Here is a 52,416-nt window from a genome sequence, read left to right on the forward strand (position 1 = left end):
TCAGGTGCTGGCAGAAAAGGCAATCGACGCTCGCATCTTAGATGTCGCAGTACCAGCCAATGCACGATTGATGGCTCAGTTCGGTTCCACGATGCAGGCACCCGCGCTGGCTGAGCGCGACCTCGCACTTCATGAGGTGGACATGGTTGTCGAGTATCTGGAGGAGCGCTACCCGCATCCGGCGCTCTTACCCAGCACCACCGTTGCCCGCGCCCATACCCGCATGCTGGCTCGCCGTATCCACCGGGAACTCTATCCGCTCTTGGACAAAACCCAAGATGGTTGTTCCGATTCGCGCAAGGAACTGGCAAGCACTCTGCTGGCGCTGGCACCGCTCTTTGAGCAGAAGAAATACTTCATGAGCGACGAACTTTCGGTCGCTGATTGCACCCTCGCCCCTCTCCTTTGGCGGGTAAAGTCCCTTGGGATAAACCTGACAAAGGTTCGCGGAATCTCCGAATATTGCCAGCGCATATTCAACCGCCCTAGCTTCATCGCCAGCCTTTCCGAGCAAGAGCAAAAGCTGGCTTAAGTCCTATGCGGCCTCTCTGAGGCCGCACTACTGGTGCCGCCATGAAAATCTGCAAGAAGCTACACCTTGCTCTCGACAATGCAGCTCACGCCGTTGCTGTAGCCCCCGAAGTCCATAGCCACTACAAAGACCCGCCACCGACCTCGTGTGACAACATTCGCTACTGGATTTTGGCTTTCATTGACGGTCTGATCGGCGATCTGCCGCTGCACATCCTTCGATGCAAATTCTCGGCACTGAAGCAAAAGGCGGCTGCCCACCTCCGCGCCCTTCTACACCAGTTCAATCAAAAGTGACCAAGCGGGTTCAATGAGTCGGCTTGTGTGAGGTTGAACCAATTCTCGACTCCGCGATGCTTTCCTGGCGGCTCCCGTGCCATTCCGGTCCCTGCTTTGGGGGCCTGAATTTGAACCTGCCGTTCACTTCCCCATTTGGGACTAGAACATCCCCCGCTCTGCTCACGTGCAATCTTCAACCGCCTGCCTCGGTAGACAGGGGTTGGAAAACGGGCCATTACAGTGCTTCTGGCACACTCAACCGGCGGGGAAGATGGTTCCAATTACACACCACGGGGAACCTGAAGATGAACGTACCTGCACCTATCACCGAGAAGGAAGCGGACATGATCGGCCTGTCCAGCATGCAGGCCACCTACGCAGCCTTGGAAGCAATCTGCGGCGACCATTTCCACGACAGCTATGAGAAAGCGCGCATCGTCTTCAACAAAGACGGTCGGTTTACTACGGTCATGCGGGATGGCCAGTGCGTTGCGCACATGGCAGGCCGATTTTCGAAGCAGGAGCTTCGTGACGCACTCAAGGGGAACATCAAGGATCATGGGCGCTATGTTGCCGGCAAGATCAAATCGATCCTGGAACAGAAGCTTGTCCTGCCTGATACCTACCTGTTCCGAATGGACATCGAGGACGACCTCCGCTGGGTAGATTCGATCCGGAGTCGCCAATTCTCCGCCTGGGTGGTTCCAAAGGTTCCGGACAATGACGATCCCAAGCAAGTGCGAGCTGAGTTCCGATTCTGGATCGCCGAAGCTCGCGCAATCATCTTCGCCGACAAGGGCAAGGCCTGGGCCTGGCAACACAAGGCCATCGTTACAGACGGCCTGCAGCATCCGAAGGCAGACACGCACGAGGAGCTGGCCCACCTGGTCGCGGATACTTTCAACAAGGCCGTGGAGCACGCCGGCTGGGACTAACTCTGGCGTGTTGACATGCATTTGGGCAGCAAGCGCGTGCTGTTGCCCCCTGCATTTTCCCCTCCCCTAATGGCCGGGTTCTGCACCAAACCTGGCCAACTCTCCTCAATCACACCCTTGATATTCATCGGGATGAGGGCCGCCTTGAATTTCAGCACCCTCACTTCACTTGAATCCCTTCCCACAATCGGAACACTGGCCACCGCCAGTACGTACTGTTATCCGGAGCTTCAATGCCTTCCACACAACTCGAAGCCTATGTGGCACAGCATGGTTCATCCCTGGACTTCGCCGGCGAACGCATCCAGGTTCGAAATTTCATCCAGCGCACGGCCGAGTCCGTTACCGCCGAGTTCCTGGGTAGCCGAAACCTCTACCTAGGTCGTTGCGACAGGCTGGATGACGATGCCAGTAGCTCGAGTCATTCCGAAGTTTGGGAGCTAATCCGGATTTCCGGTCGAGGTAACGTCGCCGGAAGGCTCAAGGTGGAGAACCAGACGATCACTCAACTTTGAGTCCCCCCGGCTCAGCCGCCTGGGGTTCTGGCACGCCCTGACGCGCTTGAAGATGTCTCCAATCCAATAAGGGAGCATCTCCATGTCCACCAGCAACCAGGCGTTTGAATACTACACGCGGTGCATAGACCTTCATGACGGCGAGTCCGCACGATCAAAAGGACAAGCCATCAGCGACTTGGTCGAGGCTGCGCGCAAGATCACCTTCAAATCGCTGGCGAAGCACGTCACCGGCCTTGAGGAACTTGAGCAACAGCTCGGTTACGGGCGTGGACTGCGTCTGCGGGACGATTACCACGTCACCTACTGGAAGGGCGTTTACCGCGGGGAGCCTGTTTACTTCCTGATCCACTCCGCCATTGAGCACGTATTCATCCGCCCTTCGTCCAGGGTGGCGATCCGAGACGTGATCCGAGCCGAAACCGATCTTCAGAACGCATTGTTGCAGCGCCTCGCTGCTTGACACTCTCCAGAGGAGGCATGATGACCACTACGCCAATCACGCTCGTCTTCAACACTGATGACGGCCTCGATGATGCCGTCATGGCTGAAGCCTATGTGCTGACTCCCGATGGCCCTGCCCAGGTCCTGGTCGATACCCAGAAGCTGCGGGGCGCAGCCGCAATTCAGTTTTTCTACCGCTACCCCAATGCCAAGAAGTATGGGCTCAGCCAATGCGCCTGCCATGCCGGGGCTGCAAGCTTCGCTGCGGCGCATGGCTTCGTCACGACCAATATGTCGCTGAAGACCGAGGACTCACTCGACGATAGCGGCGATCACATCGAGATCACCGTAAACGCCCCCAATGACTCATTCGTGGGAGGCGGCGAAGAAGCACTTCAAGAGTGGGTTGGCTTGCACTATCAGTCTCACTTCCCAAGCCTCGATTCCACCCGCAAGCAGGCTTACCTGCAGCGCTACGTAGAAATTCACCACCAGCACCTCTGATCAAGTAGCAAGGACCACTCGCAATGAATGCAACGCAGTCGAATTTGGCCCTTGAGGTGCTTCAAGGTCTGGTGGATGCGATGAACCAAGACGAGGATGGCGATTTCCTTCTGTTCGGTTCGAACCTTCCACTGATCAATCAGGCTTTCGCGGTTTGCGGATATGCCCCTGCAGCCGTGATGGACAAAACCGCCCGGAACATCGACATCCTCACTCCAGGTTTCCGCAGAGAGGATTGCCCGCCCGGGGAAGCCTATCCTGACTGGTTGAACGCTCAGCTACTCGCAGCCCACTCGGAGATCACTGCATCTCTTGCAAGTGATCAAGGTCCAAGAACAATCCTTGTCTCGCGGCCGCTGCTCGAGGTAGCTCTGGCCAACCTGGCATCCACCAGTCCCAAGGTCGCAGAGGTTCATTCAGCGCTGTACCTCCACCTCCGGGCCACCCGGAAGTACGAGCCAACGTACGTCAAGACCTGCATCCCTCTACTCGACGAGATTTGGGAGCATCTGCCGAAAGACAGCTTTGCAGAACAGCGGGTGGCTGATGCGATTGGGGGCCTGATTGAGAAGGAACCCTGTCTTCAGGACTGACCCTCCATAGACAAGGTTTTCAAGACCCTTGCTCTCCAACCAACAACTGAGACTAGCCCGATGCCTGCACCAACAATTCAAGTCACGCGCCTATCCTGCCTGCACCTGGACAAGGAAACTTTCGACGTGCTTGCCAAGCACGGCGACGACAATGATTGGCTGGTATGTGCGGTGTACCAGGACGGAATGTTCCTCTACATCGAAGACCTGCCTGAGACCGTCCCGCAAGCTCTGCGCGACATCCGCCACTGGCTCAATACGCATAATCGTCTCGGATGGGTGCGCCTGGACGAGCAGTTCGATACCGTGGAAGGACTCGCCGTTTACGACCAGAGCTAAGTTCAGCCTGGATTACAGCTCAGATGTTTGGCGGGCACTCCGCCAGCTCGACCGGCACAATGCGTACCACGGCCACCCTTGGCCGTGGTACCACAGAAGTAGGAGTATGGACGAAGCGATGAAGAACAAGGACAGCAACTCCCGTACCGCCCCCAAAGTCATGGTCCGCCTCAACAGCCAGTGCCATGAAGGCCTCACCGACCTCGCCCAACAGCATGGGAGGAGCATGAATGCAGAATGCGTCATGGGCCTCATCTCTTGGCTTGACCACCAGAAACGCTGCGCAGTGATCCGCAAGATGCTGATTTCTCAACTTGATGAAGCGGACGTCGCGGTGCTTCTGGCAAAACTGCCTGTCGTCACCGAAGAGCCCGGCCTGGCTTCGGACAAGATTTCGACCATGCTGCGCTACACCCCTTACATTCGGGACCGAATGGCAGAGCAAGCCAAATCCCATGAGGTGAGTGTCCACAGCATGCTGCTCACAGCCTTGGCGTGGTGGGTGAATGTCTCGCGCCAGGTGAACGCATTGCTTGAAGCGATTATTGACCAAGGAGGAGCACTCCAAGCTCAACTGCTCGATCAACCAGCTCGATCCGCTGCCTAGGTTCTGCCACGCCTGACCTCATGGGGTAATGGCTCCAGTCACTCACTGGAGCCACCTCATGTCATCCTCCCGCTCTATCTGCCCCCGCACTCAAAGCGCCGCTCTTGCCCTCCGTCGAAACTTCGTTGTTGGCCCTTCCTATGACCAGCCAATTGTCGAGATCAACACGATCCCAGCGCGGGTAATCGATATCGCTGCACGGCAGAAATCCTCCGGTTTCGTTTGGATGGACTACGGCCAAGAGGTGCTTCAGGTCGCAACCTATGACGGCAACGGATTGGTTTGCTTGGGCAATGATATCGCTGGACCGAAAGCATCACCGGAGTCGCTGCTGGTCTACGCAGAAAGCATCTACCCAACAATGCGCGTAACGAGCACTCCTGCAGTGCCTGTAGCCGGCATCGCTTCGTTCTACCGACCTGACCCTGCTTTTCGAGGTCCGATAGTTCCTCTTGAGGTGAGCGATGACCGAATGGAAGCGCTGCTGCTCAGCAACAAGATGATTTTCTCCTATCAAAACTCTGACCACTTGTCGTCCAGCGAACTCGTTGTCCAAACGTTGCACCTCCTCAAAACCAAGCCAGAGGGATGTGGCGGGTGGGAAGCCCGGGTGGCGGCTCGAATCCAGGCGCTAGGCGATGCATTGAGCTTCTACGAAGGGGCGGTCAGGCAGGCGGTGAAAAATGATGACGAGAGTGCTCCTGGCACACCGGCAGCGGCTTGAGAATTTCGATAAATCTTACAGAGGTACTACCCCATGATTCTGCGCGTTCTCGCTGTCATCGCCTTTGTCCTACTCGCTTCCGGCCTTCAATTCTTCGTTGTGGAGTACGGACACTGGGCAGAGTCCAACATTATCGTCGGCATCTCCATTGCTGCCCTGATCTGCGCGTTCTTCGCCGGTGGACTGTCAGCCTTGAATGATCAGGCCGCCCGCAAGCGTAAAGAAGGGTAAGCGGGCATGTTCTTGTGGGGCGTGAGCCCCACACTCCCCTAATCGTTCAAGCAGGCATGACCGGGTGATTTTGGTGCTGTTGCACAAAGTCGTGATAGTCCCCCTCTCCCCCACCTAACAAGAACGTATCGTAGGCCCGGCTCATGGCAATCCGCGAGCGGTACATTCGGATCAGTGCAGCCTCAATTCCTGGGCAGCCGACTTCCTGTGCCAGCCAACCCGCACGAACCACTCCTGACCGATAAGCCGAGGTGAAGGAGCAAGCATTCTGGGCACAGAAGGAGTGTGGGTGGAGCCTCACTCTGTAGTCAGCATCCACTACTGGCAGCCGCCCTCCCGCTAGGTGCAAAAATGCGATGCTCGCAACTACGTCTTCAGCAATCGCCGCTGGATAGAGCCTGATCCAGTTCCTGGGAGCCGCACAAATGACGCTGCCATAAAAATCCAACAGTGAGCCCAGCTCCAGCGTTGGGGACTGAAAGCGCTTCACCTCCTCCCCTCCTCGGACATACACAGTCCTTAGAGCGACAGCAGGGGTTACTTTCAAAGCCGAGATCACGGCCTCGACGAACCCATCCGATACATCATCATCTGCGTCCATCTGAACAACGTGACTTCCTGACGCAGCTACAAGTGCTCTTGTGCGCGCCGCGGCCGGCCCGGTTCTAAATGCTGGCGGACAATGTACAAGACGAGGATCGCTAGGCAGCCTGGTACGTAGGTCGACACCATCATCAGACGCGAGAACGACCTCGATTTCGTTGGCGTGATCCTGGCCCAGGAGTTTGCTGATAAGCCCTGGTAGCCACTCCTCCGCCTCACATGCAGCGATCAGATAAGAAAGGCGTCGAAACACAGTATTCCCCATTCAGTTCCCGGCTTAGGCCGGCAACGGAAGTGTCCACAAACTACCTAGTTGCTACACGCCAAGTAGGTGTGCTGTTTTCCAACCTATTCGCGGTCCCGGTGTACCACTCTTCGCTTCTGCCACTCCCCTAACCCCCTGATCATGGCTAGACCAAATAGGAGCCATGACATGCAGCAAATCAGCCTCACCCTCCCCAGGGATTTGAAATCCTCCGGCGTTGTCCCAGCACTTGAATGTCCAGTCCAGCCTATGGACCACGTGATCTTCACACCTCATGACAAGTCCATGCTGAAACCGACAATTCGTGGACGAGTAATGAACACTCTGCGCACCGCCGCGGGAAACTGGCGATGCGCAATCGTCCTCCAGGGCGAGCCATTCCCCAACGGCAACAGCGTGAACGTTTACTCCCATGAAGGATGCTTTGATGTAGTCGAGGGGCACTTCAATGGTTAAGAGGACCCCAGCTCCAGGCTCCGCAGCTGAACTGATTGCACAGCAGGGTATCGAGGCGCTCCGCGGCCGGCCCCTGAAAGATGGCAACACAATCGTGTACATCGCCAACACAGAGGTTGATCGGCTCCAGGCGGAGGAGAAGGAAGATCAGGAGAGCGGCGAATTCCTTTTCCCGGCCTGGAGGAAGCGAGTCTACGGTGGGGAATCTCCCGACGCTCAGATGGTGCGCTGGGTGAACCTGAATACCGTTTTGCCGACCCAGGATCTGATCGAAGAGGACCATCATGGTTGATCGAAAAGCGCTGCACCTGATGGCACGGAATCCCAGGCTTCACGCCCAGTATGTTCGGACAGGACGTGTACCTGAGTTCAAGAAGCCGGAAAGCCCTCTCATCACGCTACTGGAGTCGATCAATCCACGTGACAGACTGGCCATCACAGCCGTGGTGATCGGCCCGGCATTGGGCTATAGCGGGCGGCGTTGTTTTCAGAATGCCGCCCAGGCCCTGAACTGGCTCAAACCCCAGTACACGGCAGCAAGCTACCCGAGCGAGTCCTGGCGGATCAAACGATTCGCCCAACGTCTCGGAATCGACGATCTTGCTGAGTGTGCTCAGGTTCCGGAAGGGATCATCAAAGAGTGGAACCGGAGGCATCACCCGGGCCGCTGATCGGCGGCCCTACCTTCTGAGTTCGATTTCCCAGGTGCCCACATCCTTGCTGCCGCCTTCCTGCTCGCACCAGTCTCCGTCCATGAGGTTCCCCTCTGGTGCGCATAGGGTGGCCTCCCCAACAAATCCATCTGCTTCTGGCCAGTACCGCAAAGAGTAGATGCCGTCCTTCAGGTGTCCCCGATATGTGGAGGGTTGCCCCTTGCGGGTGTATTCGATTACCACCTCTTCGTCGCGAAAAATAACGACGCATGGCTCAGATTGCCCGCCGGCGCAGCCGTTGAAATAGGTTGTCATGAGGGAATTCGGGTAGCGCATATTTGCAGCCTCAAAACCATACGAATCCTGATCATAACCGGCTGGTGGCACACTCAGGGCGAGTCACCATTTGCATGAATTCTGCTCATGGAGCTCAACATGCAAGACGCCGCCTTCACCCCGCCAAGCTGGATGACCCCCTACAAGGAGGGAAGCCGAGTCGGGTACTCCCAGGCTGTTATGGCCTATGCCGACTACTACAACCTCGATGGCAGTGCTGATCTGGAACCGGAATGTGAGGAGCGGCTGCCCGTACATCGCCGCGAGATGGTCTCCTACGCAAGCAGAACTGGTACCAAGCAGAATCTTGCCGCCATGCGTGAGGCTGGCTGGCGACTGCTGGTGAGTCCAACTGGAGTATTACGGACGGAAGATTTCCGGTACTGCCTGGACAACGGCGCTTGGACAGCATTTCAGCAAGGACGTCCATTTGATGAGCGCGCATTTGGGCGAGCAATCGACCTGCTCGGCGAGGGAAGCGACTTTTTCATCCTGCCTGACATTGTGGCCGGTGGGATGAGATCACTGGAGTTCAGCCTCAAATGGAAGGAACGACTTTCAGGGATTCCCACCCTGACTTTGCTGGCGGTGCAAGATGGCATGGAGCCCGACGATGTACGAGAGTATCTCAACCCGGCATGCGGAATCTTCCTTGGTGGGTCGACGGAGTGGAAGTTGGCAACGGCCAACGCATGGGGTGTCCTGGCAAGACGAAGGAACTGCTACTACCACATTGGCCGGGTGAACAGCGCGAAACGAATCCACCTCTGCGCAGCCGCGGGCGCGCATTCGTTCGATGGCACCAGTGCTACCCGTTTCTCCAAAACGTTGCCCAGACTTGATGCCGCCCTGGATCATGCAGAACGGCAGGTGGATTTCTTTTCACCTCAGGCGAAGCCAATGGGTGAGACAGATTTCGACTGCGGGTGGCCCTTCAAGCTAACCCGTTAGACGCTCTGGTTGTGCTGAGGACCCTGGCACACAACCGTCACCCTCAGGATTACTCCATCCAACAAGGCCTTCATCTGAGGTAGATAATGCAACCGATTCAACGAGACCAAACCCAAGACCAAAGCTGGACACCGTTTTATTCGAAGTGGCGTCATGGAGGCTGGTACGTATCCAATCTTCGTTACCCAAGCGGGGCTTGCGGCTGCGTCAGCAACAACTATCCGGACGGTAAGTGGCGTATTGTCTGTGACCGCCGCCGCACCGACTTGGGCAAGGAAGGCGACTTCATCTTTGAGACTCGAGATGGAGCAGCACGCGCCGAGTTCGACCTGGTGCAGAACATAATCGCCGAGCAAGCTCTGCAAGCTGCGCTGCAGGATGGATACCTAACCTGGGGTGGATCGCCTGTCACAGGTCCTCACCTTCCACACGGGCTCAGTGAAGCGAGCCAAGTCGAAGTGATCTTCCGCAACGGCCAGCGGCACACCGGCAGTGCACAGGCCTTCGGTTGGAACCACAGTGGTTACAACCCACACGCTCAAATCGTGGCCTACCGTGTGGTGGATACTACGGCCCACTCTCACTTTGCTGGCTGATTCCAGGACTCTCAATCCATGAGCACTCAATCCGTAAACGAACCGTACTCGAGCATTATCCAGCAAGCGTTGACCAAACGAGGCCACGATGCGGACGACTTTTCGCGCCATCCCCAGTACAGCGCGCCAAACTACGTGGTGAGGATGTGCACCAGCCTGACCGAAGCGGTCCACAAAGCGGGTAACCAGGCAGTCACTCTGGAGCAACTCATTCGACTTGAGAGTACCTGCACCGGGACCGATTACCAGCACAAGCTGGCATTGCGCTGCAATCGCCTGGCGCAAGGAATCGGCTGCTGAGGGGTATTGCAAGGGGCTGCTTCTGGCACACCTTGCCTACCATCAACATGGAGCTCCATCTCAAGGAGCTCCAGCATGAACAAACTGCTCAAACCCTTCAGCGTCCTCGTAATGCTCGCTTGCCTGGCCGGCTGTGCGACCAACCCCATGACCGGTGAGCGTGAAATTAACCGGACCGCCGTCGGGGCCGTAGTAGGGACTGTTGCAGGCGGCCTAATTGGCGCGGCGATCGGCGATAGTCGTGCAGCCCTCATTGGTGCGGCAATTGGTGCTGGTATCGGCGGTGGCACCGGGTTCATCCTCGACCGTAAGCATGGCGAGCTAGAGGCAAAGCTGAAAGGGACAGGCCTCACCGTTGAAAAGCAGGTGGATGATGCGAACACCACCCAGGCACTCGTGGTGAGCGCGCCCGCGGACATTACGTTCAGCACTGGATCGGCAGATCTGCAAAGTCAGGCTTTCCCGTCCCTAGCGCGACTGGCCGAATCGCTGCGGAACCAAGGTAACCTTCGCATTGAAATCACCGGCCATACGGACAACACCGGTCCGTTCCAAAATAACCTTCGTCTCAGCTACAACCGAGCGCAGGCGGTTGGACAGTTCCTTTACGCAGGTGGAATTCAGGCTGACCGGATTGCAATTCGCGGGGTGGCCGATTCGATGCCGGTCGCAGGAAATGAAACACCCGCCGGTCGCCAAGCCAATCGCCGGGTGGAGTTGCGAATAAGCGCGATCTAGGGCGGCTGCTGAAGGTCAAGCGAGCATTTCAAGTTCTGGCCAATCAGGCGCAAGGTTGGCCAGCCACTGAGCATCGGTCGAAGGATCGAGTAGCTCCACAATCCAGTATTCTGGCTCCAGGACGGTCGATTCGGCCACGCGCCAGGTTCGAACCTTGCCGACGTCGACATGGATGAATCCCTTCGTGGGATAGAAGCCCACACCTCCGACGCCAATAGCCTGGGCCAGCTTTCCCAGGTTGTCGACGGACAAGCCTGGTATGCGAATATCCGCGGCCATCGCCTTGATATGAAGTGATTGCTTGGCTGCGCCCTCCAATTTGGAGTTGTGCTGTGGGGTGCGGTACCCACTGTTCACAAGGATCTTGTAGGGCAATCGGTTGATCCTCAACCAGACCTGGATGAGGTAAAGCAGATCAAGTAGCTTCGGGCTCATGCGAACGGTTGATTTGAATTTCACGTCTCGCAGAATGCTGCAGGCTTTCTGGTATCCACCAACGTCCCAGCCCTTCCCTCCGCGAAAGTAGCAGAAAGATGCCTTCTCACCGCTATCAGGCCTTTCAAGATCAAGCCAACGATCTCGGTTTAGCGCTACCACACGCCAATCGTATTTACGTCCTGAGGGGACACTGCCGAGGGCTTGGCTCAATGTGAGTGCGGCTGGCGCGGCGAGAAATGCTGCAAGCAGTTGCCGTCGGGTAATGGTCGATGGTTTCAACGCCTGTATCCGATGAACTCCGAAAGTCGGAGCCCACGATAGCTGGCGCATCGCGTCATTCAACTCAAAACGACCGTGGCTTTTCCCGAGCTGGTGGCACACTTGGTTAATGCCAAGATCGGTGCTCCCAAACAGATGATAGGTACCTCGATGCACCAACTTAATGAAGCGATGCGGAAGCGTGTCGCGGCCGCTATGGAGAAATCAGGCTGGCAGATGGACCCAGAAACCCCAGCCATTTCTGCGGTTCGATGCTGGTTTTACTCTGTGAACATCCACCGCGGTCCCCGGGTGGCCGCAATGGTTTCCCAGGATCTCTACCGCTCCGTAGTGAGTGGTGATGGGATCATCGCGGAACTGCTTCGACGAGATCCGAAACACAAGCCGTTCGAGCAGTATCTCGGCACAGTAGCCGAATTCGACTCGCTTCCGGAGGCATCTCAGCGAGATCTAGGCAAGAAAAATACAGTAATCGCTTGCCTGGCCGGTTTCGCGCGGACTACACAGACCTGGGGCCTTGCTCCTCCGCTCAACGAAGTTCCAGGGCTTCATTTTGTCGCGATCGATTGGAAGGCAAAGAATGGTGCACACGTACTTCGTTCTGGCTTGGCGATTGGCGACGCGCCCCTGACGAAAGAGGACCTGGCCGAGATCGTTTCGATTCAACTCGGCTTGCATCTGGCGCGCTGCCCCCAAGAATCACCGATCGACTTCTGAATGTCAGGCCCTTCGGGGCCTGATTTTTATCAGCTGGTGGCACAGATCCTCGAGCATCACGATGGGCGTACTCAAACTGGAATCCCATCACATGAAACGTCTCCGAGAACTACAGAAAGCACATCCTCTCTGGGAAATCTCCATCACCCGGGGAACACACTTACGTTTCAGCCGGCCAGGCTGCCCTCCGGTGTTCGCCTCGTACACGCCAAGCGATTGGCGAGCGGACAAGGATCTAGCACGCAAGCTGCGCCTGGCAGAGCGCTCCTGCCCAACCAGCACCATTGCCACAGCTGCCTGAGGAGACCACAGTGCCAATATACCTGGAAGGCCCAAGCTGCGATCCGCGTGGCCCTGATGGCGACGGAAGGAATCGCTTACGCATCGATTCGATTGACCCTCAACCCCGCTGCGCACTCCGGCCGCGGACATTTGCAGGGCTTCGGGAATCGATGAATACGGCCATTGCTCAGTGGGGTAGTCATTTCGATGTGTGCTCCGGCGGCGGTGAATGCTCGGCTTGCTTCCGATTCACTCGTCGACACAACATCCAATCACCGCCAGACGCACTGATAGTCCGGCTTCATCCCGATGGATCGCTCCATTACACCAGCGACGTTAAGGCAGGGTGGAATGCCAGTCTGACCCCGATCGCCTGGGATGACCTGGCTTCGCTTGAGGAAGGATGGAGCCTCGGCCGGGTACTGAGAGACGAACACTCGCAGTACATACCTCTAAACCGGGCTCGACCGCGTTAGAGTAAGAAAATAGGCCTCAGTTTGACTTGCGATGGGTAGGGCGTGGTGATACAAAAAACATGCTTCCTGCTTGAGTCCTTGGACTTTAAGCACCAGATGTACGCGCTAGAACTCTAGGGTGTTCATCTGGCCCCGGCTGAGACCTGAGTTTCAGTTTTCAATCGGGGAGTCACCGCTGGCTCCAACCACTGCACATTCGTGCACACCGAGTGACTCGACTACAGTCGACTTACTCAAATCCTCGAAGTGAGACTTGTCGGGCAACTCTCAAGCTGCTCGCCTGATGACGTGCGCCTTTCCGGCCGGCCATGTCGTGAAGTCAATCTGTGGATGAAGACAACCTGGTTGGCCAGGAGCAGCACACCGCGCATAGCGTGGTTCGAGCGCCCTGGCATCCGCCGGCGCGTCCTCTAACCCAACCTGGGGCACATCATGCCCTGGGCTTGAGTGCTCCCTTGGAGTTCTCATGGATAAAGACCTTCGAAATCGCTTCATCGAGCAGGCAAGGGCGGTCCGCCAAACCTTCGGGGATGGCGAAGACCTCCATGCCGATCAAGCTGGTCTATCGCCTTCGGTCCGCCAAATGCTCCGGGAAAGTATGGAGCGGCACGAAGCCCTGACCGCCTTGTACAACGAACTGGATCGGGTTGGCGTAGGGTTGATCCTCAAACATTGGTCCGGGAACCAATGGGCGCTGGTTCTTCCTGATGCCTCAGAACCCGGTAAATTCCGCTACCAGGCTTTCGGTCTGCACGGCTGGATTACCCATCACACCTGCACAACTCTGGACGAAGTCGTATCAGACGCCTTCTGCGCCGGTTTTCGTATGGTGGCATCTCCAGATACCCTCGATCGGGTTGCATCTACGGTCGAGTGGAAGAAAGGGTGCGAGCGCCTGGAGTTCATCACGCGGCACAATTGCGGCGAGATCAGCTACCGGGAAATGCTGGATCAGTTCCAAAACATCGACGCCAAGTACGCATCCGCTGCTTGATTGTCACCAGCTGGCCTTTCGGTTTGCTGGATTTCAAAGTTGGAGCCAACAAAAACCCCGCTACCTTCACAGGTGCGGGGTTTTCTTTTCTTGGCTGATCGACCAGATCAGTTCATGCCGAACTTAGCGACGTCCACGCCCATGCAGTAATTCAACGCTCGAGCCCGTGCGGAATCTTTGTGGGTGCTAGCCAGGTGGTCGACGATGTAATTGCAGTCATCGAATGCCAACGAACGGGCTTGGCTTGCAGTCAAGGGAGTGGGCTGCGCGGATACCTGGCCATTCAAGGACGTGGGAGTTTCCGACGTAGCGTGGGAGCTGCAACCGGCAGCGATGGTAAGGGTTGCCATTACGGCAATTCGACGTATCAAGGGGGCCTCTCTTTGCCAGGATCTGGCGTCACCAGTGATGCGTCCAAGGTACAGAAGCGTTTGAGCGATGCACGTCAAGTTGACCCTGTGAAATTCTGACAGCGGTTCTGGCACAGCCCTTCCCTGCTGATACTGGGCCTATCCCAGACAGAGGACCTCCCCATGCAATACGCTCAATCCAACCTGCTTTCCTTCCTGGCCCATGCTCCGGTTGCGGTTACTACCAACCTGGATCACGGAACCGAGACACCCTCAGGGCACATTTTGATGAATGCAGCTCGCCCACTACTGGGCCAGACCACGTTCCAAGGTGACTTTCTCCGCGGCCGCTTCTACGCCACGCTAGACCCGGAAGACAGCATCTCTGAGGTTTTTGCAAGGGAGAACCTGAAGCTTGATGGCAAGGTCGTCTTCGTAGTCGACCGCGCGACCGCGACTGAACTCATCCTGGATGGATGCCGCTATCGCAGCCAGTACATGGCCATGGAGGAAGAAGAACGCTGGTCGATTCTGCGCGATCGAATTTCCGATCTGCAGGACATGCCCCTGGCTGGTTTCATGGACAAACTGGCCAAAGTCAAGGGCAGTGCCACTGAGAACCAAACCCAAGCAGCATGATGAAACGGGGCTACCTTGAGTGGCCGTTTTTGAAGGGGCGACCATGCACCAATGCTGTATGTTCGTCCCTGTGGAGATCAGAAACACGGAGCCAGTTCTTGAATCGAATTGCACATCCTCTGGAGTTGCACGGCACCTTCTATGGACTCATTACCGATAGCGTAATGGTTCGTATCGTCGCCAAAGAAATATCAGCGGCGCACGCCAGCACTTCTCGAGAGCAGAAGAGCGAAGAAAACACGCCGCCGCCTACTCCTCGCAGAGAGCCCCTACGCACCGATCCTGAGAGCGCCAGCCACTCTCCACTAGACTGAGACAGTCTCACATCACGAAAATGTAGGGACCGCCCAAAGGGCGGCCCCTTTCGCACTCCGATCTACTTAACGGCCGCCTCTTTCGCCGGAATCTTTGCCGGCGGCGGGACGCACTTCGCCCGAGATTGATAGCCCGACATATCCATGATGGCGTTGAGGACCGTTACGCATTCGGCCTGGCTTTGGTACGGGGTAACGGAAACGATGGGGTACTGCACTCCTGCTGGAGTGCCATAACCACCTTGTAGAAAGGTGACAACTACCAAGGTCCACTTCAAAGTCTGATCTCTCCTTCGCGATTACAGTTCGCCTTAAGGAAGTTAACGACCTGAATTCCAGAAAAAAGAACACCTTGTGTCATTCCATAAGGGGGTTCTGGCACAGCCCCGCAGGCGTGAGGATTACTCCACGTTCCCAGAAGGAGAATCCCATGTTCCATACCAACCAGCTCCAAGCCCTATTCGATCAACTGGAAGCTCTCCAACAGTTCGACCTGGAGATTCTGCCCGCCGACCTGAAGGCCGTGCTCGTGAAGGTCAACGAGGAAAGGCAGAAGCTCATCACCCTGGATCAGCGACTGATGATCGGTGTCCGCGATACCCGTCATTCCACCGACTACTACCCGGTGCTCGTTCCGCGCTCTCGTAGCTACGGCGACGAGGACTTCAAGGGCACTTTTGACACCTCCGCCGATACCAGTGAGGACTACACCTACGTAGTCGATTGCGCCGGCACGAAGGTCGATATCATTTCGCGGGAGGGTGAGGCGTGAAAGATCTGCCATATGAAGAGGTCAAGACCTCTCTGACCTCCGGCGAGTCGATTCCTGCAGCAGTAGTGCAGGCGTTCCGGATAGCTCTTGCGGGCCTTCGCCCGCACCTGGCTGCGCAGGTGTATATGAACCTTAGCCAGGCTGGTTGTATGGACATCGAGATCGCAGCGATCGCAGGCCGATCATTGCGGCATGTGAAAACCTTACTTGAGTTTTCCAAAGCACCGACTGGGCTGGTGGAAATGGTGGCCAACCGAAAAGCGTCCATTGCCTCAGCACACAAGGCAATGCGTGTTGCTGAGGCCACAGGCCAGGACGTTATGGCTGTGATTCAGGAAGCGGCTCAGGAGGAAGACAGACAGAGGAAGCCCCGCAAGGATCGCCCTGTCGCCGCGGCAAAAGCAGTAGTCCGTACGCTGCTCAAAGCGAAAGTACCGAGCCAACTCCGCGCCGGCATTGCCGGTGGCGCAGAGGTGGTTCAGATCCGCACGAATGATGCGCAGCGATTGCTGAACGCCCTCGAACAACTATCTCCGACGACAAAACGCCGGGCCTAATACACGGGAGAGGCAGCATGCCTTGGATCAGCGTACTCATCGCGCCAGCGGCCACAAACACCGATCACTACACGACCCGATCTGAAGCACTTCAGGGGCTATTCAAGGATGGAACCCAGGCAGTCGTCAGGTGGTATCCCCCAGATGAAGATGAGTGCTCCGGCCGATGGAAAACCACCTGCTCGTCAGCTTGGGATGTGACCGAGCAGATCACTCACTGGCGAGACCTCTTTCCACCGAGCTTTGAAAGCATGAAGGGGTTCTTTCTCGAAGGTGAGCAGCTCCGCTGCCTTCAATCCATCATGCAGGGCCTATACGGCGATGGTCGAATTGTCACTTCTGATGCGCGTCGTGACCTGGCTAATCGCCTTCACCAACTGATTGGCGTTATCCAGGCGCAAACCATTGAGATAGACGTGTAGCCTCGGCATCTCGCTCCACTTTAAGGAGAATGCTTGCCCGCCATCGTTCCTTTGGTGAGCCTCAGTGTCCGAAATTCCGGACCGACAAATGGCATTGAATCCCCCTCGATGTTTGCGAACATATCGAACTTCGGATGGCCCTACCCAATATGGGTGGGGCCAATGGATAAGGAACATTGCCAGTGCCCCTCTCTGCCTCCCCTGCCCCTATACCTTCTACGTCCGCTGATACCCTCCGCCTGACCGCCCCTCGCCTTATGCGACAACGCCGCTGGCGAGATGACAAACGGTTCCAGATGCGTCGGATCGTGATTCTGAAGAACCAGGACGGCGAGATTGTTGGATATAGGCCAACGATCCAGCAAGGCACGAAGGAGCATCGTCGAGACTATTACCAGACCTTCAAGATCACCCCCGAGGTCTCCCTCAGCGAAGCTCTACGCGCAGCTATGGATTGGCGTGATTTGACAGAGAAGAAGCTAGGCATCGATCCAGGCAGCCATAGCGCCGCGTGTTCTTCCAAACCAATCGCAAGTATTTCCTTGATCGTTTCCCAGTCACCACCCTATCGCGCGCACTGGGCAACCAATCAAACCGCCGACGGCGCCCCTAAAATCAGGGTCAGCATTGGCGTTCGAAACTACCAAGATGCTTACGAGGAAACGGTGCTTCGTCTGGCCCAGCGCGAGGGAATTCCGCCCCCGGAGCAAATACCCCTTGCTCCCCCTCCCCGACGTGACCAGTACCGCAGGATGGTGAAAGCAGGCCTACAGGACATTCCGAAGCCGCTACCCGCACGATCGCGTCAGAAATGTAGGCCCTGAATTTCCGGGATACATTTTCACTGGAATGGCCGGGGGAACCCGTTAGCTTTTTGTAGAAACCCTATTCTCGGAAAGCAAAGATGCCCTCCATGCAATCTCTTATACGAATAGCCTTGGTGATGTCCCTCACACTGATCGCCGGCTGCGACAACTCAATTGTCGGTGCCTACAAGGCAACGATGGAATCCGAAGGAGGCCAGGCCAGGACGGTTGGTATTGCGGTGATCCAAGAAGGGAATATCAGCGCCGATGGTCAGGACGTAAAGGTGTCCAGCTGGAGCAGAGAATCTGGATCAATTACCGCCCTCGATCAAGAAGGCAACCGCATCGTTCGCTTCGAAATCCTGGAGAATGGAGACCTCACCCAAGACACTCCGGCAGGAAAGCTGACCTTCAAACGGTTCGACCTGTAGTGCGCCAGATGAAGATCAGAAACTTGGCCGGGAAGGCTCTTGGCGCAGCCTTTAGTCTCGGTCTGATGTTCAGTCCTGCTACCGCTGGCGCATCGATCAAAGTGCTCCAAAGCACATATCCTGATGGAACCGCCGCGCCCGCAGAACTGTACCTTTCAGGCGAAATAACCACCTCGACCAAACAGGAGATGCTGGCCGCCCTCGACCAGATAGGCAGGAAGGTGCCGATGCTCTACCTGGACTCTGCAGGTGGGGACCTGGTCGCAGGAATGGAGCTGGGTGAAGCGATCCGGCGCAGAGGCATCAACACTTCGATCGGAAAAAGCAGTGGTAACTATGGCAAGCCTCTGCCCGGGATCTGCTACAGCGCTTGCGTCCTTACATTCAGTGGAGGCCACTTCCGGTTTGCAGACCAGAACGCCCGTATTGGCATCCACAGGTTTTATCGCCGGACCACCTCGACGTCAGACCTGGATGTCGGGCAGGTAGTCAGCGCTGCCATCACCAGCTACCTGATCCGTATGGGGGTCAGCCCTTTGCTGTTCGAAAAGATGGCCCAGGTCGGTGGCGGCAAGATGCAGCTTTTACCAATTTCTGAAGCCTCTGGCCTGTCATTGGTGAACAACGGGATTCTATCGCCCCAGTGGGGGATCGAAGGCAAGCAAGGAACTGTGTACCTCAAGGGGGAACAGGAAACCTGGAACGGTACCGGCAAGCTGATCGTCACCTGCGCGAGTCACAACGGCGTCAAGATTTCCGCTCTATACGATGCAGGCACCAACAACCAAGAGATTTTGCGGAATGCGCGGAATTACACCCTGAGGGTGAACAGCCAGTTTCTCCCCATCCCTCATCTGCAATCCGCTCCCAAGATCAGTGGTGATTATCTGACGGCGACCTTCACCCCTGACTCCAGCATGATTTGGGATATGCAGTCCGCTGAACAACTTGGATTTGGCTTTCACCCCGCAGGCTCTGACTCATTCTACGGCTTCCTGATTGACGCCAGGTCCGAACGGGATCTGATCAGAAGTTTTGTGCAGCACTGCCAGAGTAGGGACTGATAACACTGCAGGTTCTGGCACACCGTTCAACAGCAGAGGATCACCTCACCCTTCAAGGCAATTCAGAGGTGATCCCATGCTCATACCCTACGACCAGCTACAGCCTGAAACGCTTCACAACCTCATGGCCGATTTCGTGAGTAGGGACGGGACTGATGGGGGTGACGACACTCCTGAGGCCGTGAAGATCGAACGAGTGATGAGGGCGCTGAAAATCGGCGAGGCGGTCATTCTTTACGATGTGGCCTACCAGCAATGTATCTTGACTCTCCGCTCCGAGGTTCCGGCCGAGACGCTTAAGGCCTGGACCTGACGATCTACAACAGTTCCTCGCATGGGCTTCTGGCACACCCCTACCTGCCAGATTATGTGCGCATCCACTTTTTCCTGGTCGCTCAACAACTGGAGATCGCCATGTCCTCTCTCTCCCTACCTGCTCCAATCCTTGCTGGGAACCAGCGCTCGTATTCTATAAGCGCACTGTGGGAGGGGACCCCGGCCCGCACTAACGTTGATCAGGAGCGTCAGCTTTTGAACCTGGTGCTTCCGCCGTGGCAGCGTCCGCCCAGCTGGAACCTCGACCAACAGGTCCAATTTATTGAGGGGATTTTCTTGGGCCTTGGTACCGGGTACTACGTTATCAATGGGCGCGACTATGACGACCAGGGCCATGACAAGCCCATGTCTGGGTGGTTGATTGATGGTCAACAGCGAATCACTGCGATCGCCCGCTTCTTTCACGGGGAGATCAGCATCTTCGGGGGGATCTTCTTCCAGGACTTGAGCCTGGCTGACAAGCGCCGCCGCTTCAACAACCTGATCTTCCCCTGCATCGAGATGGACTACACCGATGACGAGAAGGTCCTGAAGGAGCTGTATCGCCGACTGAACTTCAGTGGAACCCCGCACACCGAGGCTGACCTCGAATTGCTCAACGCTTAACGTCCACCGAGCTTCAGATACTTCCCGTTATGGTTTAGAGCCGGGCCCGAAAATGCGGGCCTGGCTTTCGGTTGGGCCTCTCTGCTGATTCTGTAATCCTTGCCAGCCTATGGTTAGGAGCCCTTCTGCATGAGACGCTTGAGCATCCCCACCACCTTCCTGTTAACGCTCATCGCATCTGGCTGTACCTCCCAAGTCACACGGGAGGGAAACCCCTTCGACGAGCCTCTTGCGCGAGAACCACTCCAAGCACCCGCCGCGGAACCTGGTCGCATCCTCAAAGCATCACCGCGGCAAGTCCCTGCCGATTTGCCCGTCGCTCAGATCAGGCAGACGGCTGACATCGAACCCGACGTTCAGGTCTACCCTGCTGGTGCAGTTCCGACCCCGATTTCCTCTACGCCGAACGTTCCAGTTGCAGTAACACCGGCACCCGACTCCGGCCGTGAGGCGCTGGCCGAGGCGGAAAAGGTAGCTACCACCGGTGACACGACGGCAATGATCGAACTGCTGGAGCAAAGCGCCTTCAGGGGGAACATGGATGCCCTGTACCGGCTGGCCAAGGTCTACCAGAACGGAGAAGGAGTGCCAGCTAACCCTGAGCTCGCAGTGGCTTATCTAACCACTGCATCCGGACTTGGCCATGTCGAGTCTACCCGGGTGCTGGCCTGGGACTATCTACTTGGGAAAGGGGTAACCAAGGACATCCCATATGGGACCGCTCTGATGGAGAAAGCTGCAGAGACCAGCGTCAGGGCCAAACGGGAATTCGCCTTGCTGCTCAATAACACTTACCAACCCAACCTCAACGATCCATCCCGAGCAAAAGATCTCTTGAGTCAAGCCGCAGCCGCCGGAGACTCTGAATCGGCTAGAGCTCTCAGCATGTTGAATTCTGGCCTCAGCGTACCGCGCACGCTCGGCGCGTCAGCTTCCCTGGTGGTGCAGCCTCGTACGGAGGGAGACCCCGCGGATGTACGAGCGGAGTCTCTCAAGCAGAAGGCGTACAACGGCGACATAGAGGCGATGTATCGGTTTGCCCTGGGGCTAAGCCTGGGGAAATACCCTTCAATTGATGGCCAGTTCGAGGCGTATTGCTGGTATGCCGTAGCTGCAAATCATGGACACGCAGAGGCAGCAGCTGAGCTATCCGCGCTGGCCGGAGTGAAGACCCTTTCGGAGCGAAAAAGCCCGGGCAAGCTGGATCAGTGCATCCAGGAAACGAACGAAGCTGTCGACCAGGGCTAATCATCCCGGCTGCTGGCACAGAACAGATGGGCGGATGATGACCCTGTTCCACGAGCAGTCTCGACTGCAACACATCCACTCAAACAAGGATCTGCTGATGAAAAAGTCAGAAATCGGAAAAGGTCGGTTCTACAGCGATGGCAAGGTTGGACTGCGGGAAGTGCTTGATGAGGGGCCTCAATACAAGCTCTACGCCGGCGTCGAAGATGAAGACTGCCTGCGCTTTCGCTGCCTGAACGCCAAGTCCTCCACCGACATCGGACAGGAGAGCAACAGCACCCGTACCTCTTTTGCCGCCTGGGCGAAACTGGAAATCCCTGCAGACCAGGTCCATACGCACCTGATCGGGCTTCGCGCTGACAAAATTGCGGGAAAGCTCACTGAGCCTCAGCTGCGGTTCGTGCGGTCCTTTGATAACGACCTGACTGAAACGGAATCAGTGGAGTGCGATCGAGAAGAGCATCGCGTTGCGCTCTCCTGCATGAAGAAGGGCATCGTCGCTGAGATGCCGGACCGGCTCGACTCTGATGATCGTTGTTTCGACGTCAAGCTCACTGCACTGGGCCTGGCAGTTATCGCGAATGTCCTGAGCTCTTCGAACCAGTAGAGGGGCTCTCCGACTGGGGCACCTTATGCAAAGGCGCCCCCCAGTCACGCCAGAATTCGTGCAGTGATCGGGAGCTTCGAAGCCCGTGCCTGCTCGGCTCCGGATTCTGTAAGTGCGAACCGGGAGACACTTTCGTCACTCCGCCGGCGCTCCAGCAGCCCCATCCCCTCCAATCGCTTGATTAATCGGCCCCCCAGCAACCTTTGATTTCTTGCTGAAGCGACTTTGGTCGAAACCAGCGTGCCTAACATACCGGCGTCCGTGATCTCACCACCTAGGTTCTGGATGACGGCAAGAGCGTTTCGATCCACCTCGGTGAGGGTTGCGGGGGCCTTGAACAGGCCACGTTCGATCTTGATCTGAGTGAGAGGAGTCATTCTGAAGGCACTTTGCTACGGACACCCCCGACTTTATCGAAGAAAGTTACTGATTCAACTCGAAATGCTGGTCTGCTTTCCAAGTGGTTCTGGCACAGCTCTCGGAACGTTCAAATAGCCCCGAAATTTCCTGGCTGACGAGGCTATTTGATGAATCGCAATCACACCCCCCAACTTTCGGACACCGTAGAAGGTGTGCTCTATGGCTGGAAGCACCAGGCTGGCCAGAGTCCCAGTTCCAGTACCTTCGCAAGGATCTGTCCCGGCCCGACGTTCACAATTCTGTCCGACGGAAAGATGCACAAGGTTGTCGACACGATCTCGACAGTTGAAGCCACGCCCCATGATGAGCAAGACCTGCGAGATGCGATATCTGCAGGCCAAGTGGAGATTTACCGCTTGGTGCGCGGGGCAAAGCGAAAGGTGCTAATGCATGCTGCCACTGGAAACCCGCTGAAATCCGGAGGCGAGGCGTGAGCAAGGCCGTTCAAGGGTGGTACCGAAGCCGGCCAGGCATCTATCAGCACGAGACAGGAGCGCGGATCTGGAGCCATACCGCGCCTTCCAAAGCCGGTAATCAGGCCCTGCAGTGGGAAGTACGTCTTTCCGATGGCTCGCGGCAATCGGGCTTCAAATCGATGAGTGACGCCATGCGTCTTGCTCAGGAATTCGATCCGGAAATACGGCGTTTCTGATGCGGTGAAAAGTAGCAAACTGACTTCACTGGATTATCAGCAACAGACCGGCGAACATTCGTCGGTCTTGCCATTGATGGCACGTAATCCCGAGGACCCCTATGAGTAATCTATCCCCCTTGCGAGTCATGCTTGTCGATGACTCCCGAACTATCCGAAAAACGGGCGAAGTCATGCTCGCTAAGGCAGGATGCGAGGTGCTTTGCGTTGTCGACGGGTTCGAATGTCTCGGCCGAGCTCTGGACTTTAAACCAGACCTCATTTTCATCGACGTCCTCATGCCGCGGCTCAACGGTTACCAGACCTGCCAACTGATTCGTAGCCGGGACAGTTTCAAGTCAGTTCCTGTGGTGATGCTTTCGTCGAAGGATGGCCTGTTTGACATCGCCTTGGGCAAAAAACACGGCGCAACAGACTACATCACCAAACCGTTTACCCAGGACGATCTACTCTCCGCGGTAAGGAAACACTGCCCGCAATTTGAACCTGAGGTTTGACACCACTCAGCTGGTGGCACCCCCTAACGCATTCAAGAATGGCTCCATTGTTCATCAATAAGGAGCCAAAACAGAATGTCGAGCAACTCGCGTTTATATCCCTACCACCCGATCTCGGGTGATCGTCTGGCCGGCACTTTTGAAGTGATCCCAGCTTGGGTTCCCCGTGAAATCCACAAGACAGGCGACACCATTACTCTTGAGGACGGTAGCGAAACCCTAGTGAACTGGAATGGCCAAGAGCTCCTGCAGATCAACAACCAGTTGGTCCTGGTGACTGAAGGTGGAGATACCTGCCTGAAGAGTGAGGCCATCTGGAGTGAGCAGGACACACAGCACATCGAGGTCTCCCTGCCTGGCCCGGCGTCCTCCTACCCCACTAACAACACGCTCATGCATGCATACGTGGATCTTCATGTTGCGGCATCGTGTGCACTCCATAATCTGCAGCAAGGTGACATCGAGGGCGCTTTGAAACAGCTGCAAGGGCAGTTGAACGCGATACTCGACGTGGACCGGCTAACTCCATAGTCACAGTGACCCCGCTTCGGCGGGGTTCGTATTTTCAGGCTGCACCTTGAAACAAGACTCACCCTGGTTATACCTCTGCTCATGCCGGACAGGTTGGCCCGGCGAAAGCCCAAATCAGTAATGTCGGTTTAGCGAAGGAGCTACCACATGATCACCGAGTCTTTCCTCCGCGTTGCATTCATGGCCATGACCCTGTTTGTCGTGGCCTGCGCTCTCACCACCACGCTCATGTTCGGTGAGGGCACCACCCTCAATCCGATCGCATGGTTCTGCATCGGCAGTCTTTGGATGGCGTTCACCCTTTTCGCGCTCCTGGTCGCCTGGGCCACTCATCTCCACCGCGCCCACCGTAAAGGCCACCCGGCTCCGGATCTGGCCCCAGCGGTGTAATTCCCCTCCATCTCCGGCTGAGTGCACCAGGGCCCTCCTGGGGATACTCAGCCGGGAGTCTCCATTCCAAGCCGAGCTTCTGGCACCTCACTGAACGAAGGATCATCACTCCCATGCAACGGGAGCCCGCATGAGCCTGAATCAAACCCACAACTACCTTTGTCAGCAAGGTAGCTCCAATAAGTTCTACACCTTGATGCTCAATTCCACCTCGGGTGGTTGGGTGGTCCTCTCGCATTATGGCCGTACTGGGACAGCCGGAACTCAACGGGTTGTGAAGTCCCAGAGCTCCTACTTCGCGGCTCTTGAGGCATTCGAGGCAGCTTGCAAAAAAAGGCTTGCACGCGGTTACGTGCTCGTGGGTACCGCTACGGACGCCCCAGCAGAAAAAATGCAACTCAAGTCCGAAATGACTGCTGAGGATCAAGCAGCAAGGCAACAACGACTTGACCAGCTCAAGGCCTTGCCAGTTCGGGCCGTTGAAATCGATCCAATGCGTCTTTGGTTGTAGTTGGGCTTCGCATCTGCGCGCCCCACTGCTTTCGCTACTACCGCAGCATTTCGGCTGATAGCCTTGGCGTATCGTGAATGAGAGATACACCATGACCAACAGAGGCTCGACCCTCAATGAGCGCATCGATCAGCATCTGAATGCGCTACGCAACACCCCTCACGGCCACACCTCAGGCCGCTTCCTATCATTCGTGGATGTTCCCGGCGACAGTGAAGGCAATGTGGAGGGTCCTGATCACATCCTCCGCATCCTGATGAATGACGTCGGGAACACCGTCGGTGAAGACTTCCTCAGTAATGTCGACTCGGTCCCTTTGGAGCAGTTTTGCCTCATGTCCGTAATTCGTAATGAGGGCACCGGCGGGATGCTGCGCTCCTTGCTCGACAGCTTCATGTCCGCATATGCCAATCCCGCTACCTCTGATGAGGCAATCGCCATCCTGAAGCGCCTCGAAGAGCTCAAAACTGTGCCAGTTCCAGCCTCCAACTAACAGGTTCTGGCACACCTCTTAGGACCACATCCTGCTCCTACAACTCGGGAGCGGGACACTCAAGCTGGCTCCTATGGATCTCAGCCCCGCGAGTCAATCAACTGCAGACAAGCATGAAGCCATGAACGAAATCTTCGAGTGGGTGGGTACGATTTGCGGAATCACCGGGGCGGCGTTGATCGCTAGTAACGTTCGCTTATCCCCTTGGGGATGGTGGTTGTTTTTGATCTCAAGCCTGGCCTTGTGCAGCTACGGCCTAATCGTAGGCGCTTACGGGATTCTCCTACTCAACCTTTGCTTCGTCTTGACGAACCTGCTTGGCATTGTGCGTGTCTGGCTGCCGTATATGCGTTCGCGTGGTCGGATCACAACCGTCCACTCCGAAATCCACCTCTGATCGAATGACACTCCCTGGGCGGCGTACCAAGAATTCGTAGATTTTTGAGGCACGCCGCTTCTGCCACTCGAAACCTGCACTTCCAATGGAGCCATCTTCAGAGGAGTGCACCAGCATGAAAAACACACGCTCTATTGTCCGGGCCCCACAGATGGCCCTGGATTTCAGCTTTCAGCTACCTACTCACGTTTCCATCAACAGCAGATCTCCAGCGCTGGTTCGCGCTGAAGAGGACGACCAGGTCCAAGCGCCAAGTAAACGCAGCGCCGGCGCAGAACTTGGTGACATGGTGGTTGACGACCGCGTGCTCTCCCAGGGGATCACGACCTGGCGAAGTCTGATCGATTTCGCAATCCGTACCGGACACACTGAACTCTATGAAAGCGAGGATGGACGACAAGGTCTCCGTCGGCCGGGTTTCCGCTATGCCCCAATTTCCCGGCTGCCGGAACGCGCCCCGGAGTATGTGAAAGACGTACTCACGGGCCGGCTCGCATCCTACTTGGAGCAGAAGAAGCTGCATCTGACATCGGCAAGGGTTGCCGCGGACGATACCTTCAAGGCCCAGGTGGTGTTGGATGGCTCAACCTTCCAGATCTCGATCTTCGAAGGACGAAAGCTTGATTCGACCTGGTCGTTCAAGCTTATGGATCTGCCGAGAACACCAGGACTGAAGGCCGACGATGAGGAAGCACAGCAGGCATTCGTCGCCAAAAGGATCAAGCGCATCCAGCGAGAGGGCCGTATCGCTGGCGGAGACGCTCGACTGATCAGCAAAGCAGTCATTCGAGCTGTGGAGTCGATCCTCAAGAACTTCGAGGTATCGAAATGACCACATCCACTGTCAATCACCAGGTGATCCAGCATCTCTTGGGGAGTGGTCACCCAGATCTGAAGTATGGCGGAGTAACCGCCGGTCTGGTCGCGATCGCGGCCGAGGAGGTTGCAGGTCAACTCCTTGATTTCGGATTCCGTCTCCATTCGGCTTTTCAAGATGGGTTGGCTGTAGTCCAGAACTACTACGAGCCACGTTCCGGCGCTTACATTCCAGACGTTGGGCTCTCAATCGGAATATTTGAATGCAAGGGATCTCCAACCCTGAAGGTGATGCTCAGGGTAGCCCCACCCTCTGCTGATATGCCTCCCGGGCCGGATGGTCTATTCGATCCAGCAATACGAGTACGGCGGGTTTGGTTCATGCCGCTGAATGATGCTGCAAGACCTTCAGACCTGGTTGAGTACCTACGCAAGTTCCCTGGCCAGAGCTTGAGGGCTGCAGCATGAGCACTCCGAGTCGCCCGTTAGTAACGCCTATAGACCTGGCTGCACTCCGTGAGGCGTTTCGGCTGAGCCAGCAACAGGTAGCCGAGATTCTGGGGGTTCATCGAACCACCGTAATCGACTGGGAGAAAGGGAACCAACCCAACTGGCTACACCTGGCCTGCCTGGGGATTCCTACAACCCTGGTGCTTCGCAGCGCAGTGTCGGCGCTCACTGCCGAGGACCTCATTTCAGCCCGCGGTTACTTGAACCTCGAGCAGGCCGAGCTGGCATGTCACCTAGGTGTTCACGTCCGAACGGTCCGAACCTGGGAGAGCAAAACTCCTCCCACCTGGTTACCGATTGCGCTCATCGGCCTTTCGCTGCAGTTACAGGCCCCCTTCTGGCACGCCCGCATCGCGACAAAATGAGCACAACCCAAAGGCACTCCGCCAGCGGTACAGCGAATAGGAATTCAAGAGCATGATCACCCTCAGCACCCCAAATGGCCCAACCGTTCAATACGCCAGCACCGATATTGCAGTGGCCATGATGGACTTCGCGCGGACACACATGACTGGCTACCTGGTCCAGGCGATCGAAGACCCAGAGGCCAAGTTCGGCATGCGCTTCGAAGCAATCCAAATCAACAACGAACTTACCTCCACCTCCACCACCATCACCGTGCACTGAAGGACACCGAGATGACACTGGCAAAAACCACCAGTTCGACGTTTACGGTTGACGTCCTGGGGGACCAAAAGGTGCCTGGTGACCTGATTCACCATGCCTTGATGCAATTTCTGGCTGACTTTTCCATCAAGGTCAACGAAGTCAGTACCCGGGAACTGGGTGTCGCTGAGACCTTGCTCAGCTGCGCTGAGCACGGCAGTGATCCGTCCTTCTTTGGTCTGCAGGTCGATGCCGACCGGCTGGACGAGACGATCCATACCCAGCTCGAGCGGTCGGTAACTAGCTCCCTCAATGAGGGGGTGTTGAGCCAGATCAGTTGGGTGCTGACCCATCGGGGCCCCGACGCTGCGCTGGACATTCTCGGTGAGCTCGAGATGGCCACGAATCATGCAGTAAGCAGTTTCGGCAAAGCGATGATTCGCGAGGTCTCTCTTTGGGTAATGCTCGAGGACAATCGACCTCTGTCGTTGATCTGGAGCCAGGCCACCATTGATGAGTATCAGAAAGCTCAGTTGGCGACACGAAATGATTATGTCGACATCGATAGCCTTTTGACTGATGTGATCCTGGGCCTGGTCGGTCAGACCGGAGCCACTATCTGCAACCGTACGGTATTCGAGCGGGTGCAGTGGCTGTCACAGGCCATCGGCCCGCAAGCCGCAAATGGTGTACTCGCTGACTTGACCCTTCTTACCTGACCGGGAGTTCACATGGCTCGCATCACTTTCATGACTGATCGAGTGATCAATGGAAAGAAAAGCTACCACGTGACAAAGGATGGCCCGTGTGTAGCCACCATCTACTACGTCGACAAGGCTGCTCTCAAGGAAAATGGCGGCGGGCTTAACCGACCTCATTGGGTCCTGAAGCATTTATCAGGAAGAGTCGATCGGCACCCCTCCCTTGCAGAAGCGAAACTCGACGCGGCCAAAATTTAGCCTGTCGATGGCTACGTGGCGGCACTGATGAGAATTCCAGCCACGTTGGTTGAGTTGAACTGATCAGTGCCATCGTTACTCTGGCTGCCTCCCCTGATAATGAGGCAACCCCATGTGGTTTAAGCATCTGCTTGCGTACTCCCTTACCCAGGACCTGCAACTCACCGCGGAGGTTCTCGAACAGGCATTGAAAGGCAAGCCTGCTCGCCCCTGTGAGAATCAGGAACTCACTACCTACGGCTTTACCGCCCCTCTGGGAAAAGGGCCTGATGCGCCGCTCGTGCACGCGAGTCAGGGCTTTTTCCTGGTAGCGGCGAAGAAGGAAGAACGCATCCTTCCCGGCAGCGTGGTAAACGATGCGGTCAAAGAGAAGGTCGAGGAAATCGAGACTGCGCAGTGCCGGAAGGTCTACAAGAAGGAACGTGATCAGCTGAAGGACGACATCATCCAGGCTTTCTTGCCACGCGCGTTTGTGCGCCGCTCCACCACGTTCGCGGCAATTGCTCCAAGTCTGGGGCTGATCCTGGTTGATACCTCCAGCGCAAAAAAGGCGGAGGACCTCCTTTCCACACTCCGCGAGGTCCTCGGGTCCCTCCCGGTGCGCCCGGTCAGCGTCAAGGTCGCCCCAAGCGCTACCCTCACTGACTGGGTTAAAACTCAGAAGGCAGCCGGTGACTTCCATGTCCTGAGTGACTGCGAGCTTCGAGATACCCATGAAGACGGTGGCTCGGTCAAATGCAAAGCTCAGGATTTGACCAGCGAGGAAATCCAACTTCACCTGTCCGCGGGAAAGTTGGTCACCCAGCTGGCGCTGGCCTGGTCGGATAAGCTGTCTTTCATCCTTGACGACAAGATGGCTATCAAGCGTCTCCGGTTTGAAGATCTCCTGCAGGATCAAGCAGAACAAGACGGCGGCGAGGATGCCTTAGCCCAATTTGATGCCAGCTTCACCTTGATGATGCTGACTTTCGCCGAGTTCCTACCAGCACTCTTCGAGGCACTAGGCGGTATCGAGGTTCCGCAAGGCGTCTAACCTAGAATGCCCATCGATCGATGGGCATTTTTCCAGGAGCACTGAATGTTCAGCCCCAAGCAGTTCGCAATGAACCATCTCGGTACCGACGAGCTACCTGACACCCTAGCGATGGAGCAGGTACTGGACCTTCTGCTAGCTGCCCATACCGCAGCAGGTGATCAGCGTTCTGACCTCGACGAGTCTCGCATCAGGGATCTGCGTAAGGCACTGGCTGACATCGAAAGCGCTACCAAGGACCCGGTCTCTGCTCTAGTGGCAAAGCGGGCCCTTACCAACGATGAGGATTAAGAGTCCATGACTCAAGACGTCACCAGAAACCTGTGCGCTCGGCCTGCGCTTGAGATCATTTCCAAAGGTCGCACGGAAATCATCGCCTGGAACCAGGTGGTTCAAGGACTGAAGGTCTTATTCAATTTCACCGGTATCGATGTCACCGAGTGGAAAGAGGCAGAACCGGACATGCTCGAACTGAGGCTTGAGCGTGGTAATCAATCCTCGATTATTTGGTTCAAACCTCTGGCAAGGGGTGTCACCGACATGCCGGTTTTTCCTGTGATGGTGGGTGCCAAATTCATGGCATGCAAACCGTCCGCCACGCCGCACGACGACTGTGAGATCACCTACTTCTACTTGCCTTGGGACTGCACGGCACAGGATCTGATCGATATCGCTTTCGGCGAGGTCACCTACCCGTGGATCGAGACAGTCCAGAACTTCTCAGCTGCCTACGCTATGTCAGCTCCCATCGAGCGCTTCCCTCGGTGTGCCCTCGTCATGCTGATGGATAGCAGCACGAAGGACGATCAGCGTGGCTCGGTCTACTTCAAGCTCTGGCATCAAACCGAAAACTCAGTAGAACTCCTGGAGCTGGAGCATACCAACAGTCCATTTTCAGCTGCTGAGCAAGCGAAGCAGCTTGGCTATTCCCCAACCGTCTACCGCTGCCACAGCGGTTGCATCGTCCCATTTCTACCCACCAGCGGATTCGATTTCCTATGAACATGCGCGCGGCCTTTGCCGCACTTTTGACTCTTAGTCCCATGGCAGCCGGCGCGGCGGATCTGCTTGAGTTCAAGAACCCGGTTTCTTCGGAACTGCGTGTAGAGGCTATTCTCTGCAAATCTCCGGAGTCGCTTTTCCTGCTTTACGAAGGGAGCACGCTTGCGATGAAGGGTGGCGGACAGAATGCGTTCCAGTCCTACTTCCAAGCCTCCGCCACGGCCCTGGAGAAAGCTGGCGAATGTGTTCTGGAAAAGGAACCACAGAAGGTCAAGGTGACGGCTATGGCCACACTGACCAACCCACTCAAAATGCCCGCCGGCGGCAAAGTCTACGGTCGGTTCAACATGAAGGGGCTTAACCGTGATGTGTATGCAATGTCGGAGGACCTGCCAGGGCTGACCGCCTACATCAACAAGGCGGTGAATACTGCCGACAAATAGCAACTTAAAATCGATGCGTACTTGATCATTTTGACGGGTCCGCACATTTACTGTCGCGCCTCCTATCCGCGCGGCTGCGAGGGGAAATTGAAAGTCTCTGCACTCCTTCATCGCTATAACGATAGCGTTGAGCGCCGTCAGTCACATGCACTTCAGCTCGACACCCAGATTCGACGGTTGGAATCATCCACCCGTCGTTCAGGTGGTCGGCTGGAAACCCGGCTAAGCCTTGCTCGTCATCGAAGGGACAACCTTGATCGAGAGCATCGTGCTGCAGCTGACTGGAAAACGACAGTCGCGGTACCGCTATTCAACATCCTGTCAAAGCAACTGGGTCGGTATTACCGCGGAACCATCCTTGCCGGGGACACAGCAGATTCGTTGCGAATCAGCTTTCGCCTGGCCCCTGATACTGATCAGATGGTTGGCCCCCGAGCACTCACAATCACGATGCAGCCGGAGGGTGCGCCGCTTAGGCTCTCGATCATTCGGGCCGTATGTGATGAGCATGGCCGGTGGCACGAGGAACACCTCTCCTCAGATACCCGTATCGCTGATTTGGCGTCTTGCATGATGGAAAAAGCCCGGCAGTGAGCCGGGCTTTTTTGTCGTATTTCTTCAATTTGGTGAGGGCTCAGATTCCACCCACTGCCTTACGGCTGGGATGCCATAGGCGTCTTGTTCGATCAAGTAGACGTTGGTAATCAGCTCACCCGGCTGCTCTACACACCCTTTTTCCGATGTGCATATCTTGGGGGCCTTCTTCACGTATGGCGTTTCCTGGCGGCACTCTATCGCTGACCACTTCGCCTTGCAGACGAACCCCTCTAATTTGAGGTCCTCGACCAGGTTACGTGTGGTTGAGCTCGGGCTCTGAATCCAACCCGCGGCGCACCCAGACACCAGAGCTGCCCAGATGATGAGAGAAGAACGCATCAGATTACCGAGCAACATTTTCTTCCTGGATACGCTGATAGATCTCTTCGCGATGGACTGGCACATCTTTCGGGGCATTGATCCCCAAGCGAATGTGACCTTGATTGTTAGCCACCACGGTTACAGTGATGTCATCACCGATGTTGATGGTCTCGCCGACGGTACGGGTCAGGATGAGCATAGGGCACCTTCTTTGGTGGTTGATCCATGACTCACCTTAACGACTGAATAGTCCTGGTACCAGCAAAGAGGGGGGGCGGATTTCAGGACTGCGTTTTGACTTGGAATCATCCGCCCACTGGTTAATCTCGGCCAGTCATCATTTGCCGGATCAGCATGTGAAGCAGGTAATCCCCCACAAACGACTGATACTCATCGTGAGTTTCGCAGCCTCTATCGCGGCTACGATTGGTGCGATTCAGTACAGCCACACAACGCCAGGCGCGTTGCCGGTAACCACCTCCACAGAGTCGAGCGATGAGATCGTGAAGGCTTCAATTCAGGAGGATTTTCTGAAGGCCCCCGCCAAGTTCGACATCTCCACGGCGGCGAAAAGGCTGTCGGACGTCACCATCGAAGGGGGCTATCACATTTGCTCTCCTAAGGACGAGATAACGGCGGATCAGTACATCGACATCTCGCGCATGCTGGACACACAGCGCTCCCATGCTGTCGAGTTCAAAAAAGCGGTTGATCTCGCATTAAGTGCACCGGAAGGCGTATCAGATTGCACCTTCAGGGTGCTGACGCTGATCGATCGAGCAACGCCGTGAAGGGAAATGAAAAAGGGGCCTCAATTGGCCCCTCGGTCACTGGCAGCTTACTGTGCCCAGCCCTTGACAGTATCGGCGCCCCACTTCTCCTTCCACTCCTTCAGGGTTTTGTGGTTACCACCTTTGGTTTCAACCACTTCCCCGGTGTGAGGATTCTTGAAGCGCTTCAGCGTGCGAGCACGACGAGCACCTTTGCGATCGACTTTCTCTGGCGCTCGCCGGTCTGGATCAAGAATGGCGATGACGTCCTTCAAGCCTTTTCCGTAGGAGCCAAGGAGCTCATTCAGCTTGCCGTTGAACTCGGCCTCGGATTGGTATCCAGGGCTGTTGATGATCTCTTCTCGTTGCTTTTGAAGATCCTGGATCTGAGCTTCAATCGCTGCAACCTGCTGGACTTTCGAAACCATTTTGTACCCCTTCCTGTTGTAGTAAATGGCATGCCGCTATGGATGTAATCGAATCACAGAACGACTTGCTCACAGGCCTCGATTGTAATTCGCAATCCCTCTCGAGGAAAGAAACGGGAGTCGTAGCCCGTTTGAATAGCATCAGAAGCAAAGCTACTGGAAAAAGAATCCAGGAGCCTGCGGCATCATCAACCCTGCCCTTGTTCTCGGCATACCAGATCACTCTTGATGATAACGATCTGGGAAATCTGGTGAGCATTTACGATGCGCTTCCACGGTTCGCATGGTCTGGGAAGACTGTACGTTCAGTCGCCGAAATGACTATTGTTAAGGAAGGTACGATTAACGGGGAGCCGTTTCGTGTAATTCTTAAAGCCGTTCCAATGCAGAAACGGCTCAAGGTGGATGGCAAGCTATCTAAGCAAGTAGAAGATGTTGGTGTTTTCCCCGGCGCTCGTGAGGAGTTCGTTGAAGAGGCACTTCGCAAATTTTCAACTCAAGGCAATGCCAAATTTAACGAGGCTGAGTGCTCTGTTCAATTTACTCTTTATGAACTACAGAAAGAGCTTCAGTCGCAGAAGCATACTTATACGTACGCAGAGCTCCGGGAAGCCTTAGAAATCCTCAGCGAAGCTCCTCTTACTATCCAGACTCGGACGGCGGATGGCGAGGTGATTGACATTAAATCGACCTACCTTCCTTTCCTAGCTATTCGTAGTAGAAATAAAAGAAGCTCCGCATACGTGCAGCCCTCTCCGGATGACGACCCTGAGAGTTCAGTGCTTTGCAAAGCTGTTCTTCACCCGCTTATTTCAAGAAGCATCGCAAATGGTGATTACCGGCTTTATCAATACACAACATCCATGGGGCTTACGAATGGCATTGCTCGTGTCCTATACAGGATGCTTTCCTTCAAATGGCGAAACGCATCTCCAAGCCATCCGTATACTTTTTCACTGGTAGATTTCTTATCTAACACTGCCCGAGGACTTTCAAACCGCATGCCGGAAGACTTTCGCGCAATGAACATTGCGTTGGAGCAGTTAGTTAAAGAGAAGGCTATCCAGCGTTACGAACACACCAAAATTGCCAAATCAAAAGGGAAAGGAGCAAAAGACTATACCTACAAACTCTGGCCTACTAATGAGTTTGTTTCCACTATCATCAAAGGGCACCAAGCGGAAGCTCGTCGAGAAATCCAGTTGATGGCAAAGCGGGCGCGTTGACCTGTCGTCTGCCGGCAGCTCACCTGCCGGCACCTCCGCTGGACCTTCCACTACTCAGGTTTAGTCCACGTTTCTTCCCCTGGGAACGACCTTCTGGCACCAATTCTTCTCTTAGACAATCTGCCTATCGCTCAGGAGGTAAGTAGATGTCGGCCGCGCCATCCCCCGCACAAACAATTGCTAGTGCTCGTGAATGTGGGGCACTAGCACCTTTAAACCGCAAGAAGATTCGCGCTCAGTTTGGATTGGTGGACGAGGTCACTGCAGACCATGTCCGTAGGGCGACAGCCCTACTGATCGAGCGTATTCAGGACTACTACACAGTTGTCCAGTACACCGGACCAGGCTACGTATATGGCCGCGTGGACAGTGAATGGCCGTCCGCCCTCTACGCAACACCACAGTTCAATTCCATGGAAGGGGAATGGAGCCATAAGGAAATGTCTCCTACTCATCCGACTTGTACCTCAGAGCGGCTGTTCAATGAAGCGGGATGGCTTTGCCTCGACACTGCTTGTCGGGTTGCGGTGTATGAAATGTGCCTAGAGGTCCCTGAGGCCAAGATGGTCTTGGAGCAGGCCCGATATGCAATCCTGAGCATGTGCAATGATCGCGCATTATCAGAGACGGACTGGAGAAGCTCACGACGCAGGATCGGTACCCGAGGCATACGCAAATTGCTCGAGCGATTGGGCTCGGTACTTCACCTCGTCAACATTGGGATAGGGTCAGTCAGACCGGTTGTTATGGCTCCAGGTTCGACGCTTGCCGGTCTCAAACACATTACCGACTGGTCGATGGGTTCTGAGCCAGGTCGAATGACTGGCCACGTTAGTTGGTAGCCAAACCTTAGTGCATCCCTATTGAGGTTTGGAACATGATTCCTCCTTTCTCCCACTCCTGGTTTTGATCCACCATCACTTCCGGACTCATCGAGCACTGAGGTTTAGTCCACGATTGATGTTTGGTCAGCCTTACGGGCCAGCCCCGGGACACACTGAGGTTCACCCCACGATATTGGCCTGGACCCGCGCCAGGCCAACGTCGCACACGAAGGCTCCGTCCATGATTCTGGCCCCGGCCCGCAACCAGCCCCCGGCGTACACCGCGGCTTCGTCCACGATCTGGACCATGACCTGTATCTCGGCCGCCGCCAGCACCGAGGCTTCGCCCATGATCTGGATCTGGGCCCGCGGCCCGGCCAACGGTGCGCACGAAGCTTCCGTCCATGATTCAGGTCCCGGTCAGCCTCCGGCATACACTCAGCCTTCGTCCACGATTTGAGTCATGCCCTTTACCCCTTCCGCCGGCGGCGCCGAGGCTTACCCCACGGTCCAGTACCGGGTATGTAGCTCGATACCCTGCGCTAATGAAGGCTCCTACTACTCAGGTTTCGCCCACGATTCCCCTTCTTTCTCGGCAGCATCACGTATGCAGTAACCAACCGGATAAATTTCCCAGCGTGGGGGCCCACCGAAAGATACTGAGGTTTACTCCACGATCCCCACTGCTCCAGCGATCGATTCCTGATCCGCTCAACCGGGATAATCCGTCCTAACCGGTTTATCCAGTAGTCAGGTTCACTCCACGGTTGTACTGAGGTTTGCTCCACTCAGGGGTTTTATGGGGTACTTATCTACAGGGCTAGGGTCGATAAAGCCGCTCGGCTACTCAGGTTTCCTCCACGTTTCGGGATGGCATAGTCAGGTCTGCTCCACGATTCGATTCTATACAGTGAAGGTTTGGTCCACGATTCTCTTGAGGCCGACCAAACATAGTGAGGATTGGCTCATGATTCTAGGCAGGTTTGCCTCACGATTCTTCGCTCAACCCCTTGTTTCTAAAGGGATTTACGAGTCTCTCCTATATTCTTCCTTTTTCCTTATATTTCCTTTGTCTTGAGGGTTCTGGCACAAGCAGCATCATGAGGGAATCCACCTACCAATTCAGGAGGTGAACCACATGCCCAACAACAGCCAGAACTCCCTCACCAGCCGGGCAAAGACCTGGCTTTCTGCTCCACGAACTCTCGAGGAAATCCAGGACGCTCATTTGAGGCTGGTCAAGAAAACCCAGAAGGATAAGTCGATCGACCCGCAGGACGGTCGAACAGCTCTCGAGGCACTGATTGAAGGGTACGTGGACGCTGGCGGTGAAATGTTCGATCTGTACCAAGCACCGGAAGAGCACCAGGGTGCCCAAACCGACAAAGCGGCCGTGACGACGGCCTCGGTGATAGATCTGTCCCCGCTTTGTCCTGACGTTCAACCAACTCCACCTTTGACCATGGAGGAGAAAGCCAAGGCAATTCAGAACATCCGAGCAATGCTTGCCCGGCCCAGCCAGGTGTCGCCCCAATGAACGCTCTAGGTCAAGCTCAGCAATGGCTGCAGAGTGAGATGCCATCGCCAGATGAAATCAGGCAATCCATCGACAACCTCTGTCATCAACTCGCAGGTTGCCAAAGTCTCGAAGGACAGAAGGACTTACATGCCGCGATACAATTGCTGATGAAGCAATTCGGGGAGAGTCCTCCAGAGGTGTCACTCCCTGACGTTCCCGCGCCTACAGCTCAGCTCGATATAGGAAATCTCATACCCAATGAAGATGGGGAGGAGGCTTCACTGACCCCTGAAGAACGTCGAGCTCGCTTCAACGCGCTCAAGGATGAGTTGGCAAGACCGTTTTAGGGTACGGCCTGCTTTCGCCCTTTGAGTGGCTCCGCCGGCAAAGCAGGCACCACCTCCGCATCGACGTAAATGTCTGCGTCGAAGAACGCGACGACTTCCTTTAGCTCAGGTGACCGAAGGAGATCCGCTAACCCAGGATGGTTACTCGTGATCGTCTTCCAAGCGTCCTTCCTACGGTTATCGGGTAGTCCTGTAAGGCGCACATACTTCTCTCCAGCTTGCACCGTGGGCACAGAAATCGTCGTGAGCCAGGCCATTTCTTGCGGAGTGCTCATGTCCCCTCCTCTACGGAAAACTCCGACTCTGACAGCCCGTCAGCCGCATTCAAGCCAATCAGCAAGCCTGGATTTCAAGCCCGCGTTTTGGCGTGAATCCATATGCTGGATCGTTAAAATCGTTCTGGTTTCGGAAACCAACAATCCAGGAGCGGGCAATTCCGCCCTGGCACTCGAAAAGGACCACTATGCGAATCATCACGCTCGTTCCTCTCGCTGCTCTGGCCGTAGCCTTGTCGGGTTGCGCTAACAAGGAGTTGCAAGAGACCTCCTACAGTTACGAATCGAAGGCTCACTCCGGGACTGTCCAGGTTGTCGAGCGTACTGATGGTCCTTCGGATCAGTGCCCCAAATTTTGGCGGGATGGGGAGCCGTATCAACCGACCGGGCTGAAGCAAATGACTGGCTTCCGGCTGAAAGTGAATCTCCATAGCGGCTCGGATTCGAGCCACGGTCAGGACCTGGACTTCGTTCTGCCTTCGAACAATGGGCATCAGGTAGTCATGAAAGACTTTCAGAAGGAGCGGTCTTGGCTGCTGGGTGTCGACACAAATGGGCTGGTGAAAACAGGCGAACTTTTCCATTACCCCGAAGGATTCTTCATCCGTGCTGCAAGCCCTCAGATCTCGGACAACACGATCAGCTTCTGCCTCGGGGTGGATCGGATGTACGTACCGCAGGCTGACCTGAACAGCAGCACCAATCCACTGATCCGGTTGGATCGCTTGAATATTCGGTTTGCCGGCGAGAGTGGTGAGGTCGTTCGGTATGACTTCGGGACAGTTGATCCGATTCGGGTGACTGTGTCTGCGGAGGCCCTATGACCCAACTCGCTGCGGCGACAAAGTCGGTTCTGCAATTTGAAGGTAAAGCACTGGCTTGCCCGTTCAGCAAACTGACTGCCAATGAGCTTCTGGAGTACATCCTGGGCTACTACGAGAGTTTGCACCCAAGCTTCATCCGCATCGAGTACCCGGTAGGCAAGGAGGAATTCCTCTACAACATCCTGAAGGATGGCTATGGGTTGGCACCAATTACCAGCTGGGGACCTGCCCAGGTGGAAGTATTGGTGGTCTCAGCCGAAGACCTGAAAGCAACCCCCAAAGACCAGCTGGACCATGACTCGTTCATGGAACAAGCGGCCTGGCGTCTCATCACCCGCACCTTTGCTGAAAAACTGTGAGGACCTCAGTGATCAAGCGACTTCTCCCCTTGCTTCTTGTAATTGCTGGCAGTGCCGAGGCAAGCCAAGCTCAAGTCTCTGTCATCGTGGGTACCAATGAGCCGGAGGTGTTCATTGTGCCGTTCGACGGCCAAGCTCACGAGCTGGACATCCGTGATTCTCATCGCTACCACGCTGCATTTGTCGACCCGGCGACGAAGCGCGAAATCTGCCGTGATGGTGAATACAAGACGGGACTGGTGCTGAAGCTGCGTTCGCTTCCGATCGAAGGAACTGAACAGCCGATCGAGGTGTTGGGGATGGTTTCCGCTCTCAGCGCCATCAATGACGGCGCAAAACTCAAGTGCGGGACCAATCAGGAGGTCAAGCTGACGAACACCGCCTTGTCTGACACTGTTCGGCTGCAGCCCAACAAGACCAAGCCAATGGTCATAGACGGCAAATGGACCGTCTTGCTCAAAATGCAGCGCTGACCTAAACGGGAGGGAATCGAGATGACTTGGAGCTATTTGCGTAGAGACTTCCTCCCTCCCCTGGCCATTTGCACTTTTTGTCGTCGGCCATTGCACAGTGAAAAGGGCATCGTCATCACCGATGAGGTCGGTACCGAAGCTTTCGCTGGCCCCAGCTGCGCTAAGAAGCATCTGGGGCAGCCGGAAGAGCGGCTGCTTGATGTATCGCGCCTGGCCCTACTGGTTGTGGCTGACGAACCAGCGCAGCACAACGAATCGGCCCCAACACCGGCAAGTCCAGCTCCAGAGATAGGGGCTGGAAGTTCACCAACCTCTAGCCCACAACGCCCTCCTCTCCCGCCCATAGACGAGGTAGTGCAATACGTTCGCCTCCGATGTGAAGCAATGAACGGCTTCAAGTTCGCTGTATCGAAGGTGTTGAAGCTGGCTCACGACGAGTACAAACAAAGCGGAGAGATCGAAGATGATCTCCGCAAGCAGATCGGCGGCGCTATGCGTAACGCGGCGGCCAACAAATCGGTCCTGAGCCCAATCAACGTCAAACGCTGCATTGGCCTCAACCACTGGCTTGTGGAGGCGGTTCAGCACACGAATAAGGATCGACGCGAGTTCCTGGAGCAGATGCAAACGCACCTCCACCGTTTCTGGATGCTCACTCCAAAGCAGATGGCCGCGATAAATCGTTGGGGCGAGCACATCCGGAAGCGAATAGACGATTTCCCGCTCCTCGATGAGGAAGCGTTCTCAGGCGTCACCCTTCCCGAGTTCATGCAACGGAATCCATCCAGCCGCCGATAAGTTCAACCCTCCATATCGGTTTGGAAGCGGGGACATCAAAGCCCAAGCCGCTAGGCCCTGCCCTGCGGAAAATAATTGCGGCCCGGTTCTGCCACACACCGATACCCCTGAAAGTTTGCCCATCGCAAACACACAGAGGCACTCACCATGACCGCCGTGATTCAGCACATCCCCACCCAAGACGCAGCCTCCGCAGAACAGGCCGATATGCAGCATGTAGCTGTTGCCCGCATTCGCCGCAACCCTACAGTCGATCCCCGTAAGGGCCGGAACACCGCTCTCTACTCTCAGATCAAAGAGAGCATCCGTCAGCATGGGGTACAGCAGCCGATCATCATCCGCCCGGTTGATGAGCCCGAGTTCGACTATGAGGTAGTCGCAGGCAACACCCGCTGGCAGGCTTCCGTCGATCTGGAACTCCTGACAATCCCAGCGATCATCCGTGACCTCACTGAGGCTCAAGCACGGATCATCGCGGCCATCGAGAACATGCAACGTGCGGATTTGACCCCGATTGAAGAAGCACAGCATGCCGTTGTTGTTCTGGCTGACTGTGGCAACGATCACGCGGAGGTGATGAAGCTGCTTGGCTGGTCCCGTACCCGCCTCGATAGTCGGATCATGCTTTCCCGCGCCTGCCCGGAAGTCCGCGATGCTCTGCTGCAAGGTCAAATTAAGATCGGCCACGCTGAATTGCTGTGCCGTCTGGTGGAAAGCGAGCAGGCGCCCATCCTGGCCAAGATCATCGATCAAAACCTGACGGTTAAAGACACCCAGGACCGTCTCTTTACGATTGCCCGCGATATCTCGTCCGCTCGCTTCGATACCAAGGACTGCGCGTCATGCCGCCACAACTCGGCTGCTTACGTGGACCTGTTCGATACCTCAGTAGCCGGTGCCAAATGCCAGAACGCCACCTGCTGGAATCAGAAAGCTAGCCAACTGATCGAGGTCAAACTCATCGAGGCCCGTGACGAGTTCGGGGTAGTGCATACCGACCTGACACTGCCAAAGGACGGCTATGTCCAACTGGAAGCGAAAGGGCCGAATGGCGTTGGTGATAGCCAGATCACGGCCTGCCTGTCCTGCTCCAACTATGGGGCCGTCGTGAGTACCACAGCGGGTCACGAAGGGACCGTTGCAGGAGGCTACTGCTTCGACCGTAACTGCAACAAGGACATGCGTGAAGCCTACAAGGCCGCACTCGCAGAAGCGGCTGGGCAGCAAAACACCCATGAGCCGGCTAACAATCGCTCGACTGAACCGCTGTCCAAAACTGCCTCGGCCACCACTCCGGCATCGAAACAAGCTGCGGGCAAGAGCAAGGACAAGCCTGCACAACCGCAGGCGTTGAAAAAGTCCATTCGCCGTGAGGCATTCAACCTCTATGGCCAAATGGGTTCCAAGGCAGTTCAAGGCAATCGCAGGCTCGCCTTGGCCATCGCCGTCGTCAGCATGTACCTGGAGATGCGCAGCAGCTTGCCTCACGAGCTGGCCAACCGGATCAAGAAGAAGCTGGGCATGCCTGAAGCCATGCTGGACAGCAGCCGCTGCAATGTGGAGGTAGAACTGGCCAAGCTGGAGGAATCAGAGCTGCTGGAGCTGCTGACCAATCTCGCCTCCTGCACCACCTTCCGTAACGATAGCGCCGACTCTTTCGAGAAGTCGCTGCCGGGTAGTCAGTCGATTGCCTACATCAAACATGAAGGCATGCAGCCGGTTGAACATTTCCAGATGAGCGAGAACTACCTCAAATCTCTGGTGAAAGCGGGAATTATCGCGGACTGCAAGCGCTCGGGATTCGAGGCGAAGTACAACGAGGTCCACGGCGACAAGGCTTTCGTCAAGCTCTCGACCGAGAAAACAGACACCCTGATCAAAGCGGTACTGGAATTCAAAGAATTCTCTTGGGCCGGGTATCTCCCCGAAGCATTTGAGATTTCTGTTCAGGCCGGTTCTGGCACACGTCGCTCGGCCTAACAATAACCTCATCGAAACCAAGGAGCCGCTCAAATGAACACCTTCTTCACCGCTATCAGCCAGGCGCTGACCGACAGCAACAAACGCATCAACATCGACGTCTCCGGCCTCGAAGGAGGCCGTGTGAAAGTGGTGCTGAGTGCAAACATCGGCCCCACCCCTGCAAAGGCTTCCGAAGCCGAGATCAAACTGCGCGCAGCCATCGCCAAGCCGATGATGCTGTCGGGCACCCCGGAAGAAGTGGAAACCGCGCTGTTCGAGCGTGTCCGCAGTCATGCGGAAGTAGTGAACCACGGCATGTCCGCCCTGGACGAAATCCGCAAGCTGAGCGAGGCGGCAGTGCAAGCATCGAAGCCTGCTCCTAGCGCACCCACCGCCGCGAAAGGGAACAGCGCTGCAGCAGAGGACGATAGCGACGATTCCGATCTGGAAAGTGGCTCTGAGCCGGCAACCAAGCCGTCCGCCTCCCCAGCTCCGTCCCAAGCGGCGGCTCCCGCCCCCTTCGCCAATCTCGCTGAACGATTCTGAGGAGCGACACGATGAGCATCGCAATCGTCACCCTGGACCGAGTGTTCCGTTATGCCGGGCGCGACTTGGACGATCCCGATCCGAGCATGGAGCCGAGCGACGTGCTGAAGCACTACAGCCGCCAGTTCCCACGACTGGTAGGCGCCAAGATTGTTGAACCTATCTCTGAGGGCGACCGCTATGTCTATGAATTCCGTGAAGCCAGCTTCGGAGACAAGGGTTAAGGACGCCCTCTCCACCCTCATGGCGTGGGCGGACGGAGATTCCTCCGCCCGCTCCGTCCCGACCAACCCCGACCACGATCTATCCAACGAACAGTTGAGGCGGCTATGGGCGCTCTTGAACTCTCCAGCTTCTCCCGGAACTATCAATTCCCAAGTTCCGCGCTGAGCCCTCTGGCTCTCCCGCAGGTCACCACGGCCATGCGGGAGGCCCATAGCCGCGCTTTTGGCGAATACAGCCACCTTGTAGATCGCAAGAGCCATGCTGCCTTCTGTCTTGATGCGCATGAAGGCGGCCTGATCAGTGACAAGGAGTTGGATTGGCTCAACGCCTATCCAAACGACTATGGCTTGCACCTGGTCACCAACGAGGTGATCGGGGCCATTGAATCCCGAATTGGGTTCTCAAAGGTCGGGCTGATTCCTGGAGTCAAGCGACGTACCAAGCTCATTGGAACCCCAGCGTACGAACTCCAACCCGCAGCGCAAACCACGCTGGCGTGCATCGAAGCAGGACTCTTCACTGCTGAGTCGGTAGAGGACTTGGTCGCCCTCGGCCCCAACTGTGCCTACCACCTCATACAGAAGGTCGAGCAAAGCCTTGTTGATCTGGCTACTGCCGATTGCCCGGATGTAAAGGATTGGCTCTACCTCGGCGTTCAGGGGGCGAAGTTCATCATCAGTGCCAAGTATTTCAACCGGTACGAGTTGACCTTGCCAGCAGAGGACTGCGAGGAATTCCGTGAGGTAGCAGTCTTCCTTTTCAAAGCACTGGACGCCATGTCCACGTACCTTGTTCATTTCCACACGCCATCCAGCTTCATGGGCGTTTACAGCTACGACAATCATGGGTTGGCGGACGCATATGGTGCGATCAAAGAACGCATTCAGAACTCCTCCCCTGAAGAATTGACCGCTTACCTGCTGGAGACACCAGAGGATCAATTCCCCTTTGAAGCATGGCCCATGGGGATCGAAGGTGACGACCGCGATGAAGACTACATCGAGGGGGTCGCGTATCAGTTGAAAGAATTGGACAACCTGACTCGACGCACCCATTTCACCTTGACGCATGAGCAGGACTCCAACCACCCAGTCGAAATTCAAGAGTTGATTGAACAGGTTCAGGATTCGATCAACGCAGGCAGCCCGTTCAAGCCTGTTCTGGAAGTGATCAAGGAAGCATTTGAGCTTTGCCATCGGTACGCAGTAGAGGGCAGTCGAGCAATCAGTGAGCACGACCTTCAGGGTTCAGCGGAGGAAGGGGTAGGTGTGTTCGAGACGCTGGTTGTGACGATTCATGGTGAGTACAGCTCGCTCGAAGATGAAGCCTGCAACGGATTCGATGACCGGGTGAGCGGTGTGGGCGATCTGCATTTGGCGCTTCCACTGGATGGAGAGCTTCTGGCACAGCAGACCGTGACGATACTGGACAAAACCAAGCAGTGCGTATCGCTGCTTAGCCGCCTCACCCAAGCTCTCTAAGGAACGAACATGCTCAGTGAAAAAGTCGAATGCCGCGCCATGCTCATCCATCGCCACGTCGAGACCCATCGACTGGATATCACCAGCCATGAGGTCCTGCCACTGGAGGGGGGGAAAACCTTCACCCTTGGTGCTGGCCGAGCCTTTTCGAGCCTGGACAAGGAGGTGCTGATCGACCTCCTTCGTGAAGAAGAACCCAGCATCGAGTTCCTGCCTGAGAACCTGCTGGTGCGGGGCCGCAACAAATTGGTGTGGTACACCGCTCCCCAGGTGCTGGAAATCCCGTTCCGTGGCGAGATTATCAAAGCACCAATCCCCGGCCTCATTTACTTGGCTGGCGGCGTGCTGCGCTGCTATGCCTACAAAGGCAAGAGCCGTCCGACGCCGGAAACTGAACTGCACTTCGCTCCGCTGGGCAACACCTATAACAACGGTACATTCTGCTCAGGTAACGTCAATCTGCCGCGAGAAATCCTGATCGAGAACATCCCCATCTGGCAGCGTTTTGTCTTGGAGAGCACGAATACCCACGGCGGAGGGGTTATCCCCCTAAAGGGTATCAAGGACTTCAAAGAGTTGGTGCAGTTCTACCGCGACCTTTCAGCCAAGCAAGCGAAGAAGTTCCCTGACCGTTGCCTCAAGCTCTCGGAAGTCAAAGGTAAGCCTCTGACCCTAAAAGCAGCAATCAATGGGGAGGGTTGAGTCATGGGGGCCGTTCAGAATTTGATCCCGGAAACCATCAGCTTCAAGACTCCAGACTCATGGCTGTCGAGCGCGCCACGAATTGTCGTCATCGGGGCTGGTGGGAACGGCAGCGAAGTAGTGGATTGCCTCGCCCAGTTCCATCACGCCATGATTTCGCTCGGGCACAAGCATGGCCTGCATGTCACCATCATCGACGACTCCGTTGTACGCGAACCGAATCTTGTACGTCAGCGTTTCTGGCCTTGCGACCTCGGCCAGTACAAAGCAATCAGTCTGGCCAATCGATACAACCTGATGCTGGGGATGAAATGGGAGGGACTCCCCTATCGCTTCCCCTCTCGCGCAACTGATGACGCTATCGGCAATGCTGATCTCATCATTTCAGCAGTAGACCTACCCTCGGCCCGTGTGGCCATCGGCGCCTGCGAAGCGGTCAAACATAACTGCATGTGGCTCGACCTCGGGAATGGACACCGTCATGGTCAGGTGGTTTTCGGTGGTATCAACAAAGTCATGCGCGACCGATTCCCGAATGTCCTCGACGCCTACCCGGAAATTCCATCGTTGGAAGATGACCACACCAAATCTTGCTCAGCAGCCGAGTCCATTCGTACTCAGGACTGCCTTGTGAACCGTGCGGTGACCACGGCAGGGATGGGCATCGTGTGGGAGTTACTGCGTACTGGTGAAACGTCCAAGCATTGGCTTGTGCTGAACTTGGGCACAGGAGAGCAGATGAGTTACCCCTTCCCTCCTCCTGCGCCAAAACAGACGAAGGCAACAGGCAAGAAAGGGAAGGTATCGAAACTCAGAAAAGTGTGAGCTGGTTGTGGGAGACATACATGGCCTCCAGCGCAGCCTGTGGTGATACGTCGGCAGGCTGATCCGGGAGCGCGGCAAGTACCCGCTCCCGATATCCTGAGCGCAAATACGCCGTAGTACAGCGAGGGCAGATTGTGAACGTGTGAAGGTGGGGTAGGTCGCCAGTGTCCACATAGGCAATCTCAGGGGAACCCTCCAGTTCATCCCCGCAGATTGCAACTGAATTCGCCGCAAGCACATCCGCCTGCACCGAGGCAATATGCACTCGGCCATCCAGGCAAACCAGGGCAATGGAACCGCCACCATTCAACTCGTGCCACCTCTTTAACTAACTCCTCCCGAGTATATCGAGCAGATTCCAGCATTCCAGCGAAGGCCTTGGTCGGAGCTTCTACTCGATGATGAACCATGGCAGCCAGTTCAGGGGCACCTGGTCCCCACTATTAGGGCGAACCAGGTGAAGAACTCATGCCAACCATACACTTCTACGACACAGTCACTGCCGGGCGCTCTCCAACCGAGGGCCAGGTTATTCGCTTTGACTCGGCGGTCTATCCAGCCCGAGGATCGGTAGACCTCTCAACTACCAACATCAAGCTCCGAGACGACGTATACCTCGATCCTGATGTTGTGATGAATAGTGACTTGGCCCTACTGGCGTTCGACCAGGGTTGCAGCGAAGTAGAGTGGGCCAGGAGGGTCTTCGCGGATTTCACCCGACCAAACACTCTCCATATAGCCTTTGGATCAACGACAAGGCACGATCCATTCATTCGAGCATCCTTTTACCGGAATCTGCTCCCGTACCCCTGCCTGGGCGTACCTGACACTGCCCACTTCCTCGATCTGGATGTACTACTTCGAGCAATTCTCCTGATCCGTCCAGGAGAATGCCCTTGGGATGTTGAGACGCTTACTGGTGGAGCAGCCGGCCTCTACCAGTTCCTCATGTGGGACGCGGGACTCGGCACTGAGAACCGGGCACTTCGGGTCAAAGAGGTTCTTTCCAAAATCTCGGAAGCGAGCCCGAAGCTTCTCCACCATGCCGTCACAGTCAGCTCTCCTTCCCAGATCAAGGCACTCTTGGGCCTTGATGGGGGTGAAGTCTGGGACCTGCGGAGTGTGAAGCCTGTGGTGATGGTCCACCCCTCGCTCCCCGACAATCGTGGCGCAATCCTCGCTATGCCAGTGGCAGCTGACGTGAGTTATCCCGACCTGATCTGCATGGTGGACTTAGAGGCTGACCTTTCAAGCTTATGCTCAGACTCCACGGAGTCACTCCAGCATTTGTCTAGGGCAAACAAAGGGGACCGCTCCGCGCCGCTTTTCCACATCAGTATGTCCCGAATTCCCTTCGTGGCCCCGCTGAGCGCAATTCGACCGGATGATGCTAAGCGCCTGGGCATCAATGTCTCCGCAGTGAAGGCGAACATCCAGCGCCTGACATCAGCGAAACACCTGGTGGCCAGATTGCGGGATGAACCAGTGCTGCAGCTAAACGCACAGCCCGCAGACGTTGACCACCGAATGTGGGCGGGTGATTTCCCTTCAACTGACCTCGACCTAATGCGCCAGCTGCATTCTTCGGGGTTCAATTCCTGGCAGGACCTCCTCTTAACTGGCACTGACCGCCGACTTCGGGATCTCGGTAACCGGATGCTTGGTAGGTACCAGCCTGATGCCCTATCGCCTAGCGACCGAGGAGTATGGCTGCGGCATGTGGATCAGAGAGTCCGGGGAGATTTCAGCGGTTCGTTTCGGCTGGAACAGCTCATGGAACGAGCGGAGGATATGTGTCAGCAGTACCCGACGGCAGCAGGTGTCCAGGGCTTTCGGGAACGACTTCATCGTTTGAAGGGGATGGTCAATGATGGATTTTGAAACACCGCCAATCTTCGACCCATACGAGCACAGACCGTTTCAAGGTTATATGTGCAGCGAAGGCCGGCAAGTGGAGACCTATCTCTCTCTCATGCACTTCATTGAGGCTGAGAAATTCCGCGGTTTGGACGAGGGCTACCGTCGGTACATTCTGAGTATCGAGGACCGCGATGACTTCATCCTCGAAACAGCAGGAATCACCCAGGGTGTCCGCCGACCGGACTGGGATGAGATCAAAGCACCAATGGTCCGCGCAGGGCTCTGGATGCAACTGGTACAGCACAAAGATGCAATGGTGCCGCTCATAACACATCCAGGATGTGAGTGCCCTGTGGGTCTGGTCAATGAGGCGATTCAAGAGATATACGAGCGGCTTCATTCTGGCGATCCATTGCGAAAAGTCTTGCTCGCCGGGGACGATTCGCCTAATGCCTTGAGGAGTTCGTCTTTTGATGAGGTCCTCGATCACATCTTCAACGTCCGGCAGCCTGACGAAGTAATCGTCTCGGCTGATGGCGGGGTATCCATGCGATCTGCTGCTTATGCGGCACGACGCTACATTCCGCTGCGGTTTCTTCCTCGGGTTCAAAGCGCAGGAGAGTTTGCGAAGAACGCGATCAGCCAGGCCACCCATGTCTTTCTTTTGGGCACCAATGGCCAAGCTTCCTTTGCTCAAGCAGCATACGATTTAGCATGCGAAACCGGTCTTGTTGCCCACCAGGTCGAGCTGCCAGCGTGAAGGCCTGGAATCTGGGAGTCATACTGTTCCCCATACTCATGGGAGGGTGCGCGGTTGAACAACCTCGCTGGGTAACGGATAGGCCCGCTGCGTACTGTTACAAAACTGCTGACAAGGTATGTCTTGCGGACCTGATTTCGGCCCACCTACAGAAAGCTCCTGGCGGTACGATTCGTGATGACGCTATGTGGAGAGCCGCCGCTGCGGTTCGAATTGCAGGAGCTCAGTTCCCAGAGACTCTGAAATCGCTTCAGTCCTCAGTAGAGGCGTTTTCCTGCACTGCCAAAAGGTTCTACTGGGACGAAGCCTCCGCAGCAGTCCAAGAAGCTCAGCAGGGACGATTTCGGAATGCACTATCCGCCGCCCAACAGATCGATGGGAAGGACGCCCGTACCTATGCCCTTTCGCTGATCGTGCAGATCTCTTCCGAGGCCAAGGATGACAAAGCCCTTGGTAAAGCCCTGGATGTATTAAGCAAAGACGATGAGCGAGCTTACATGGATGCCTTGCTTCTTCGGCTGCAGGTGTTACTCGCTCAGGGAGATCTGGAGCGATCCTCGGCTCTCCAGAACCACCTTCTTGCTTTTTTCGCCAAAGACCCAGAGACAGGGGTTGAACCAGCTACAGAAATGGCAATCACCTATCTGTCGCAGGGGTTAAAGCTCGATGCTCGGGATTTCCTGGTCAGGGCCGCTGATGGGATTCCAGGGGTGAGGTCTGCGGACAACCTGAAGCTGTTCAATCTTGTCGGCCAGGTCATCGATGGGTACCGCCCCATACCCGATGACTTCTACCAGTTCAGCTCTGATTCGGCACGTTTGCGGGCTTATCTGGTGGTGGCGCGGTACTACCGAAACACCGGGAATCGGGCAATGGTCACTTCTATGCTGGCCGACGCATCTCGCTTCACCCAAAAGGCAAGTTTCAAAGCCAATCGCACCGAGGTCGCAAGCCGGTTAGCTGACTTCCTCCGCGATTCGCACTAGACCTTTTTCCCCAGGAATTGTGCATAACTCGGCGGATAACTCTCTGTATTCCAGTCCGTAGCTGGCCTCTACACGTATGGGCGTTTTTCAGCCAGAAAGGACATGCTGTACTGGTTCTGGCACAGCCGCGCATCGACGTAAATGGGAGCATCTTTCAGAAGGAGACTCCCATGAAGTTCACTGTCCAGGCTGCACCTTTAGCTGCCATTCTCAAACAGTGCGGTCGTGTCGCATCTAAGAAGGCCGGGGATATCAACGGCAATTTCCTGATCGATGTTCAGGATGGCCACCTCAATGTAACGGCGAACAATGGCCACCAGCAGATGAGCCTTCACCTGCAGGACCCAACCCTGATCGTTCGTGAAGCTGGCTCCGTCTGCATCTCGGCATCCAAATTCGAACAAATCGTTTCCTCTCTTCCCGTAGATCGTGATGTGACTGTATCCGTGGGCGAGGAGAAAGCCACTGTCACCTGTGGACGCTCACGATTCAGCATCGCCACCCTACCTGCGTCTTCTTTCCCCAAGGCTTTGCATTCCGATGGCCAGGTCCAAACGGCACTGACTATCGAGTCGCATGCCTTGAGGGACGGCATCCGTGGTATCGCATTTTGCGTTGCCCGGAACGATGTGCGTCAGTACCTGAACGGGATGCTGTTCGAGGCCTCGGAAGGGAAGCTGACGCTCGTGGGCACCGACGGACACAGAATGGGCATGGTAGAACTCCAGATCGAGAAAAGCTCATCCATGAAGTTCATTCTGCCTGTTGCATGCCTTGAGGACGTTGCCAGTTTTGCCAGCCACGGCTACGTCACCATCACCCACTCTGGCAATCTGGTCAGTTTTACCGCAGTCAATGGGACCATGACCTCCCGCCTTGTCGACGGGGCCTTCCCTAACTACTGCGCTCTCATTGAGCGTGCAGAGACTGGTCAACAGATCAACTTGAACCGTGATGCGATTACGAGCGCTGTTGCTCGTGTCAGTCTCCTCTCGGATGGTAAGTCCCAGGCAGTCCGCCTCAAGTTTTGCCAACAAACGGTCGAGGTCGTCTCTGTGTCGAATGATGCCCTTTCAGAAGCCGAAGACCTGCTGCCGTGTGACTTCGATGCGGCCCCTTTCGATGTTGGGTTCAACAGTCGCTACGCACAGGAAGCTTTCAAAGCTGTATCCAGCACCGACCTGCAACTTTTTTATTCCGGCCCTGCTTCTGGCACGCTCATTAAGGCCAAAGACTGCCCCCATCAGAAATTCGTACTCATGCCGGTTCGCCTGTAAGGCGGACCTCTGAAGGGGCAAGAAATGAGCCACACCGACCGCTCTAACCTGACTGAAGGCACCAACACTAAGCTCGATTGCCGCATAGTCAACCAGGAGGCCCGTAAGGGCTTCCTGTTGCCTAACTCACTCCCGGCCCTGCCTTCTTTGGAAGGCCCAAAGGCTTTGCTTTCTCTGAACCAGGAACAGTCCCTGGGCTACCGCATCATTCTTGGCCAACTCAGCCTGCTGAAAGCAATTTCGAGCGACACCAGCATTCTCCAAGGGCTGGTGACCGACATTTGGAACTCCATTGGCGAGAACGATAGCGTCGATAAGGCCGCCGCACTGATCTTCCAGGACGGAGCATGGGTTCGCGCGGGCTCAATTCCTGACAGTGAGTTTGCATCCATTCTTCGCAAGAAACTGAACACCATCCAGACCCTGATTGCGGAACTGAAAGCGTTCGCTCTTCCCGGCTTCGAGGACAATCTGTTCGTGGCAGCTGTCCGAGACGAAATCCAGAAGAAGGTTCTGGAGATCCTGCCCTACGACCTCATCCTCAACCGCGCGGCCGGAGAATTCCGAACCAAGTGCAAGGAGCTGTCCAGCCTCTGCAAAGGCCTGGTGAAGTACATCTCAGAGGAGGTTCGCCTTCCTCGTTCCAAGGTCGCAAGAATCATCAATGGGAAATGGACGTCACCCAAGCTGATGCCTGGTCTGATGCTCTCTGGGGGCTACGAGTTGAAACTATATCCTCAGAAAGAGTTGCGCCGGCTGCGCCAAGAGATCGTTGAAAAGCAGCGGGACATCCTTTCTGCGGCGTCGACTGCAGATATGCCGGCCGAGCAGCTGCTGGCCGCCTTGGAGGGATTCAACTCTGCCGAGCGGGTTGTTCACGAGACCGTAGGGTTCTTTGCCAATGCGAATATGCGCCTGGTTGACCAGATCGTCTCTGGGTATCGCTTTGCCACAGACCTCGAGCAAGTCCGTTCGGCAGCTCAACTTGGCCTCGTGAGAAGCATCTACCGGTACGCACCGGAGATGGGCTTCAAATTTTCGACACTGGGCATGACTTGGATTCGTCAAACGATCCTGCGTGACCTCACCCAACAGGAGCTGATCCGTTTGCCCGAAGGATCACATGGAGCCTTGAGCAAGCTTACAGCTGCTCTGAAGGAGCAACCGAATGCATCCAAAAAGCACCTGAGCAAGGTTTGTGGACTCTCGATGGATGACGTCGAGAATCTCCTCTACTTCGTGGGTGTAGGAAAGCCCATGTCTATTGACTCCACCTTCCAGGAGAGTGGCAGTTCAGAGGCGGAGGGGATGCACGATCTGCTCGCGGACTCGAACAACAGCTTTGTTGAGGAGGTGATGGAGGAGGATGCCGCCGGCTACATAACTGAGGTGCTCGGGGACGTTCTCAACCAGCGGGAACTGCAGGTAGTGGTTGCACGCTATGGTATTGGAGGAGCGGAAGCCCAGACTCTTGCGACCCTCTCCGAGATCATGGGTGTTTCGAAGGAGCGGGTACGTCAGATCGAATGTGAGGCGCTGAAAAAGCTGAGAGAAAGTGAGCACGCAGAATGCCTGCTGGAGATTTTGGAATGAGTAATTTGAGCCTGCCTCTGTACGGTGCTGAGATCGAGGCTTTTGGAGTTCTTGGCACCTTCATCGGCGCCGACTTGATGGATGATGGCGATGTCCACTTCACTCTGAAAATGCCGGAATCAAATGTGCGATTGGCCCACAGTTACGCGGTGGCCGAAGATCAGTTCTGCCTAGTCGTGGGAGCAAGTCTGATCCAGGTGTCGAAGACGAACTGCGTATGGCGCAGCTCACCAGGCTTTG

The 52,416-nt window shown here is 55.9% G+C and carries 76 protein-coding genes (1 of these 76 only partly in view); 68 read left to right on the forward strand and 8 right to left on the reverse strand.

What is annotated here, in order from left to right; translation table 11 throughout:
* The 11 genes from RN02_RS00555 to RN02_RS00600 all read left to right on the forward strand — a co-directional run.
* The coding region (locus tag RN02_RS00555; RefSeq protein ID WP_043312578.1) for a glutathione binding-like protein at positions 1-532 on the forward strand (532 nt) is incomplete at its 5' end.
* A 41-nt stretch (positions 533-573) separates the two neighbouring features.
* Positions 574-828: a hypothetical protein gene (locus tag RN02_RS31830; protein WP_019438022.1), complete on the forward strand. Its 255-nt coding sequence runs from the start codon at positions 574-576 to the stop codon at positions 826-828.
* A 326-nt stretch (positions 829-1,154) separates the two neighbouring features.
* Complete coding sequence (locus RN02_RS00560; protein ID WP_010792736.1) at positions 1,155-1,745, forward strand: hypothetical protein; 591 nt, start codon at positions 1,155-1,157, stop codon at positions 1,743-1,745.
* 233 nt (positions 1,746-1,978) lie between these two features.
* Entirely contained in the window at positions 1,979-2,260 is a 282-nt protein-coding gene (locus RN02_RS00565; protein WP_010792735.1) for a hypothetical protein, read from the forward strand.
* Positions 2,261-2,342: 82 nt separating this feature from the next.
* Positions 2,343-2,723 (forward strand): hypothetical protein, encoded by a 381-nt coding sequence (locus tag RN02_RS00570; protein WP_010792734.1) that lies wholly within the window; start codon positions 2,343-2,345, stop codon positions 2,721-2,723.
* Between the two features lie 17 nt (positions 2,724-2,740).
* Entirely contained in the window at positions 2,741-3,208 is a 468-nt protein-coding gene (locus RN02_RS00575) for a hypothetical protein (protein WP_172832416.1), read from the forward strand.
* Between the two features lie 23 nt (positions 3,209-3,231).
* Positions 3,232-3,801, forward strand: a complete 570-nt coding sequence (locus RN02_RS00580; protein ID WP_010792732.1) for a hypothetical protein — start codon at positions 3,232-3,234, stop codon at positions 3,799-3,801.
* 60 nt (positions 3,802-3,861) lie between these two features.
* Positions 3,862-4,140, forward strand: coding sequence for a DUF5983 family protein (locus tag RN02_RS00585; RefSeq protein WP_010792731.1), 279 nt, complete (start codon positions 3,862-3,864; stop codon positions 4,138-4,140).
* A 106-nt stretch (positions 4,141-4,246) separates the two neighbouring features.
* On the forward strand, positions 4,247-4,747 hold the full coding sequence (locus RN02_RS00590; protein ID WP_019438019.1) for an Arc family DNA-binding protein: 501 nt from the start codon (positions 4,247-4,249) through the stop codon (positions 4,745-4,747).
* A gap of 58 nt (positions 4,748-4,805) precedes the next feature.
* The gene (locus RN02_RS32995; protein WP_010792729.1) at positions 4,806-5,471 is read left to right on the forward strand and encodes a hypothetical protein; all 666 of its coding nucleotides are present in this window, start codon (positions 4,806-4,808) and stop codon (positions 5,469-5,471) included.
* 33 nt (positions 5,472-5,504) lie between these two features.
* Positions 5,505-5,702, forward strand: coding sequence for a hypothetical protein (locus RN02_RS00600; RefSeq protein ID WP_010792728.1), 198 nt, complete (start codon positions 5,505-5,507; stop codon positions 5,700-5,702).
* Positions 5,703-5,748: 46 nt separating this feature from the next.
* Here RN02_RS00600 and RN02_RS00605 read toward each other — a convergent pair whose 3' ends face one another.
* Positions 5,749-6,570, reverse strand: a complete 822-nt coding sequence (locus RN02_RS00605) for a glycosyltransferase family 2 protein (protein ID WP_010792727.1) — start codon at positions 6,568-6,570, stop codon at positions 5,749-5,751.
* Positions 6,571-6,738: 168 nt separating this feature from the next.
* Here RN02_RS00605 and RN02_RS31835 point away from each other — a divergent pair, with 168 nt between their 5' ends.
* From RN02_RS31835 to RN02_RS31840, 3 genes are all read left to right on the forward strand, one after another.
* Positions 6,739-7,026 (forward strand): hypothetical protein, encoded by a 288-nt coding sequence (locus tag RN02_RS31835; protein WP_010792726.1) that lies wholly within the window; start codon positions 6,739-6,741, stop codon positions 7,024-7,026.
* A 94-nt stretch (positions 7,027-7,120) separates the two neighbouring features.
* A complete protein-coding gene (locus tag RN02_RS00610) occupies positions 7,121-7,318 on the forward strand; it encodes a hypothetical protein (protein WP_171903635.1) in 198 nt (65 codons plus the stop codon).
* Complete coding sequence (locus RN02_RS31840; protein ID WP_010792724.1) at positions 7,311-7,697, forward strand: hypothetical protein; 387 nt, start codon at positions 7,311-7,313, stop codon at positions 7,695-7,697. Before RN02_RS00610 ends, RN02_RS31840 begins: the two co-directional genes overlap by 8 nt.
* A 9-nt stretch (positions 7,698-7,706) precedes the next feature.
* Here the strand turns inward: RN02_RS31840 and RN02_RS00615 are convergent, their stop codons facing one another.
* Positions 7,707-7,994 carry a hypothetical protein gene (locus tag RN02_RS00615; RefSeq protein ID WP_170831735.1) on the reverse strand — a complete coding sequence of 96 codons (288 nt, stop codon included), beginning with the start codon at positions 7,992-7,994 and terminating at the stop codon, positions 7,707-7,709.
* Between the two features lie 120 nt (positions 7,995-8,114).
* On the opposite strand from RN02_RS00615, the gene RN02_RS00620 reads away from it, so the two are divergent.
* The 4 genes from RN02_RS00620 (at position 8,115) to RN02_RS00630 (ending at position 10,600) form a co-directional block, all read left to right on the forward strand.
* A complete protein-coding gene (locus tag RN02_RS00620; RefSeq protein WP_010792722.1) occupies positions 8,115-8,966 on the forward strand; it encodes a hypothetical protein in 852 nt (283 codons plus the stop codon).
* 86 nt (positions 8,967-9,052) lie between these two features.
* Positions 9,053-9,562 carry a hypothetical protein gene (locus RN02_RS34100; protein WP_010792721.1) on the forward strand — a complete coding sequence of 170 codons (510 nt, stop codon included), beginning with the start codon at positions 9,053-9,055 and terminating at the stop codon, positions 9,560-9,562.
* 18 nt (positions 9,563-9,580) lie between these two features.
* The gene (locus tag RN02_RS00625; protein WP_010792720.1) at positions 9,581-9,862 is read left to right on the forward strand and encodes a hypothetical protein; all 282 of its coding nucleotides are present in this window, start codon (positions 9,581-9,583) and stop codon (positions 9,860-9,862) included.
* A gap of 75 nt (positions 9,863-9,937) precedes the next feature.
* Positions 9,938-10,600: an OmpA family protein gene (locus RN02_RS00630; protein WP_010792719.1), complete on the forward strand. Its 663-nt coding sequence runs from the start codon at positions 9,938-9,940 to the stop codon at positions 10,598-10,600.
* Positions 10,601-10,615: 15 nt separating this feature from the next.
* Here the strand turns inward: RN02_RS00630 and RN02_RS00635 are convergent, their stop codons facing one another.
* Positions 10,616-11,317, reverse strand: a complete 702-nt coding sequence (locus RN02_RS00635) for a YcbK family protein (protein WP_223198328.1) — start codon at positions 11,315-11,317, stop codon at positions 10,616-10,618.
* 150 nt (positions 11,318-11,467) lie between these two features.
* On the opposite strand from RN02_RS00635, the gene RN02_RS00640 reads away from it, so the two are divergent.
* The 13 genes from RN02_RS00640 (at position 11,468) to RN02_RS00695 (ending at position 21,938) form a co-directional block, all read left to right on the forward strand.
* Entirely contained in the window at positions 11,468-12,034 is a 567-nt protein-coding gene (locus tag RN02_RS00640; protein ID WP_128677596.1) for a hypothetical protein, read from the forward strand.
* A 1,224-nt stretch (positions 12,035-13,258) separates the two neighbouring features.
* Positions 13,259-13,786, forward strand: a complete 528-nt coding sequence (locus RN02_RS00645) for a hypothetical protein (RefSeq protein WP_010792717.1) — start codon at positions 13,259-13,261, stop codon at positions 13,784-13,786.
* Positions 13,787-14,319: 533 nt separating this feature from the next.
* Positions 14,320-14,775 carry a hypothetical protein gene (locus RN02_RS00650; protein ID WP_010792716.1) on the forward strand — a complete coding sequence of 152 codons (456 nt, stop codon included), beginning with the start codon at positions 14,320-14,322 and terminating at the stop codon, positions 14,773-14,775.
* Positions 14,776-15,519: 744 nt separating this feature from the next.
* Positions 15,520-15,861 (forward strand): hypothetical protein, encoded by a 342-nt coding sequence (locus tag RN02_RS00655; RefSeq protein ID WP_010792715.1) that lies wholly within the window; start codon positions 15,520-15,522, stop codon positions 15,859-15,861.
* Complete coding sequence (locus RN02_RS31855) at positions 15,858-16,418, forward strand: hypothetical protein (RefSeq protein ID WP_019438011.1); 561 nt, start codon at positions 15,858-15,860, stop codon at positions 16,416-16,418. The genes RN02_RS00655 and RN02_RS31855 overlap by 4 nt, the downstream gene beginning before the upstream one ends.
* 17 nt (positions 16,419-16,435) lie before the next feature.
* Positions 16,436-16,840, forward strand: a complete 405-nt coding sequence (locus tag RN02_RS00665; RefSeq protein WP_019484866.1) for a hypothetical protein — start codon at positions 16,436-16,438, stop codon at positions 16,838-16,840.
* A gap of 308 nt (positions 16,841-17,148) precedes the next feature.
* Positions 17,149-17,664, forward strand: a complete 516-nt coding sequence (locus tag RN02_RS31860) for a hypothetical protein (protein ID WP_171886844.1) — start codon at positions 17,149-17,151, stop codon at positions 17,662-17,664.
* Between the two features lie 119 nt (positions 17,665-17,783).
* Positions 17,784-18,077 carry a hypothetical protein gene (locus RN02_RS00670; protein ID WP_177331035.1) on the forward strand — a complete coding sequence of 98 codons (294 nt, stop codon included), beginning with the start codon at positions 17,784-17,786 and terminating at the stop codon, positions 18,075-18,077.
* An 8-nt stretch (positions 18,078-18,085) separates the two neighbouring features.
* Positions 18,086-19,141: a hypothetical protein gene (locus RN02_RS00675; protein ID WP_168928563.1), complete on the forward strand. Its 1,056-nt coding sequence runs from the start codon at positions 18,086-18,088 to the stop codon at positions 19,139-19,141.
* Between the two features lie 76 nt (positions 19,142-19,217).
* Entirely contained in the window at positions 19,218-19,454 is a 237-nt protein-coding gene (locus RN02_RS00680) for a YheU family protein (RefSeq protein WP_010792710.1), read from the forward strand.
* Positions 19,455-19,681: 227 nt separating this feature from the next.
* Positions 19,682-20,083, forward strand: coding sequence for a DUF262 domain-containing protein (locus RN02_RS00685; RefSeq protein ID WP_228778172.1), 402 nt, complete (start codon positions 19,682-19,684; stop codon positions 20,081-20,083).
* 498 nt (positions 20,084-20,581) lie between these two features.
* Positions 20,582-21,331 carry a tetratricopeptide repeat protein gene (locus RN02_RS00690; protein ID WP_019484867.1) on the forward strand — a complete coding sequence of 250 codons (750 nt, stop codon included), beginning with the start codon at positions 20,582-20,584 and terminating at the stop codon, positions 21,329-21,331.
* A gap of 34 nt (positions 21,332-21,365) precedes the next feature.
* Positions 21,366-21,938: a hypothetical protein gene (locus RN02_RS00695; protein WP_019438005.1), complete on the forward strand. Its 573-nt coding sequence runs from the start codon at positions 21,366-21,368 to the stop codon at positions 21,936-21,938.
* Between the two features lie 44 nt (positions 21,939-21,982).
* Here the strand turns inward: RN02_RS00695 and RN02_RS00700 are convergent, their stop codons facing one another.
* Positions 21,983-22,315 carry a MarR family transcriptional regulator gene (locus RN02_RS00700; RefSeq protein ID WP_019438004.1) on the reverse strand — a complete coding sequence of 111 codons (333 nt, stop codon included), beginning with the start codon at positions 22,313-22,315 and terminating at the stop codon, positions 21,983-21,985.
* Positions 22,316-22,465: 150 nt separating this feature from the next.
* On the opposite strand from RN02_RS00700, the gene RN02_RS31865 reads away from it, so the two are divergent.
* From RN02_RS31865 to RN02_RS00765, 17 genes are all read left to right on the forward strand, one after another.
* Positions 22,466-22,792 carry a hypothetical protein gene (locus RN02_RS31865; RefSeq protein ID WP_010792706.1) on the forward strand — a complete coding sequence of 109 codons (327 nt, stop codon included), beginning with the start codon at positions 22,466-22,468 and terminating at the stop codon, positions 22,790-22,792.
* Positions 22,789-23,010, forward strand: a complete 222-nt coding sequence (locus tag RN02_RS33000) for a hypothetical protein (protein ID WP_021018443.1) — start codon at positions 22,789-22,791, stop codon at positions 23,008-23,010. Before RN02_RS31865 ends, RN02_RS33000 begins: the two co-directional genes overlap by 4 nt.
* 101 nt (positions 23,011-23,111) lie before the next feature.
* Entirely contained in the window at positions 23,112-23,507 is a 396-nt protein-coding gene (locus RN02_RS00705) for a response regulator (RefSeq protein ID WP_010792705.1), read from the forward strand.
* A 75-nt stretch (positions 23,508-23,582) separates the two neighbouring features.
* Positions 23,583-24,038 (forward strand): hypothetical protein, encoded by a 456-nt coding sequence (locus RN02_RS00710; RefSeq protein ID WP_010792704.1) that lies wholly within the window; start codon positions 23,583-23,585, stop codon positions 24,036-24,038.
* Between the two features lie 147 nt (positions 24,039-24,185).
* A complete protein-coding gene (locus RN02_RS00715; protein WP_010792703.1) occupies positions 24,186-24,428 on the forward strand; it encodes a hypothetical protein in 243 nt (80 codons plus the stop codon).
* 130 nt (positions 24,429-24,558) lie between these two features.
* Positions 24,559-24,939 carry a WGR domain-containing protein gene (locus RN02_RS31870; RefSeq protein WP_019438002.1) on the forward strand — a complete coding sequence of 127 codons (381 nt, stop codon included), beginning with the start codon at positions 24,559-24,561 and terminating at the stop codon, positions 24,937-24,939.
* Positions 24,940-25,030: 91 nt separating this feature from the next.
* Complete coding sequence (locus RN02_RS00720) at positions 25,031-25,432, forward strand: hypothetical protein (protein ID WP_010792702.1); 402 nt, start codon at positions 25,031-25,033, stop codon at positions 25,430-25,432.
* Between the two features lie 512 nt (positions 25,433-25,944).
* Positions 25,945-26,661: a hypothetical protein gene (locus RN02_RS00730; protein ID WP_010792700.1), complete on the forward strand. Its 717-nt coding sequence runs from the start codon at positions 25,945-25,947 to the stop codon at positions 26,659-26,661.
* Positions 26,658-27,113, forward strand: coding sequence for a hypothetical protein (locus tag RN02_RS31875; protein WP_019437999.1), 456 nt, complete (start codon positions 26,658-26,660; stop codon positions 27,111-27,113). The genes RN02_RS00730 and RN02_RS31875 overlap by 4 nt, the downstream gene beginning before the upstream one ends.
* Positions 27,110-27,520 carry a helix-turn-helix transcriptional regulator gene (locus RN02_RS34630; protein ID WP_010792699.1) on the forward strand — a complete coding sequence of 137 codons (411 nt, stop codon included), beginning with the start codon at positions 27,110-27,112 and terminating at the stop codon, positions 27,518-27,520. Before RN02_RS31875 ends, RN02_RS34630 begins: the two co-directional genes overlap by 4 nt.
* Before the next feature lie 52 nt (positions 27,521-27,572).
* Complete coding sequence (locus RN02_RS00740; RefSeq protein ID WP_010792698.1) at positions 27,573-27,782, forward strand: hypothetical protein; 210 nt, start codon at positions 27,573-27,575, stop codon at positions 27,780-27,782.
* 11 nt (positions 27,783-27,793) lie between these two features.
* Positions 27,794-28,480, forward strand: a complete 687-nt coding sequence (locus RN02_RS00745) for a hypothetical protein (protein WP_043312585.1) — start codon at positions 27,794-27,796, stop codon at positions 28,478-28,480.
* Between the two features lie 12 nt (positions 28,481-28,492).
* The gene (locus RN02_RS31880; RefSeq protein WP_010792696.1) at positions 28,493-28,720 is read left to right on the forward strand and encodes a hypothetical protein; all 228 of its coding nucleotides are present in this window, start codon (positions 28,493-28,495) and stop codon (positions 28,718-28,720) included.
* Between the two features lie 112 nt (positions 28,721-28,832).
* Positions 28,833-29,753, forward strand: coding sequence for a recombination-associated protein RdgC (gene rdgC, locus RN02_RS00750; protein WP_010792695.1), 921 nt, complete (start codon positions 28,833-28,835; stop codon positions 29,751-29,753).
* Between the two features lie 45 nt (positions 29,754-29,798).
* On the forward strand, positions 29,799-30,044 hold the full coding sequence (locus tag RN02_RS00755; protein WP_010792694.1) for a hypothetical protein: 246 nt from the start codon (positions 29,799-29,801) through the stop codon (positions 30,042-30,044).
* Positions 30,045-30,050: 6 nt separating this feature from the next.
* Positions 30,051-30,755 (forward strand): hypothetical protein, encoded by a 705-nt coding sequence (locus RN02_RS00760; protein WP_010792693.1) that lies wholly within the window; start codon positions 30,051-30,053, stop codon positions 30,753-30,755.
* Positions 30,752-31,198, forward strand: coding sequence for a hypothetical protein (locus tag RN02_RS00765; protein ID WP_010792692.1), 447 nt, complete (start codon positions 30,752-30,754; stop codon positions 31,196-31,198). The genes RN02_RS00760 and RN02_RS00765 overlap by 4 nt, the downstream gene beginning before the upstream one ends.
* Positions 31,199-32,138: 940 nt before the next feature.
* Here RN02_RS00765 and csrA read toward each other — a convergent pair.
* Complete coding sequence (gene csrA / locus RN02_RS31890) at positions 32,139-32,315, reverse strand: carbon storage regulator CsrA (RefSeq protein WP_010792690.1); 177 nt, start codon at positions 32,313-32,315, stop codon at positions 32,139-32,141.
* A gap of 157 nt (positions 32,316-32,472) precedes the next feature.
* Between csrA and RN02_RS00775 the strand changes: the two genes are divergently transcribed.
* The gene (locus tag RN02_RS00775) at positions 32,473-32,907 is read left to right on the forward strand and encodes a hypothetical protein (protein ID WP_010792689.1); all 435 of its coding nucleotides are present in this window, start codon (positions 32,473-32,475) and stop codon (positions 32,905-32,907) included.
* Between the two features lie 47 nt (positions 32,908-32,954).
* Here the strand turns inward: RN02_RS00775 and RN02_RS00780 are convergent, their stop codons facing one another.
* On the reverse strand, positions 32,955-33,314 hold the full coding sequence (locus RN02_RS00780) for a histone-like nucleoid-structuring protein, MvaT/MvaU family (protein ID WP_010792626.1): 360 nt from the start codon (positions 33,312-33,314) through the stop codon (positions 32,955-32,957).
* Positions 33,315-33,445: 131 nt separating this feature from the next.
* On the opposite strand from RN02_RS00780, the gene RN02_RS31895 reads away from it, so the two are divergent.
* Positions 33,446-34,540 (forward strand): replication protein, encoded by a 1,095-nt coding sequence (locus tag RN02_RS31895; protein ID WP_155362354.1) that lies wholly within the window; start codon positions 33,446-33,448, stop codon positions 34,538-34,540.
* Between the two features lie 1,004 nt (positions 34,541-35,544).
* Here the strand turns inward: RN02_RS31895 and RN02_RS33655 are convergent.
* Positions 35,545-35,715, reverse strand: coding sequence for a hypothetical protein (locus RN02_RS33655; protein ID WP_153274580.1), 171 nt, complete (start codon positions 35,713-35,715; stop codon positions 35,545-35,547).
* 787 nt (positions 35,716-36,502) lie between these two features.
* Between RN02_RS33655 and RN02_RS00790 the strand changes: the two genes are divergently transcribed.
* Both RN02_RS00790 and RN02_RS31905 read left to right on the forward strand, forming a co-directional pair.
* On the forward strand, positions 36,503-36,901 hold the full coding sequence (locus tag RN02_RS00790) for a hypothetical protein (protein ID WP_019484869.1): 399 nt from the start codon (positions 36,503-36,505) through the stop codon (positions 36,899-36,901).
* Positions 36,898-37,230 carry a hypothetical protein gene (locus RN02_RS31905; RefSeq protein ID WP_021018441.1) on the forward strand — a complete coding sequence of 111 codons (333 nt, stop codon included), beginning with the start codon at positions 36,898-36,900 and terminating at the stop codon, positions 37,228-37,230. Before RN02_RS00790 ends, RN02_RS31905 begins: the two co-directional genes overlap by 4 nt.
* On the opposite strand, the gene RN02_RS00795 is transcribed toward RN02_RS31905, so the two are convergent.
* Complete coding sequence (locus RN02_RS00795; protein ID WP_010792621.1) at positions 37,227-37,505, reverse strand: hypothetical protein; 279 nt, start codon at positions 37,503-37,505, stop codon at positions 37,227-37,229. The two genes, RN02_RS31905 and RN02_RS00795, sit on opposite strands and share 4 nt — an antisense overlap.
* A gap of 188 nt (positions 37,506-37,693) precedes the next feature.
* Here RN02_RS00795 and RN02_RS00800 point away from each other — a divergent pair, with 188 nt between their 5' ends.
* The 16 genes from RN02_RS00800 to RN02_RS31930 all read left to right on the forward strand — a co-directional run.
* The gene (locus RN02_RS00800; protein ID WP_010792620.1) at positions 37,694-38,329 is read left to right on the forward strand and encodes a hypothetical protein; all 636 of its coding nucleotides are present in this window, start codon (positions 37,694-37,696) and stop codon (positions 38,327-38,329) included.
* Positions 38,326-38,688, forward strand: coding sequence for a hypothetical protein (locus RN02_RS00805; RefSeq protein WP_010792619.1), 363 nt, complete (start codon positions 38,326-38,328; stop codon positions 38,686-38,688). The genes RN02_RS00800 and RN02_RS00805 overlap by 4 nt, the downstream gene beginning before the upstream one ends.
* Positions 38,689-38,696: 8 nt before the next feature.
* Positions 38,697-39,161 carry a hypothetical protein gene (locus RN02_RS00810; RefSeq protein ID WP_010792618.1) on the forward strand — a complete coding sequence of 155 codons (465 nt, stop codon included), beginning with the start codon at positions 38,697-38,699 and terminating at the stop codon, positions 39,159-39,161.
* 384 nt (positions 39,162-39,545) lie between these two features.
* Entirely contained in the window at positions 39,546-39,959 is a 414-nt protein-coding gene (locus tag RN02_RS00815; protein WP_038405153.1) for a hypothetical protein, read from the forward strand.
* A 147-nt stretch (positions 39,960-40,106) separates the two neighbouring features.
* Positions 40,107-41,939: a PRTRC system ParB family protein gene (locus RN02_RS00820; protein WP_010792616.1), complete on the forward strand. Its 1,833-nt coding sequence runs from the start codon at positions 40,107-40,109 to the stop codon at positions 41,937-41,939.
* Positions 41,940-41,972: 33 nt separating this feature from the next.
* Positions 41,973-42,467 (forward strand): PRTRC system protein E, encoded by a 495-nt coding sequence (locus tag RN02_RS00825; protein WP_010792615.1) that lies wholly within the window; start codon positions 41,973-41,975, stop codon positions 42,465-42,467.
* Between the two features lie 11 nt (positions 42,468-42,478).
* Positions 42,479-42,691 (forward strand): PRTRC system protein C, encoded by a 213-nt coding sequence (locus tag RN02_RS00830; protein WP_010792614.1) that lies wholly within the window; start codon positions 42,479-42,481, stop codon positions 42,689-42,691.
* A 105-nt stretch (positions 42,692-42,796) separates the two neighbouring features.
* Positions 42,797-44,173 carry a hypothetical protein gene (locus RN02_RS00835; protein WP_010792613.1) on the forward strand — a complete coding sequence of 459 codons (1,377 nt, stop codon included), beginning with the start codon at positions 42,797-42,799 and terminating at the stop codon, positions 44,171-44,173.
* Between the two features lie 9 nt (positions 44,174-44,182).
* The gene (locus tag RN02_RS00840) at positions 44,183-44,875 is read left to right on the forward strand and encodes a PRTRC system protein B (RefSeq protein ID WP_010792612.1); all 693 of its coding nucleotides are present in this window, start codon (positions 44,183-44,185) and stop codon (positions 44,873-44,875) included.
* 3 nt (positions 44,876-44,878) lie between these two features.
* Positions 44,879-45,700 (forward strand): PRTRC system ThiF family protein, encoded by an 822-nt coding sequence (locus tag RN02_RS31910; RefSeq protein WP_010792611.1) that lies wholly within the window; start codon positions 44,879-44,881, stop codon positions 45,698-45,700.
* A gap of 468 nt (positions 45,701-46,168) precedes the next feature.
* On the forward strand, positions 46,169-47,581 hold the full coding sequence (locus RN02_RS31920) for a hypothetical protein (protein ID WP_010792610.1): 1,413 nt from the start codon (positions 46,169-46,171) through the stop codon (positions 47,579-47,581).
* Positions 47,568-48,320, forward strand: coding sequence for a hypothetical protein (locus tag RN02_RS31925; protein ID WP_010792609.1), 753 nt, complete (start codon positions 47,568-47,570; stop codon positions 48,318-48,320). Before RN02_RS31920 ends, RN02_RS31925 begins: the two co-directional genes overlap by 14 nt.
* Positions 48,321-48,505: 185 nt before the next feature.
* Complete coding sequence (locus RN02_RS00855; RefSeq protein WP_038405152.1) at positions 48,506-49,306, forward strand: hypothetical protein; 801 nt, start codon at positions 48,506-48,508, stop codon at positions 49,304-49,306.
* A gap of 170 nt (positions 49,307-49,476) precedes the next feature.
* The gene (dnaN, locus tag RN02_RS00860; RefSeq protein WP_043312592.1) at positions 49,477-50,583 is read left to right on the forward strand and encodes a DNA polymerase III subunit beta; all 1,107 of its coding nucleotides are present in this window, start codon (positions 49,477-49,479) and stop codon (positions 50,581-50,583) included.
* A gap of 24 nt (positions 50,584-50,607) precedes the next feature.
* Positions 50,608-52,176, forward strand: coding sequence for a sigma factor-like helix-turn-helix DNA-binding protein (locus RN02_RS00865; protein ID WP_010792606.1), 1,569 nt, complete (start codon positions 50,608-50,610; stop codon positions 52,174-52,176).
* Positions 52,173-52,416, forward strand: the 5' portion of a protein-coding gene (locus RN02_RS31930) for a hypothetical protein (RefSeq protein ID WP_019437341.1). Its footprint extends 110 nt past the window's final position; only the first 244 of its 354 coding nucleotides appear in the window; the start codon lies at positions 52,173-52,175; its stop codon lies off the right edge, out of view. Before RN02_RS00865 ends, RN02_RS31930 begins: the two co-directional genes overlap by 4 nt.

Source organism: Pseudomonas sp. PI1, from assembly GCF_000812405.1.
Lineage (GTDB): Bacteria > Pseudomonadota > Gammaproteobacteria > Pseudomonadales > Pseudomonadaceae > Pseudomonas > Pseudomonas citronellolis.

Excerpts from the sequence above, each read along its gene's own strand:
- RN02_RS00825 (WP_010792615.1), top strand. The coding sequence starts at position 41,973 with ATGAACACCTTCTTCACCGCTATCAGCCAGGCGCTGACCGACAGCAAC.
- RN02_RS31840 (WP_010792724.1), top strand. The coding sequence starts at position 7,311 with ATGGTTGATCGAAAAGCGCTGCACCTGATGGCACGGAATCCCAGGCTT.
- RN02_RS31920 (WP_010792610.1), top strand. The coding sequence starts at position 46,169 with ATGCCAACCATACACTTCTACGACACAGTCACTGCCGGGCGCTCTCCA.
- RN02_RS00615 (WP_170831735.1), bottom strand. The coding sequence starts at position 7,994 with ATGACAACCTATTTCAACGGCTGCGCCGGCGGGCAATCTGAGCCATGC.
- RN02_RS00765 (WP_010792692.1), top strand. The coding sequence starts at position 30,752 with ATGAACATGCGCGCGGCCTTTGCCGCACTTTTGACTCTTAGTCCCATG.
- RN02_RS00665 (WP_019484866.1), top strand. The coding sequence starts at position 16,436 with ATGCCTTGGATCAGCGTACTCATCGCGCCAGCGGCCACAAACACCGAT.
- RN02_RS31910 (WP_010792611.1), top strand. The coding sequence starts at position 44,879 with ATGGGGGCCGTTCAGAATTTGATCCCGGAAACCATCAGCTTCAAGACT.
- RN02_RS00645 (WP_010792717.1), top strand. The coding sequence starts at position 13,259 with ATGGATAAAGACCTTCGAAATCGCTTCATCGAGCAGGCAAGGGCGGTC.
- RN02_RS34100 (WP_010792721.1), top strand. The coding sequence starts at position 9,053 with ATGCAACCGATTCAACGAGACCAAACCCAAGACCAAAGCTGGACACCG.
- RN02_RS00580 (WP_010792732.1), top strand. The coding sequence starts at position 3,232 with ATGAATGCAACGCAGTCGAATTTGGCCCTTGAGGTGCTTCAAGGTCTG.
- RN02_RS31880 (WP_010792696.1), top strand. The coding sequence starts at position 28,493 with ATGGCTCGCATCACTTTCATGACTGATCGAGTGATCAATGGAAAGAAA.
- RN02_RS00745 (WP_043312585.1), top strand. The coding sequence starts at position 27,794 with ATGACACTGGCAAAAACCACCAGTTCGACGTTTACGGTTGACGTCCTG.
- RN02_RS00780 (WP_010792626.1), bottom strand. The coding sequence starts at position 33,314 with ATGGTTTCGAAAGTCCAGCAGGTTGCAGCGATTGAAGCTCAGATCCAG.
- RN02_RS31865 (WP_010792706.1), top strand. The coding sequence starts at position 22,466 with ATGAATCGCAATCACACCCCCCAACTTTCGGACACCGTAGAAGGTGTG.
- RN02_RS00740 (WP_010792698.1), top strand. The coding sequence starts at position 27,573 with ATGATCACCCTCAGCACCCCAAATGGCCCAACCGTTCAATACGCCAGC.
- RN02_RS00605 (WP_010792727.1), bottom strand. The coding sequence starts at position 6,570 with ATGGGGAATACTGTGTTTCGACGCCTTTCTTATCTGATCGCTGCATGT.
- RN02_RS00865 (WP_010792606.1), top strand. The coding sequence starts at position 50,608 with ATGAGCCACACCGACCGCTCTAACCTGACTGAAGGCACCAACACTAAG.
- RN02_RS00575 (WP_172832416.1), top strand. The coding sequence starts at position 2,741 with ATGATGACCACTACGCCAATCACGCTCGTCTTCAACACTGATGACGGC.
- RN02_RS00815 (WP_038405153.1), top strand. The coding sequence starts at position 39,546 with ATGAACGGCTTCAAGTTCGCTGTATCGAAGGTGTTGAAGCTGGCTCAC.
- RN02_RS31925 (WP_010792609.1), top strand. The coding sequence starts at position 47,568 with ATGATGGATTTTGAAACACCGCCAATCTTCGACCCATACGAGCACAGA.
- RN02_RS00760 (WP_010792693.1), top strand. The coding sequence starts at position 30,051 with ATGACTCAAGACGTCACCAGAAACCTGTGCGCTCGGCCTGCGCTTGAG.
- RN02_RS00795 (WP_010792621.1), bottom strand. The coding sequence starts at position 37,505 with ATGAGCACTCCGCAAGAAATGGCCTGGCTCACGACGATTTCTGTGCCC.
- dnaN (WP_043312592.1), top strand. The coding sequence starts at position 49,477 with ATGAAGTTCACTGTCCAGGCTGCACCTTTAGCTGCCATTCTCAAACAG.
- csrA (WP_010792690.1), bottom strand. The coding sequence starts at position 32,315 with ATGCTCATCCTGACCCGTACCGTCGGCGAGACCATCAACATCGGTGAT.
- RN02_RS31830 (WP_019438022.1), top strand. The coding sequence starts at position 574 with ATGAAAATCTGCAAGAAGCTACACCTTGCTCTCGACAATGCAGCTCAC.
- rdgC (WP_010792695.1), top strand. The coding sequence starts at position 28,833 with ATGTGGTTTAAGCATCTGCTTGCGTACTCCCTTACCCAGGACCTGCAA.
- RN02_RS00655 (WP_010792715.1), top strand. The coding sequence starts at position 15,520 with ATGTTCCATACCAACCAGCTCCAAGCCCTATTCGATCAACTGGAAGCT.
- RN02_RS00620 (WP_010792722.1), top strand. The coding sequence starts at position 8,115 with ATGCAAGACGCCGCCTTCACCCCGCCAAGCTGGATGACCCCCTACAAG.
- RN02_RS00690 (WP_019484867.1), top strand. The coding sequence starts at position 20,582 with ATGATCGAACTGCTGGAGCAAAGCGCCTTCAGGGGGAACATGGATGCC.
- RN02_RS00670 (WP_177331035.1), top strand. The coding sequence starts at position 17,784 with ATGTCCCTCACACTGATCGCCGGCTGCGACAACTCAATTGTCGGTGCC.
- RN02_RS00565 (WP_010792735.1), top strand. The coding sequence starts at position 1,979 with ATGCCTTCCACACAACTCGAAGCCTATGTGGCACAGCATGGTTCATCC.
- RN02_RS00680 (WP_010792710.1), top strand. The coding sequence starts at position 19,218 with ATGCTCATACCCTACGACCAGCTACAGCCTGAAACGCTTCACAACCTC.
- RN02_RS00705 (WP_010792705.1), top strand. The coding sequence starts at position 23,112 with ATGAGTAATCTATCCCCCTTGCGAGTCATGCTTGTCGATGACTCCCGA.
- RN02_RS00830 (WP_010792614.1), top strand. The coding sequence starts at position 42,479 with ATGAGCATCGCAATCGTCACCCTGGACCGAGTGTTCCGTTATGCCGGG.
- RN02_RS00585 (WP_010792731.1), top strand. The coding sequence starts at position 3,862 with ATGCCTGCACCAACAATTCAAGTCACGCGCCTATCCTGCCTGCACCTG.
- RN02_RS00695 (WP_019438005.1), top strand. The coding sequence starts at position 21,366 with ATGATGACCCTGTTCCACGAGCAGTCTCGACTGCAACACATCCACTCA.
- RN02_RS00805 (WP_010792619.1), top strand. The coding sequence starts at position 38,326 with ATGACCCAACTCGCTGCGGCGACAAAGTCGGTTCTGCAATTTGAAGGT.
- RN02_RS00700 (WP_019438004.1), bottom strand. The coding sequence starts at position 22,315 with ATGACTCCTCTCACTCAGATCAAGATCGAACGTGGCCTGTTCAAGGCC.
- RN02_RS31905 (WP_021018441.1), top strand. The coding sequence starts at position 36,898 with ATGAACGCTCTAGGTCAAGCTCAGCAATGGCTGCAGAGTGAGATGCCA.
- RN02_RS00835 (WP_010792613.1), top strand. The coding sequence starts at position 42,797 with ATGGGCGCTCTTGAACTCTCCAGCTTCTCCCGGAACTATCAATTCCCA.
- RN02_RS33655 (WP_153274580.1), bottom strand. The coding sequence starts at position 35,715 with ATGGGCGAAGCCTCGGTGCTGGCGGCGGCCGAGATACAGGTCATGGTC.
- RN02_RS00730 (WP_010792700.1), top strand. The coding sequence starts at position 25,945 with ATGAAAAACACACGCTCTATTGTCCGGGCCCCACAGATGGCCCTGGAT.
- RN02_RS00710 (WP_010792704.1), top strand. The coding sequence starts at position 23,583 with ATGTCGAGCAACTCGCGTTTATATCCCTACCACCCGATCTCGGGTGAT.
- RN02_RS00640 (WP_128677596.1), top strand. The coding sequence starts at position 11,468 with ATGCACCAACTTAATGAAGCGATGCGGAAGCGTGTCGCGGCCGCTATG.
- RN02_RS00570 (WP_010792734.1), top strand. The coding sequence starts at position 2,343 with ATGTCCACCAGCAACCAGGCGTTTGAATACTACACGCGGTGCATAGAC.
- RN02_RS00800 (WP_010792620.1), top strand. The coding sequence starts at position 37,694 with ATGCGAATCATCACGCTCGTTCCTCTCGCTGCTCTGGCCGTAGCCTTG.
- RN02_RS00715 (WP_010792703.1), top strand. The coding sequence starts at position 24,186 with ATGATCACCGAGTCTTTCCTCCGCGTTGCATTCATGGCCATGACCCTG.
- RN02_RS31870 (WP_019438002.1), top strand. The coding sequence starts at position 24,559 with ATGAGCCTGAATCAAACCCACAACTACCTTTGTCAGCAAGGTAGCTCC.
- RN02_RS00590 (WP_019438019.1), top strand. The coding sequence starts at position 4,247 with ATGGACGAAGCGATGAAGAACAAGGACAGCAACTCCCGTACCGCCCCC.
- RN02_RS00855 (WP_038405152.1), top strand. The coding sequence starts at position 48,506 with ATGTGGAGAGCCGCCGCTGCGGTTCGAATTGCAGGAGCTCAGTTCCCA.
- RN02_RS34630 (WP_010792699.1), top strand. The coding sequence starts at position 27,110 with ATGAGCACTCCGAGTCGCCCGTTAGTAACGCCTATAGACCTGGCTGCA.
- RN02_RS00560 (WP_010792736.1), top strand. The coding sequence starts at position 1,155 with ATGATCGGCCTGTCCAGCATGCAGGCCACCTACGCAGCCTTGGAAGCA.
- RN02_RS00820 (WP_010792616.1), top strand. The coding sequence starts at position 40,107 with ATGACCGCCGTGATTCAGCACATCCCCACCCAAGACGCAGCCTCCGCA.
- RN02_RS00840 (WP_010792612.1), top strand. The coding sequence starts at position 44,183 with ATGCTCAGTGAAAAAGTCGAATGCCGCGCCATGCTCATCCATCGCCAC.
- RN02_RS00650 (WP_010792716.1), top strand. The coding sequence starts at position 14,320 with ATGCAATACGCTCAATCCAACCTGCTTTCCTTCCTGGCCCATGCTCCG.
- RN02_RS00755 (WP_010792694.1), top strand. The coding sequence starts at position 29,799 with ATGTTCAGCCCCAAGCAGTTCGCAATGAACCATCTCGGTACCGACGAG.
- RN02_RS00630 (WP_010792719.1), top strand. The coding sequence starts at position 9,938 with ATGAACAAACTGCTCAAACCCTTCAGCGTCCTCGTAATGCTCGCTTGC.
- RN02_RS32995 (WP_010792729.1), top strand. The coding sequence starts at position 4,806 with ATGTCATCCTCCCGCTCTATCTGCCCCCGCACTCAAAGCGCCGCTCTT.
- RN02_RS00790 (WP_019484869.1), top strand. The coding sequence starts at position 36,503 with ATGCCCAACAACAGCCAGAACTCCCTCACCAGCCGGGCAAAGACCTGG.
- RN02_RS31875 (WP_019437999.1), top strand. The coding sequence starts at position 26,658 with ATGACCACATCCACTGTCAATCACCAGGTGATCCAGCATCTCTTGGGG.
- RN02_RS00675 (WP_168928563.1), top strand. The coding sequence starts at position 18,086 with ATGAAGATCAGAAACTTGGCCGGGAAGGCTCTTGGCGCAGCCTTTAGT.
- RN02_RS00720 (WP_010792702.1), top strand. The coding sequence starts at position 25,031 with ATGACCAACAGAGGCTCGACCCTCAATGAGCGCATCGATCAGCATCTG.
- RN02_RS00600 (WP_010792728.1), top strand. The coding sequence starts at position 5,505 with ATGATTCTGCGCGTTCTCGCTGTCATCGCCTTTGTCCTACTCGCTTCC.
- RN02_RS00625 (WP_010792720.1), top strand. The coding sequence starts at position 9,581 with ATGAGCACTCAATCCGTAAACGAACCGTACTCGAGCATTATCCAGCAA.
- RN02_RS31835 (WP_010792726.1), top strand. The coding sequence starts at position 6,739 with ATGCAGCAAATCAGCCTCACCCTCCCCAGGGATTTGAAATCCTCCGGC.